General features: G+C 61.6%; 50 protein-coding genes and 1 pseudogene (1 of these 51 cut by a window edge). 27 read left to right on the top strand and 24 right to left on the bottom strand.

Annotation, left to right across the window (positions count from 1 at the left end):
* From N5C88_RS00255 to N5C88_RS00195, 13 genes are all read right to left on the bottom strand, one after another.
* Positions 1-361: the beginning of an ABC transporter ATP-binding protein gene (locus tag N5C88_RS00255; RefSeq protein ID WP_280014436.1), read on the bottom strand. Its footprint begins 485 nt before the window's first position; 361 of the gene's 846 nt are visible here — the first part of the coding sequence; the start codon lies at positions 359-361; the stop codon falls past the left edge of the window.
* A gap of 1 nt (position 362) precedes the next feature.
* Positions 363-1406, bottom strand: coding sequence for an ABC transporter substrate-binding protein (locus N5C88_RS00250; RefSeq protein WP_118932734.1), 1044 nt, complete (start codon positions 1404-1406; stop codon positions 363-365).
* Positions 1407-1457: 51 nt separating this feature from the next.
* Positions 1458-2363, bottom strand: a complete 906-nt coding sequence (locus N5C88_RS00245) for a TauD/TfdA family dioxygenase (protein WP_059376317.1) — start codon at positions 2361-2363, stop codon at positions 1458-1460.
* 143 nt (positions 2364-2506) lie between these two features.
* Positions 2507-3181, bottom strand: coding sequence for a GntR family transcriptional regulator (locus tag N5C88_RS00240; protein WP_251878382.1), 675 nt, complete (start codon positions 3179-3181; stop codon positions 2507-2509).
* Positions 3182-3264: 83 nt separating this feature from the next.
* On the bottom strand, positions 3265-4221 hold the full coding sequence (locus tag N5C88_RS00235) for a tripartite tricarboxylate transporter substrate binding protein (protein ID WP_280014435.1): 957 nt from the start codon (positions 4219-4221) through the stop codon (positions 3265-3267).
* 45 nt (positions 4222-4266) lie between these two features.
* Complete coding sequence (locus N5C88_RS00230) at positions 4267-5118, bottom strand: fumarylacetoacetate hydrolase family protein (protein WP_280014434.1); 852 nt, start codon at positions 5116-5118, stop codon at positions 4267-4269.
* A gap of 5 nt (positions 5119-5123) precedes the next feature.
* Positions 5124-5519: a Rid family hydrolase gene (locus N5C88_RS00225; RefSeq protein ID WP_251878376.1), complete on the bottom strand. Its 396-nt coding sequence runs from the start codon at positions 5517-5519 to the stop codon at positions 5124-5126.
* 359 nt (positions 5520-5878) lie between these two features.
* The gene (locus N5C88_RS00220; RefSeq protein WP_059376315.1) at positions 5879-7078 is read right to left on the bottom strand and encodes a M20 aminoacylase family protein; all 1200 of its coding nucleotides are present in this window, start codon (positions 7076-7078) and stop codon (positions 5879-5881) included.
* Positions 7079-7106: 28 nt separating this feature from the next.
* Positions 7107-8123 (bottom strand): oligopeptide/dipeptide ABC transporter ATP-binding protein, encoded by a 1017-nt coding sequence (locus N5C88_RS00215; protein WP_280014433.1) that lies wholly within the window; start codon positions 8121-8123, stop codon positions 7107-7109.
* Positions 8120-9121, bottom strand: a complete 1002-nt coding sequence (locus N5C88_RS00210) for an ABC transporter ATP-binding protein (protein WP_280014432.1) — start codon at positions 9119-9121, stop codon at positions 8120-8122. Before N5C88_RS00210 ends, N5C88_RS00215 begins: the two co-directional genes overlap by 4 nt.
* A gap of 11 nt (positions 9122-9132) precedes the next feature.
* Entirely contained in the window at positions 9133-10053 is a 921-nt protein-coding gene (locus tag N5C88_RS00205) for an ABC transporter permease (protein ID WP_059376306.1), read from the bottom strand.
* Positions 10050-11024, bottom strand: coding sequence for an ABC transporter permease (locus N5C88_RS00200; protein ID WP_059376304.1), 975 nt, complete (start codon positions 11022-11024; stop codon positions 10050-10052). Before N5C88_RS00200 ends, N5C88_RS00205 begins: the two co-directional genes overlap by 4 nt.
* Positions 11025-11031: 7 nt before the next feature.
* Positions 11032-12618, bottom strand: a complete 1587-nt coding sequence (locus N5C88_RS00195; RefSeq protein WP_059376302.1) for an ABC transporter substrate-binding protein — start codon at positions 12616-12618, stop codon at positions 11032-11034.
* A 115-nt stretch (positions 12619-12733) separates the two neighbouring features.
* Here N5C88_RS00195 and mnmE point away from each other — a divergent pair, with 115 nt between their 5' ends.
* From mnmE to N5C88_RS00155, 8 genes are all read left to right on the top strand, one after another.
* Entirely contained in the window at positions 12734-14086 is a 1353-nt protein-coding gene (gene mnmE / locus N5C88_RS00190; RefSeq protein ID WP_059376299.1) for a tRNA uridine-5-carboxymethylaminomethyl(34) synthesis GTPase MnmE, read from the top strand.
* 183 nt (positions 14087-14269) lie between these two features.
* Positions 14270-15460 (top strand): integrase arm-type DNA-binding domain-containing protein, encoded by a 1191-nt coding sequence (locus tag N5C88_RS00185; RefSeq protein ID WP_033936968.1) that lies wholly within the window; start codon positions 14270-14272, stop codon positions 15458-15460.
* A 167-nt stretch (positions 15461-15627) separates the two neighbouring features.
* Positions 15628-15945 (top strand): MarR family transcriptional regulator, encoded by a 318-nt coding sequence (locus tag N5C88_RS00180; protein ID WP_025981589.1) that lies wholly within the window; start codon positions 15628-15630, stop codon positions 15943-15945.
* A gap of 128 nt (positions 15946-16073) precedes the next feature.
* A complete protein-coding gene (locus tag N5C88_RS00175) occupies positions 16074-17630 on the top strand; it encodes a type I restriction-modification system subunit M (protein WP_033978286.1) in 1557 nt (518 codons plus the stop codon).
* A complete protein-coding gene (locus tag N5C88_RS00170; protein WP_135804765.1) occupies positions 17627-18955 on the top strand; it encodes a restriction endonuclease subunit S in 1329 nt (442 codons plus the stop codon). The genes N5C88_RS00175 and N5C88_RS00170 overlap by 4 nt, the downstream gene beginning before the upstream one ends.
* A gap of 1 nt (position 18956) precedes the next feature.
* A complete protein-coding gene (locus N5C88_RS00165; RefSeq protein WP_019727090.1) occupies positions 18957-20099 on the top strand; it encodes a hypothetical protein in 1143 nt (380 codons plus the stop codon).
* Positions 20092-23193 carry a type I restriction endonuclease subunit R gene (locus tag N5C88_RS00160; protein ID WP_033936963.1) on the top strand — a complete coding sequence of 1034 codons (3102 nt, stop codon included), beginning with the start codon at positions 20092-20094 and terminating at the stop codon, positions 23191-23193. Before N5C88_RS00165 ends, N5C88_RS00160 begins: the two co-directional genes overlap by 8 nt.
* Positions 23194-23263: 70 nt before the next feature.
* Positions 23264-24307, top strand: coding sequence for a virulence RhuM family protein (locus tag N5C88_RS00155; protein WP_019727088.1), 1044 nt, complete (start codon positions 23264-23266; stop codon positions 24305-24307).
* Between the two features lie 3 nt (positions 24308-24310).
* Here the strand turns inward: N5C88_RS00155 and N5C88_RS00150 are convergent, their stop codons facing one another.
* From N5C88_RS00150 to N5C88_RS00140, 3 genes are all read right to left on the bottom strand, one after another.
* Entirely contained in the window at positions 24311-25174 is an 864-nt protein-coding gene (locus tag N5C88_RS00150) for a phage integrase N-terminal domain-containing protein (protein WP_019727087.1), read from the bottom strand.
* A gap of 582 nt (positions 25175-25756) precedes the next feature.
* Positions 25757-26923: an STY4528 family pathogenicity island replication protein gene (locus N5C88_RS00145; RefSeq protein WP_033936959.1), complete on the bottom strand. Its 1167-nt coding sequence runs from the start codon at positions 26921-26923 to the stop codon at positions 25757-25759.
* 448 nt (positions 26924-27371) lie between these two features.
* A complete protein-coding gene (locus tag N5C88_RS00140; RefSeq protein ID WP_054455821.1) occupies positions 27372-27728 on the bottom strand; it encodes a transcriptional regulator in 357 nt (118 codons plus the stop codon).
* A gap of 42 nt (positions 27729-27770) precedes the next feature.
* Between N5C88_RS00140 and N5C88_RS00135 the strand changes: the two genes are divergently transcribed.
* The gene (locus N5C88_RS00135) at positions 27771-28328 is read left to right on the top strand and encodes a hypothetical protein (RefSeq protein WP_280014431.1); all 558 of its coding nucleotides are present in this window, start codon (positions 27771-27773) and stop codon (positions 28326-28328) included.
* A gap of 25 nt (positions 28329-28353) precedes the next feature.
* Here the strand turns inward: N5C88_RS00135 and N5C88_RS00130 are convergent, their stop codons facing one another.
* On the bottom strand, positions 28354-28692 hold the full coding sequence (locus N5C88_RS00130) for a hypothetical protein (protein WP_124260365.1): 339 nt from the start codon (positions 28690-28692) through the stop codon (positions 28354-28356).
* Between the two features lie 186 nt (positions 28693-28878).
* Between N5C88_RS00130 and N5C88_RS00125 the strand changes: the two genes are divergently transcribed.
* The gene (locus N5C88_RS00125; protein ID WP_118932729.1) at positions 28879-29331 is read left to right on the top strand and encodes a GNAT family N-acetyltransferase; all 453 of its coding nucleotides are present in this window, start codon (positions 28879-28881) and stop codon (positions 29329-29331) included.
* A gap of 57 nt (positions 29332-29388) precedes the next feature.
* Here the strand turns inward: N5C88_RS00125 and N5C88_RS00120 are convergent, their stop codons facing one another.
* The gene (locus tag N5C88_RS00120) at positions 29389-30756 is read right to left on the bottom strand and encodes a ClcB-like voltage-gated chloride channel protein (RefSeq protein ID WP_118932728.1); all 1368 of its coding nucleotides are present in this window, start codon (positions 30754-30756) and stop codon (positions 29389-29391) included.
* A 489-nt stretch (positions 30757-31245) separates the two neighbouring features.
* On the opposite strand from N5C88_RS00120, the gene N5C88_RS00115 reads away from it, so the two are divergent.
* The 5 genes from N5C88_RS00115 (at position 31246) to N5C88_RS00095 (ending at position 36588) form a co-directional block, all read left to right on the top strand.
* Complete coding sequence (locus N5C88_RS00115) at positions 31246-31923, top strand: response regulator (protein WP_013397059.1); 678 nt, start codon at positions 31246-31248, stop codon at positions 31921-31923.
* Between the two features lie 97 nt (positions 31924-32020).
* Complete coding sequence (locus N5C88_RS00110; RefSeq protein WP_251879576.1) at positions 32021-33397, top strand: sensor histidine kinase; 1377 nt, start codon at positions 32021-32023, stop codon at positions 33395-33397.
* Positions 33398-33517: 120 nt separating this feature from the next.
* Complete coding sequence (locus tag N5C88_RS00105) at positions 33518-34516, top strand: tripartite tricarboxylate transporter substrate binding protein (protein ID WP_059376284.1); 999 nt, start codon at positions 33518-33520, stop codon at positions 34514-34516.
* Positions 34517-34627: 111 nt separating this feature from the next.
* Positions 34628-35065, top strand: a complete 438-nt coding sequence (locus N5C88_RS00100; RefSeq protein WP_059376281.1) for a tripartite tricarboxylate transporter TctB family protein — start codon at positions 34628-34630, stop codon at positions 35063-35065.
* Positions 35062-36588, top strand: coding sequence for a tripartite tricarboxylate transporter permease (locus tag N5C88_RS00095; protein WP_059376280.1), 1527 nt, complete (start codon positions 35062-35064; stop codon positions 36586-36588). Before N5C88_RS00100 ends, N5C88_RS00095 begins: the two co-directional genes overlap by 4 nt.
* A 220-nt stretch (positions 36589-36808) precedes the next feature.
* Here the strand turns inward: N5C88_RS00095 and N5C88_RS00090 are convergent, their stop codons facing one another.
* Positions 36809-37975, bottom strand: coding sequence for a pyridoxal phosphate-dependent aminotransferase (locus N5C88_RS00090; RefSeq protein ID WP_280014430.1), 1167 nt, complete (start codon positions 37973-37975; stop codon positions 36809-36811).
* Positions 37976-38051: 76 nt separating this feature from the next.
* Between N5C88_RS00090 and N5C88_RS00085 the strand changes: the two genes are divergently transcribed.
* Positions 38052-39122 (top strand): AbrB family transcriptional regulator, encoded by a 1071-nt coding sequence (locus N5C88_RS00085; RefSeq protein WP_059376274.1) that lies wholly within the window; start codon positions 38052-38054, stop codon positions 39120-39122.
* 232 nt (positions 39123-39354) lie between these two features.
* A complete protein-coding gene (locus N5C88_RS00080) occupies positions 39355-39561 on the top strand; it encodes a cold-shock protein (protein ID WP_006216596.1) in 207 nt (68 codons plus the stop codon).
* 819 nt (positions 39562-40380) lie between these two features.
* Here N5C88_RS00080 and N5C88_RS00075 read toward each other — a convergent pair.
* Positions 40381-40659: a hypothetical protein gene (locus N5C88_RS00075; protein WP_280014428.1), complete on the bottom strand. Its 279-nt coding sequence runs from the start codon at positions 40657-40659 to the stop codon at positions 40381-40383.
* 1426 nt (positions 40660-42085) lie between these two features.
* Here N5C88_RS00075 and mnmG point away from each other — a divergent pair.
* From mnmG to N5C88_RS00045, 6 genes are read left to right on the top strand one after another with little or no spacing between them, the layout of a single operon-like run.
* Positions 42086-44005 (top strand): tRNA uridine-5-carboxymethylaminomethyl(34) synthesis enzyme MnmG, encoded by a 1920-nt coding sequence (gene mnmG / locus N5C88_RS00070; protein ID WP_059376269.1) that lies wholly within the window; start codon positions 42086-42088, stop codon positions 44003-44005.
* Positions 44002-44691 carry a 16S rRNA (guanine(527)-N(7))-methyltransferase RsmG gene (gene rsmG, locus N5C88_RS00065; RefSeq protein ID WP_059376266.1) on the top strand — a complete coding sequence of 230 codons (690 nt, stop codon included), beginning with the start codon at positions 44002-44004 and terminating at the stop codon, positions 44689-44691. Before mnmG ends, rsmG begins: the two co-directional genes overlap by 4 nt.
* Positions 44688-45488 carry an AAA family ATPase gene (locus N5C88_RS00060; RefSeq protein WP_059376264.1) on the top strand — a complete coding sequence of 267 codons (801 nt, stop codon included), beginning with the start codon at positions 44688-44690 and terminating at the stop codon, positions 45486-45488. Before rsmG ends, N5C88_RS00060 begins: the two co-directional genes overlap by 4 nt.
* A gap of 9 nt (positions 45489-45497) precedes the next feature.
* Entirely contained in the window at positions 45498-46322 is an 825-nt protein-coding gene (locus N5C88_RS00055; RefSeq protein WP_280014427.1) for a GNAT family N-acetyltransferase, read from the top strand.
* 43 nt (positions 46323-46365) lie between these two features.
* Positions 46366-47292 carry a ParB/RepB/Spo0J family partition protein gene (locus N5C88_RS00050; RefSeq protein ID WP_059376259.1) on the top strand — a complete coding sequence of 309 codons (927 nt, stop codon included), beginning with the start codon at positions 46366-46368 and terminating at the stop codon, positions 47290-47292.
* Entirely contained in the window at positions 47285-48289 is a 1005-nt protein-coding gene (locus N5C88_RS00045; RefSeq protein ID WP_280014426.1) for an asparaginase, read from the top strand. Before N5C88_RS00050 ends, N5C88_RS00045 begins: the two co-directional genes overlap by 8 nt.
* Here the strand turns inward: N5C88_RS00045 and N5C88_RS00040 are convergent.
* Positions 48243-49175: a LysR substrate-binding domain-containing protein gene (locus N5C88_RS00040; protein ID WP_059376252.1), complete on the bottom strand. Its 933-nt coding sequence runs from the start codon at positions 49173-49175 to the stop codon at positions 48243-48245. The genes N5C88_RS00045 and N5C88_RS00040 overlap by 47 nt on opposite strands.
* A gap of 116 nt (positions 49176-49291) precedes the next feature.
* Between N5C88_RS00040 and N5C88_RS00035 the strand changes: the two genes are divergently transcribed.
* From N5C88_RS00035 to N5C88_RS00020, 4 genes and pseudogenes are all read left to right on the top strand, one after another.
* Positions 49292-49879, top strand: a complete 588-nt coding sequence (locus N5C88_RS00035) for a cysteine dioxygenase family protein (RefSeq protein ID WP_118932720.1) — start codon at positions 49292-49294, stop codon at positions 49877-49879.
* Positions 49880-49881: 2 nt separating this feature from the next.
* Positions 49882-51024, top strand: a pseudogene (gene metC, locus N5C88_RS00030) (cystathionine beta-lyase); the annotation flags it as partial.
* 39 nt (positions 51025-51063) lie between these two features.
* Positions 51064-52662: a rhodanese-like domain-containing protein gene (locus N5C88_RS00025; protein ID WP_280014528.1), complete on the top strand. Its 1599-nt coding sequence runs from the start codon at positions 51064-51066 to the stop codon at positions 52660-52662.
* A gap of 164 nt (positions 52663-52826) precedes the next feature.
* Positions 52827-53828, top strand: coding sequence for a tripartite tricarboxylate transporter substrate binding protein (locus N5C88_RS00020; RefSeq protein WP_118932719.1), 1002 nt, complete (start codon positions 52827-52829; stop codon positions 53826-53828).
* Between the two features lie 20 nt (positions 53829-53848).
* Here the strand turns inward: N5C88_RS00020 and N5C88_RS00015 are convergent, their stop codons facing one another.
* From N5C88_RS00015 to N5C88_RS00005, 3 genes are all read right to left on the bottom strand, one after another.
* Entirely contained in the window at positions 53849-54610 is a 762-nt protein-coding gene (locus N5C88_RS00015; protein ID WP_059376242.1) for a DeoR/GlpR family DNA-binding transcription regulator, read from the bottom strand.
* 17 nt (positions 54611-54627) lie between these two features.
* Positions 54628-56310: an ABC transporter permease subunit gene (locus N5C88_RS00010; protein WP_059376239.1), complete on the bottom strand. Its 1683-nt coding sequence runs from the start codon at positions 56308-56310 to the stop codon at positions 54628-54630.
* 31 nt (positions 56311-56341) lie between these two features.
* Positions 56342-57313: ATP-binding cassette domain-containing protein (locus N5C88_RS00005; RefSeq protein WP_280014425.1), on the bottom strand; the 972-nt coding region annotated here is incomplete at its 5' end.

Here is a 57313-nt window from a genome sequence, read left to right as displayed (position 1 = left end):
GCGAAGCCACCAGCGGAAACGCCACGTTCTGCCGCAGCGTCTTCCATGGCGGCAGCTGGTCGAATTCCTGGAACACCACGATACGGTCAGGCCCGGGGCCGCGTACGGCGTTGCCATCGACCGCGATGCGGCCTTCGGTCGGTTCAATGAAGCCCGCGATCGCCTTGAGCAGCGTGGACTTGCCGCAACCGGACGCGCCCAGCAGGATGAAACGCTCGGCATCGTGCACGTCGAAACTGACCTGATGCGTGGCGCGCACGCGCCGTTCGCGCGTCTTGTATTCGATCGACACCTTATCCACAGCCAGCAAAGGCGTGGTCTTTTCGGCGTTATCCACAGGGGACGCAGCGCTCAAGCCCATTTCAGCTGCCTTGGGCCGTGAGGGGATCGTCAAAGAAGTAGTCGCGCCAGCTGGCCGGCGCATTCTTGATCGCGCCCACCTTGTGCATGAACTCGGCCAGCGCGTAGGTGTTCTGCGGTTCCAGCTTGAACTGCACATCGGGGTTCTTGATCACCTTGATCAGGAAATCGCGATCCAGTTTGGCGCCCGTGACGCGCAGATAGGTATCCGCGGCCTGTTCCGGATTGGCGGCGGCGAACTGCGCCGCTTCCTTCAACGCGGCCTGGAACGCCTTGTAGGTCTTGGGATTTTCCTTGCGGAACTTCTCGGTGGCAAACAGCACCGTGGACGAACTGGGCCCGCCCAGCACGTCATAGGAATTGAGCACGATGCGCGCCTTGGGATTCTCGGCCAGCTCCTGCTCCTGGAACGGCGGGTTGCCGAAATGTCCCGTGATTTCGGTGCCGCCCGCGATGATGGCGGCGGCCGCGTCGGGATGCGGCAGAGCGACCGAAATCTTGTCCAGCTTGTTGAACTGCGCGTCACCCCACAGCTTGGCCGACGCCAGCTGCAGCACGCGCGATTGCACCGACACGCCCACCGCTGGCACCGCGATACGGTCCTTGTCGGTGAAGTCCGCAATCGTCTTCACGTTGGGATTGTTGCTGACCAGGTAATAGGGAAAATTGCCCAGCGAGGCCACGCCCTTCACATTCTGCTTGCCGCGCGTGCGGTCCCAGATCGTCAACAGCGGTCCGACGCCCGCCCCCGCGATATCCACAGCCCCGGACAGCAACGCGTCGTTCACGGCGGCGCCTCCGGACAGCTTGGCCCACTCGACCGAGATATCCACACCGTCGGCCTTGCCGTGCTTCTCGATCAGCTGCTGATCGCGCGCCACGTTCAACAGCAGGTACACGATGCCGTACTGTTCGGCGATGCGGATGCGGCCTTCCGCCATGGCCGGCGTGGGCGAAGCCAGCGCCAGCACGGCAAGTATCAGCGCCAGGCCCGCGCCGGTGGCGGCCTGGACCAAACGATCACGTACAGCGGAGGAAAAACCCATGGCGGACCCTGTGGATAAATGGTTTTGTGCGAAATTTAGGAGAGCAGGACGTCAGAACGGCACGTCGCCTTCGATCGTCGTGCGGTACAGCTTGCGCCGCAGGTGGTCCGGCGTACCGCCGGCCAGATGGATCAACGAGCGGTTGTCCCAGAACACCAGATCGTGCGGCTGCCATTGGTGGCGGTAGATGTGTTCGGGCCGGATGCTGTGGGCAAACAGCTCGTCCAGGATCTGGCGGCTTTCGTCTTCGGGCAGGCCCTCGATGCGGGTGGTGAAGCCTTCGCTGACGAACAGCGCGCGCCGACCCGTCTCCGGATGCGTGCGCACGACCGGATGCACCACTTCCTGCACCTGCGCCACCTGTTGCGCGCTGAGGTTGGGACGCCACGAGCCTTCCTTCTGCAGCTGGCCGTACTTGGCCAGGTAGGAATGCACGGCGCGCTTGCCTTCGATGGCGTCGCGCAACGCGGCAGGCAGGGTGTCGTACGCCACATGCATGTCGGCGAACAGCGTGTCGCCACCTTGCGCGGGCAGCTCCTGCGCGTGCAGCAGCGAACCCAGGCTGGGCAGTTCCTTGTACGAGATATCCGAATGCCAGTATTTGCCGGCATCGCCCAGCCCTATAGGCTTGCCGTCTTCAACGATGTTGGAAACGATGAGGATCTCGGGATGCCCAGGCAGATGGAATTGATGCAGCACGTGGATCATCAGGCGTCCAAAACGGCGGCTGAAATCAACGTGCTGCTGCGGCGTGATGCGCTGATCGCGGAACACCAGCAGGTGATGGTCCAGATGGGCGCGATGCACCTGCGTGAAATCGGCCGGGGTCAGCTCGCGCGACAGGTCGATGCCGATGATTTCGGCGCCGGTCACGGCTGCCAGCGGGCGGATCGAAAAGGCTTGCGCCGCGGGTTCGGCATACGCCTCGGACCGGCGCAGCGCGTTGCTCTGGGACATGGATCGCTCCTTGCGCGAATACCGGCCAGGCCGGCTCAGGAACGATCCATTATGAAAACGCGCAACCCCTACGCAAACGAATTATTCGGCCTTTGTTCAAGCCTGCGCGTCATATGGCGCGCCTTCGCGTTGCGGCTATAAGCTTATTCACGCGAGAGGAACTTGCCGCGCACGGAGCCGATGTGCTGCTCCATCTTGCGCACCGCGGCCTTTTTATCGCCGCGCTCGACCATGTTGTACAGATCTTCCAGTTCGGCCACATTGGGCTTTTCCGCCTTGCCCGCAGGCGGGCGGAACCACAGGCGCATGGAACGGTCCAGCAGGCTGCCGGCGAACTCCGCAAGAATGTCGTTGCGGGCGGCTTCGTACAGCGTCTGGTGGAACCTGCGGTCGATCTCCATGCTGCCCAGGCGGTCCTGGCGTTCATGGCATTCCCAACCCGCCGCTACCAACGCTTGCAGGCGTTCCAGCAGCGCCGGCGTGGCATTGTCCACGGCCAGGCCGGTCAGATGCGGTTCGACCAGCAGGCGCGCGGCGATCAGCTCCAGGAAGCTGTCTATGGTCTCCGCTTTGACCAGGATGCCCTTGCGCGGCAGGATGTCCACCAGCCCCTCGCGGTCCAGCCGGTGTATGGCCAGATGGATGGGGCTACGGCCCAGCGACAGCTGTTCGCTCAGTTGCGCGACGTTGATCTGGTCCCCGGCGCGCAGCTCCTGCGTGAGGATCATGCGCTTGATCGCGATATACGCCTGTTCGCCGAGCGAAGCCGCCGGCGCGGTGTCTTCCTGCAGTCGCTTGGGGGTAGGGGTTTTGGGCATGCGGTGATGGTTGCTGACCACGCGCCGCAACCGGCGCAGACCGCTGCGATTATAGCGACCGGTGCGGGCGGGCCAGTGTTTCCTCAGTCGATGCGCACGTTGCCGTCCTTGATGGCCTGCCCATACTTGGCGGATTCCGCCTTCATGTATGCCGCGAACGCGTCTGGCGTGGAGGTTGCAGCCACCATGCCCTGCTGCGCCAGGATCTGGCGCACGTCCGCATCCTGCAGTGCCTCGGAGTACATCTGGTTCAAGCGCTGCACGCGATCCGCCGGTACGCCTGTACGCGTCAGCAGCCCCATCCAGGTTTGCGATTCGAAGCCCGGCAGACCGGCCTCGGCAAAGGTCGGCACATCAGGCAACGCCGGCGTACGGACGCTGCCCGCCACCGCCAGGGCGCGCAGCTTGCCCGCCTGGACATGCGGCGCAACCACGCCCACATCCCCCAACGTCGCGTCCACTTCGCCGCTCAGCACCGCCATGGTGGCCGGCGCCGCGCCCTTGTACGGCACATGCATCATGCCCAAGCCGGCCTGCTTCTTCAGCATCTCGAAGCCCAGGTGGCCTGATGAGCCATTGCCGAACGAAGAGAAGGTCGCCTTGTCGCCCTGGTCCTTGGCCCAGGCCAGGAACGCCTTGAGATCGCCGGCCGGCACCTTGGGTCCGACCACCAACACATGCGGGTTGGACGCCAACTGCGTGACCGGCTGAAAGTCCTTCACGCTGTCATAGGGCAGTTGGTTCAACAGATAAGGATTGATGACGAAGCTTGCTGCGATCAGCAGGACCGTGTTGCCGTCCGCCGGCTTGCCCAGCAAGGTCTGCGCGCCGATCACGGTACTGCCGCCTGGACGGTTTTCGACGATGATGTTGGCGCCGGTGTTCTTCGCAATGGCCTTGGCCAGCGCCCGCGCCAGCGCGTCGGAGGAACCGCCCGCGGTATACGGCACGATCAGCGTCATGGGCTGCGACGGGAACGTGTCGGCGGCGGCGTTCATGCTGGCCAGCGCCAGCGCGGCGGCCAATACGGTTTTCTTCATGATGTTTACCCCTTGATTTGTCGTCGTTGCCGCACGCCAGGCGGCCTATTCCGCGTGGCGCAGGCCTGCGCGCACAACGTTGCGCAGTGAACCTATCCCGTCCACCCAACACTCCACGACGTCGCCATCGCGCAGGAAAACGGGAGGCTGGCGGGCCGCTCCTATCCCTTCGGGCGTACCGGTCAGGATGACGTCGCCGGGCAGCAAAGTCAGTCCCTGCGATAGTTCCGCAATCACACGGGCCACGCTGAAGATCTGGTTGCGGGTATGGCCTGCCTGCATGCGTGTGCCATTGACCTCGCAGCCCAGGGCGAGATTCTGCGGATCGCCGATTTCGTCCGCTGTCACCAGTACCGGCCCCATCGGGCAGGTCGCGTCTAGGCTCTTGCCCTTGAACCACTGCGCGCCATGCGCGCGCTGCAGATCACGCGCGCTAAGGTCATTAGCCACCGTGTAGCCGAACACGTGGCCCAGGGCATCCTCCTCAGCAATATCGCGTCCTGGTTTGCCGATCACCACGGCCAGCTCGACTTCCCAGTCCAGTTTGGACGTGTAGGCTTCATGCAGCGGGACGCTGTCTTGCGGCCCGACGACGGTGGTGGGCAGCTTGCTGAAGAAAGTGGGGCGTTCGGGCAGCTCGACCTCCTGTCCTTCGCGCTTGCCCTTGCTTTCGTCGTAGTGCTTCAGGTAGTTCCAGCCCACGCAGAACACATTGCGCTGCGGCATGATGGGGGCAAGCAAGCGCACTGAATCCAGCGGCACGGCCGCGCCGCTGGCCTGCGCGACCTGGCTCAACAGCGTCTGCACGTCAGCCACGCCCTGAAAGGGCGTGATGGCCTGGCCGTCCAGCCGGCCCAGAACCGGGCCGGATTCGCTGGCATAGCGAACGATTTTCATGGGTGTCAGTCCGCAAGACGGGCCTGGCCCTGAATTTCCACCAGGATCTCAGGCTTGGCCAGGGCGGATACCTGTACCAGCGCGCAGGCAGGGAAATCGCCGCTGAAGAATTCGCGCCGCGCCTTCCACACCTGCTGATTGTCCGCCATGTTGGTCAGGAAGATCGTCAGCGTGACGATGTCGTCGATCTGGCCGCCCGCGGCTTCCAGGAGATGCTTCATCTTCGCAAAGATGACCTGGGCTTGTTCGTAGGCATTCGCGCCCTGGATGGTGTTGCCGTCGTTGGCACGGGCGGTCAGCCCCGACAGATAGACCGAGTCTTTCACGCGCAGGCAGTTCGACCACAGGCCGGGCTCGGCTTCGGCGACGTGGGGGCTGGTGATGCGGACTTTCTGGACCATGGGATTTCCTGTTCAAAGAGTAGGTTGGAACCGCCAATTAAAATAACAGTGATATTTCACAGTTATATCAATGCTAGGCTGACCCGCCGACGTCAGTCAAGGCCGTGCGGGCCTCGCGGGCATACGCATTTACCCTGGTAACGAACGAATTTCGCCGGCCAATCGCATCGCGACGCCTGTGGATAAGTCTTGGGATAAGCCTGGTGGCAAGCTAGGGAAAAGCGGTGGATTGTCGGGGGATATCCCGGTGGATAGGCGGTGAATAGCAGGTGGACAGCCTGTGTACAACTGGGCCTCGCCACGAAAAAAGGCGCGGGCTGTTAAGAGCCCGCGCCTTTTAAATCAAAGACTTGCGTGGATCAGGACTTCGGCAGAAACGCCTGAACCAGTTTTACCCAATACGTTGCGCCTACCGGCAGCAGGGCGTCGTTGAAGTCGTAATTCGGGTTGTGCAGCTGGCACGGACCCATGCCGTGATAGGTCTCCATGCGGTGGTCGCCATCGCCGTTGCCCAGGAACAGGTAGGTCCCAGGCACTGCCTCCAGGAAGAAGGAAAAGTCCTCCGCCCCCATGAAGGGCGGCATCTCGCGCTGCACGTTTTCAGCGCCGAACGCGTCTTCGGCGACCTGGGCGGCAAAGGCGGTTTCGTTTTCCCAGTTCACCAGAGGGGGATACGCGCGCACGAAATCCAGTTCGCCCGTACCGCCGTAGACCTGCGGCAAGGTTGTCGCGATGCGGCGCATGTCGGCCTCGATCTTGTCCAGGGTCTCCACCGAATACGTGCGCACGGTGCCGCGCAACACGGCTTCACCCGGGATCACGTTGTAGGCGTCGCCCGCATGGATCTGCGTGATCGACAGCACGGCCTGTTCCAGCGGGTTCTTGCTGCGCGAGATCACCGTCTGCAGGGCATGCACCATGTCGGCCGCGACAATGATGGGGTCCACCGATGCATGCGGCTGCGCCGCGTGGCCGCCCACGCCCTTGATGACGATATCCCAGCGGTTGCTGGATGCCATGGTCGGCCCCGCCCGGAAACCGAACTGGTTGACGGGCATGCCAGGCATGTTGTGGATGCCGAACACCGCGTCGCAAGGGAATTTATCGAACAGGCCGTCCTGCATCATGGCGCGCGCGCCAGCGTTGCCGCCTTCCTCGGCCGGTTGGAAGATGAACACCACCGTGCCATCGAAATCGCGATGTGTGGACAAGTATTGCGCCGCCCCCAGCAGCATCGTGGTGTGTCCGTCGTGGCCACAGCCATGCATGCGTCCGCTGATGGTGGACTTGTGCGCAAAGCGATTGTGCTCGGGCATGGGCAGCGCATCCATGTCGGCGCGCAGGCCGATGGTCTTCTTGCCGCTGCCGCCGCGCAAAACACCCACCACGCCGGTTTTCCCCAGCCCCGTGTGGACTTCCAGGCCCCAGCCGCGCAGACGCTCCGCGACCAGCGCGGACGTGCGCGTTTCCTGGAAGGCGAGCTCAGGATGGGCGTGGATATCCCGTCGCAATGCGGTAAGGTCGCCGTGGGCGCGTTCGATTTCGTCTATGGTTTTCATGGCTGTGGATAAGGCGTAAGGGTTGAATTCACATATCGTTCAGATGACAGGCGCTGAACTGGCCCGGGGCAATTTCGCGCAGCAGCGGCCGCTCGGCCTTGCAGCGCGGCATCGCATGCGGGCAACGCGGGTGGAAGGCGCAGCCCGTCGGCGGGTCCAGCGGCGACGGCAGTTCGCCCTTGATGGGCTGGTACGTGCGTCGCCCCGGCTGCAGCGTCGGCAGTTCCTTCAGCAAGGCCTGCGTGTACGGGTGGTTGGCGCGCTGGAAGACCGTGTCGGTAGGCGCCAGCTCCACCACACGGCCCAGGTACATGATGGCCACGCGGTCCGAGATGTGACTGACCACGCTGAGGTTGTGGCTGATGAAAAGATAGGTCAGGTCCAGGTCCGCGCGCAACCGTTCGAACAGATTAAGCACCTGCGCCTGGATCGAAACGTCCAGCGCGGCAACCGCCTCGTCGCAGACGATGACCGAGGGCTTGAGCGCGAGCGCCCGCGCAATACCTACGCGCTGCCTCTGGCCGCCGGAGAATTGATGGGGATAACGCTGTGCAAAAGCCGGATCCAGCCCCACCTGGCGCATCAGACCGGCCACGTACTCGGCCTTGTCGCGCGCGCGAACCAGGCCGTGTGCCACGGGCGCCTCGCCGATGATCTCGCGTACGCGCATGCGCGGGTTCAACGAGGCATACGGGTCCTGGAAGATCATCTGCACGCCCAGCTCATAGGCGCGCCGCTCCGGACCCGCCATGGCCTTCAAGGCGCGGCCCTTGTAGCTGACTTCGCCCGCGGTCGGCGGCAGAATGCCGGACACGATGCGGCCCAGCGTGGATTTTCCACAGCCGGATTCGCCCACGATACCTATCACTTCGCCCGGCCGCACATCCAGGTCCACGCCCGCCACTGCATGCACGACCTGTGTCTTCAAGCCCGCGCCCAGCAGGTTGGCGATACGGCCGGCCAGGTCCACGGGCTGCACGAAGCGCAACTCGACCTCGCGCAACGACAGGATAGGGACGGCGGGATCTCGTTCTGCGGCATTCATTTGGTATCTGGTCCTCCGGCATGCCAGCAACGCACCCATTGCGCCGGGCGCACCTCCACGGGTTGCGGTTCGACCAGACAGGCATCGGTGGCGCGCGGGCAGCGCCCGCGAAACGCACAGCCTTGCGGCAGGTTGAGCAGCGACGGCGTCATGCCGGGAATCGGGACCAGCGGCTTGCCGCGGGATTCGGGCGTGGGAATGGAAGCGATCAGGCCATGCGTATAGGGATGCATGGGATGGCTGATGACGGCCTGCGTGGTACCGGTTTCCACCACTCGTCCCGCGTACATGACCGAAACGCGGTCCGCCAGCCCCGCCACCACCGCCAGGTCGTGCGTGATCCAGATCAGGGCGGTGCCGGTCTCGCGGCACAGCTTCTGCACTTCGAACAGGATCTGGCCTTGTATGGTCACATCCAGCGCCGTGGTGGGCTCGTCGGCGATGATCAGGCGCGGCGAATTCAAAAGCGCAATCGCGATCGCCACGCGCTGCCGCATGCCACCTGACAATTGATGCGGATAGGTGCGCAGACGCTCCTCGGGCGAGGGAATACCCACCATGGCGAGCGTCTGCAGCGCGCGCTGGCGGGCCTGATCGCGCGATACCTTGCTGTGCGCCTGCACCGCCTCGATCATCTGCGTATCGACACGCAGCACCGGGTTCAGGGTCATCATCGGATCCTGGAAGATCATCGCGATCTCCTGGCCCCTGAGCTCGCGCCAGCGCGCAGGCGTCGCGCCGCGCAGGTCCTCGCCGTTGAGCCGCAAGGTGCCGTCGACGATGCGGCCCGGCTCGTCCAGCAAACCCATCAGCGAAAAGCCGGTGATGCTCTTGCCCGATCCCGATTCGCCCACCAGCCCCAGGATCTCGCCTTCGGCGAGCATCAGGTCCACGCCATCTACCGCCTTCACCACGCCATTACGCGTGTAGAAGTGCGTCTTCAGGCCATGCACCTCGAGTATGGGCGTCGCCAGGGACTTTTCCACAGGTGTCTGCATTGCGCCCGCCCTCAATTCGCGTGGCGCGGGTTGAGCACATCGCGCAGATGGTCACCCACCAGATTGATGGCGATGATGGCCAGCGCCAACGCGATGCCGGGGAAGAAGGAGATCCAATACTGACCGGACAGCAGGTACTCGAAACCGTTATAGATCAGCATGCCCAGCGACGGCTCCGTCACCGGCACGCCCACGCCCAGGAACGACAGCGTGGCCTCCAGCGCAATCGCATGCGCCAGGTCGATGGTGGCGATCACGATCAAGGGCGGCATGCAGTTGGGCAGCACGTGGCGAAACAGCACGCGCCCCCAGGACAGCGACATGCAGCGCGCCGCTTCGACGTATTCCTTGCCGCGCTCGACCAGCGCGGCACCGCGAGCGGCGCGCGCGAAATACGCCCACTGCACCACGATCAGCGCGATGATCACCTTATCCACACCCTTGCCCAGAATCGCCAGCAACATCAGCGCAACCAGGATGGCGGGGAACGACAACTGGATATCCACAACCCGCATCAGCAAAGCATCGATGCGGCCGCCGAAATAGGCTGCGATCAGGCCCACCGTAGCGCCGATGCCGAAGGCAGCGAGCACCGACACGCTGGCCACCAGCAGGCTGGTGCGCATGCCATACAGAATGGCCGAGAACAGGTCGCGCGCCAGGCCATCGGTACCCAGCCAATAGCGCATGCTGCCGTCGCCGCTTTCGCTGCCCGGCTTGAGCTTGGAATCCATGATGTCCAGCGTCGCCAGGTCGTAGGGATTCTGCGGCGCGATCCATGGCGCAAGCAGCGCGGCGCCCACGATCAGGACCAGCATGATCAAGCCCAGCGTGGCCAGCTTGCTGGCGAAGAAGTCCGACAGGAAGCGGCGCCACGGTGTTTGCTCCTTGGCCTGAACCGGGGGCGCGGCGGCGGTGGCGGGTGTGTTCATCGGCGGCTATCCAAACGTACGCGGGGGTCCAGCACCGTGTAGATGATGTCCACCACCAGATTCAACATGACCAGGAAGAACACGATCAAGAGCAGATACGCCACCACCACCGGACGGTCCAGGTTGATGATGGAATCGATCAGCAGCTTGCCCATGCCCGGCCACGAAAACACGGTTTCCGTGACGACCGCGAAGGCCATCACCTGGCCGAATTCCAGGCCTGCCACCGTCACCACGGGAATCAGGATGTTCTTGAGCAGATGCACGCCCAGCACGCGCTTTTCGGACAGGCCCTTGGCGCGCGCGAACTTGATGTAATCCATGGGCAGGGCTTCACGCGTGGCGGCGCGCGTCACGCGGATGATCATCGCGCACTTGGCGAAGGCAATCGTGGCCGCGGGCAGCGCCAAACTCAGCCAGCCGTCCAAGGTCAGCACGCTCAACTGCAGCGAGCCAATACTGACGGTCTGGCCGCGTCCGCCCGCCGGCACCCAGCCCAGCATCACCGCGAACACCATGATCAGCATCAGGCCGACCCAGAAGTTGGGCAGCGAGAAACCCAGCACCGAGCCCGTCATGATGGCGCGCGAACCCACGGCCTTGGGCTTGAGCCCCGCCAAGATGCCCAGCGGCACGCCGATCAGCACCGACAGCAGCATGGCCACGCAGGCCAGTTCCACCGTGGCCGGCATGCGCTCGAGGATCAGCCTCATGGCCGGTTCGCCCGTCAGGAAGCTGTTGCCGAAATCGCCGCGCACCGCCTGGCCCATGAAGATCAGGTACTGCCGCCACAGCGGCAGATCCAGGCCCAGCGATGCGCGCACCGCGGCGCGCTGCGCTTCGGTCGCTTCCGGGCTGGCCAGCATCGACACCGGGTCGCCCACCATGTAGATGCCGGCAAAGACCAGCGCCGACATGACCAGCATGACGACGATGGTCTGCAGCAGCCTTCTTACGATCGTTGCAAGCACTAGCGCCTTACTTCTTCAGCGTTGCAAACTGTGCGAGCGTGACTTGGTCTGGGCGGCCTTGATAGCGGATGTCGCTCTTCATTGCCCATACCGACAACTCGAAATGCACAGGGAGCATGGCGTAGTCATCCATGGCGATGTTGCTGGCCTTGGACAAGAGGTCCGCACGCTTGGCATCGTCCATGGTCGACGACGCTTCCTTCACCAGCGCGTCCATCTTTGGATTGGAGTAACGGCTGCGGTTGGTGGTGCCCAGGCCCGCTTCGGGATTGCGCGTCACCAGCAGCGAAGTCAGCGCGTTGGACATTTCACCGCTGGTCACGGACCAGCCCGCCAGATAGGCCGAGAACGCATAGCTGTCGCGGTTCTTGAAGAACACCGGGGGCGCCATCGCATCCACGCTGGTCTTCACGCCGATGCGGGTCCACATCGACGCAATCGCTTGCGCGACCTTCGAATCATTGACGTAGCGGCCCGACGGCGAACCCAGCGTGATGGAGAACCCGTTGGGATAGCCGGCTTCCTTCAGCAAGGCCTTGGCCTTTTCCACGTCGGCCTTGGGGGCCTTGGAATGCTCCTTGCTGGAACCGAACATGGGGTAGGGCAACAGATTGCCCGCGGGCAACGCCACCCCGCCCATCACGCGCTCGACCAGCGCATCGCGGTTGATGGCGAGCGACAACGCTTCGCGCACGCGCTTGTCCTTCATGGGGTTCTTTTCGGTGCCTTGCACGCCTGGCGAGGGCTCGGCGAACTGGTCCAGCGCCACGTAGACGACACGCACCGACGGCGTTTCCTCTACATAGAGTTTCTTGTCGCCCTTGAGCTTGGGCAGGTCGTCGGTCGGGGGATCCTCGATCATGTCGACGTCGCCCGCAAGCAGCGCCGCCACGCGCGCGGCCGCGTTGCTGATGGGACGGTAGACCACGCGGTCCCATTCTGGCTTCTTGCCCCAATAGTTGTCGTTGCGCGCCAGCACGAATTCGGCGCCGCGCTTCCAGGACACGAACTTGTAGGGACCGGTGCCGATCAGGCCGTCGCCGCTATTGAGTTCCGTCGTCGTCTTGCCTTCTGCCGCAGGACCGGACGCCGCCTTCTTTGACATGATGGGCAACTGCGCCAGGTTGACCAGCAGGTTCGGCGCCACGTCCTTGGTGGTGATGCGCACGGTGCTGGCATCGACCGCTTCGGTCTTCTCGACCGAACCCAGATACAGCGTGAACGGGGAAGGGCTGTTGGGCACCTTGGGTACCCGCGCATACGTAAAGACCACATCTTCCGCGGTGAACGGCGTGCCGTCGGAGAACTTCACATTGGGGCGCAGCTTGAAGGTCCACACCTTGCCGTCCACGGTCCAGGACTCGGCCAGCGCGGGCTGCGGCTTGAGCTGCGCGTCGGTGGCAACCAAGGTATCGAATATGGTCTGGGAGATCTGCGTATTGGGCGTGAGCGCGTGATACTGCGGATCCATCGAGGAAGGTTCGGTCTTCAAGGCGATCACCAGATCGCGGGCCATAGCCGAACTGAAGGTGCCGAAGGCCAACATCACCGCGGCTGAGCCGCAGGCCAAGACACGCGAAAACCGAGATGCCATTGTGATCTCCCTGGATTGTTTCGGGTTTTGAACCTCCGGGCCACATTAACCAGCAAACAAGGGACGGCGCAACAGTTATATTCCCTTATTGTTCTCGCCTTGCCTTGCCCGAAATATGTCCGCCTACGCCCCCATCGCCGCCATCGCAACCGCCCCCGGAAGAGGCGGTATCGGCGTCGTCCGCATCTCCGGCACGGACCTGTCCGAACTCGTGCGCCGCCTGTTCCAACGCGAACTCACGCCGCGCCATGCGCACTACCTGCCGTTCAAATCCGGTACGGGCGAATTGCTGGACGAAGGCATCGCCATCTATTTCCGCGCGCCGCATTCCTATACCGGCGAAGACGTGCTGGAACTGCAAGGGCACGGTGGCCCCGCCGTGCTGCGCCGCGTGCTGGAAAGCTGTCTGGCCGCCGGCCGCGACCTCGGCATCCGGCTGGCCGAGCCGGGCGAGTTCACGCGCCGCGCCTTCCTCAACGACCGCATGGACCTGGCTCAGGCCGAAGCCGTAGCCGATTTGATCGAGGCCTCGTCGGTGGCCGCCGCGCGCGGCGCCATGGCGTCGCTGTCGGGCGACTTTTCCGCGCGCGTGAACGACCTGTCGGACCGCATCATCCATTTGCGCATGCTGGTCGAAGCGACGCTGGATTTCCCCGAAGAGGAAATCGACTTCCTCGAAAAGTATCAAGCCCGCCCGACCCTGGAGGCGCTGACCGCGGACCTCGCCAAGCTGATTGCGCAGGCGCGCCAGGGCGTGATTCTGCGCGAAGGCCTGCACGTGGTGCTGGCCGGCCAGCCCAACGTCGGCAAGTCCAGCCTGCTCAATGCGCTGGCCGGCGACGACATCGCCATCGTCACCCCGATCGCAGGCACCACCCGCGACAAGGTGGTGCAGGAAATCCACATCGACGGCGTGCCGCTGCACATCGTCGATACCGCCGGGCTCAGGGAAACCGAGGACACGGTGGAAAGCATAGGCATTGCGCGCACCTGGCAGGAAATCGAGCGTGCCGACGTCATCCTGCATCTGCAGGATGCCACCCAGCCTGGCGACGAGCTGGACGCCCAGATCACGGCGCGCCTGCCGCCGCGCACGCCTGTGCTGAAGGTCTTCAACAAGGTGGATCTGCTAGCCACGCCCTTCGCCGCCGCTCCTCAGGAACTTGGCATCTCGGCCAAGCGCGGCGCGGGCCTCGACGAATTGCGCGCCGAATTGCTGCGCATCGCGGGCTGGAATCCCGGGGGAGAATCTCCGTGGCTCGCGCGCGAACGGCACCTGCACGCCTTGCAAGACGCGGCGGAACACCTGGAGCTTGCCGCTGCGCATGCGGAACAGGACGACCGGGTGCTGGACCTGTTTGCGGAAGAACTGCGGCTGGCGCATGACAGCCTGTCCAGCATCACGGGCAAGTTCACCAGCGACGATCTGCTGGGCGAGATCTTTTCGAGCTTCTGCATCGGGAAGTGATGTGGGGTCCATGGAGGTCCACCGAAGTCTGCTGATGTGCCTGTGAGCCGCATAAATAAAGGGATTTTTGTCTATTGAGTGATTCGGTGATACAGTCAAAGCCATCGCTATTCGGGTCCATATATGGGTCCAAGCTCACCGAATAGCCTGACTATTGACTTTCATGGACCCAAAGGAGGGTCCATGTCTCTCACAGACACCGCACTCAAGGCGCTCAAGCCGAAGGATGCCTCGTACATCGTCAGTGACGATCGCGGGCTGTACGTAGAAGTGCTGCCGAGTGGCAGCATCGTCTGGCGTTACCGCTATCGGCTGGATGGCAAACGGGAAAAGCTCACACTCGGCAAGTACCCCGCCCTTACCCTGAAGAACGCCCGCCTGAAGCGGGATGAGGCGGCACATCTGGTGGCGCTGGGCCAGTCTCCAGCACAGAAAAAGCAACAGGAGAAAGTGGCCGGCGCAGAAGATGCCACCGTGGCCGACTTCGCCGAACGCTTCTTCAAGGACATCCAGTCGCGCGACCGCAAGGATGTGACCATGCCTCGCCGCTACCTGGAGAAGGACATCCTGCCGCACATCGGCAGCAAGCCGGTCCGGGACATTACCGCCGAGGATGTGCGCAGCGCCATCTGGCGCAAGAAGGAACAAGGCTTCGATGCCGCCGCCGGCCAGGTGCGCGGCCTGCTCAAGCGCATGTTCGATTACGCGCTGACCTGCGGCCTGATCCAGGCCAACCCGGTCATGGCCCTGCCGATGCGGCACGTCTACCGCGCCGCCGCCCGCGAACGGGCGCTGACGCCGGACGAAATCCGGCAGTTCCTGCGCGCCATGCAGGCTTCCAACATCCGTCGCCAGTTCAAGATCGCCTTCCAGTTGATCCTGATGACCCTGGTGCGCAAGTCCGAACTGATGCTGGCGCAGTGGAAGGACGTGCATCTGGACGAAGGCGAATGGCACATTCCGGTTGAGAACTCCAAGACCGGCAAGCCGCACATCGTCTACCTGTCCACCCAGGCGCAGACACTGTTCAAGGAACTCAAGCCGCTGGCCAGCAGTAGTGACTGGGTATTGCCGGGACGTGGCACCCTGGCCAAGCCCTTCGCCAACAATGCGCTGAACCAGGCGCTGAAGGTGTCATTGCAGGGGCAGGAGATCCCCGCCTTCACGATCCATGACCTGCGACGTACCGCATCGACGCTGCTGCACGAACAGGGCTGGGTTTCGGATGTGGTGGAAAAAGCGCTGAACCACACCATCGGCGGCGTGCGTGGCGTCTACAACCGGGCGGAGTATGCCGAGCAGCGGCGGGAGATGTTGCAGGCATGGGCGGACTATATCGACGGGCTGGCACCGTCGGCCAATTTGGTGGTGTGAGTCCGGCCGAGGCGTTGGTGGCCTTTTCCCTTTTTTGGGTAGGGCCGTTACCCCTTGGTTGCCATTCCCTTGCCTCTGCCTTTTCCTTTTTGGCAAGCATTTGTGATCGACGATGATTATCAGATACTGATACAATTTTGAATCAACGTGTCATTGGATTCGCGATCATGAAGCGCTGCATTGTGGGTATCCGACAGCCAGAAGGTCCGCCACCGAAGGGAAGCGAAACGCCCAGTATTTGGTTTCCGTCTCTGGCATCACTGGCCGCAGTGCTGTCGGACGACAACCGCCGCCTGCTGCGCCTGATCCATGACCAACAACCCAAGTCTCTGACTGAGCTGGCCGAGCTCAGCGGCCGCAAGGTACCGAACCTGTCACGCACTCTGAGAATGATGGCCGATTACGGCCTGGTATCGCTGCAGCGCAATGTTCGGGATGTTCAGCCGACCGCACTGGCGACTGAGTTCCTGGTGGTGCTGGATTAATGGGAGCGGACATGAGGATAGCTTGCTGATAAACCAGGCAGAACAACTGCTCGACAAGAAACTGCCCCATTTTCGGCACACGCTTCGTGCTTGCGCCAAACCAGATAAATTGAAACAGGAACAACCCTATGACCAGCACCCAACAACGCGCCGCCTTGCAACGACAGATTTGGCAGATAGCCAATGACGTACGCGGCGCGGTCGACGGCTGGGATTTCAAGCAATACGTGCTCGGCACCTTGTTCTACCGCTTCATTAGCGAGAACTTCGCCAGCTACATTGAGGGCGGTGATGACAGCATTGACTATGCCCGACTGCCTGACGGCGTCATCACTGCGGACATCAAAGATGATGCCATCAAGACCAAAGGCTACTTCATCTATCCCAGCCAGCTGTTCGCCAACGTAGCCGCCGGTGCCAACGCCAACGAAACTCTGAATACCGATCTAGCTCGCATCTTCGCCGCCATCGAAAGCTCGGCCAGCGGCTACCCGTCCGAGCTCGACATCAAGGGTCTGTTCGCTGATTTCGACACCACCAGCAACCGCCTCGGCAACACCGTCAAGGAAAAGAACGCCCGTCTTGCCGCCGTGCTCAGGCGTGTGGCCGAACTCGACTTCGGCGGCTTCGACGCCAGCCACATAGACCTGTTCGGCGACGCCTACGAGTTCCTTATCTCCAACTATGCGGCCAACGCCGGCAAGTCCGGCGGCGAGTTCTTCACCCCTCAGAACGTCTCCAAGCTGATTGCGCAGCTGGCCATGCACAAGCAGGCCAGCGTCAACAAGATCTACGACCCTGCCTGCGGTTCCGGCTCACTGCTGCTGCAGGCCAAAAAGCACTTCGATGCCCATATCATCGAAGACGGGTTCTACGGCCAGGAACTCAACCACACCACGTACAACCTGGCGCGGATGAACATGTTCCTGCACAACATCAACTACGACAAATTCAACATCCAGTTGGGCGACACGCTGCGGAACCCGCATTTCGGCGACGAGAAACCCTTTGATGCCATCGTATCCAACCCGCCGTACTCGGTGAAGTGGATCGGCGGCGACGACCCAACCCTCATCAACGACGATCGCTTTGCCCCAGCCGGCGTGCTGGCACCCAAGTCCAAAGCCGACTTCGCCTTCGTGCTGCACGCGCTGCACTACCTTTCGGCCAAAGGTCGCGCCGCCATCGTCTGCTTCCCCGGTATCTTCTACCGTGGCGGAGCGGAGCAAAAAATCCGCCAATACCTGGTGGACAACAACTATGTGGAAACGGTGATTTCGCTTGCGCCCAACCTGTTCTTCGGCACCACTATTGCGGTAAACATCCTAGTGCTGTCGAAACACAAGACCGACACCAAAATCCAGTTCATCAATGCCAGTGGCCTGTTCGACAAGAAAACCAACAACAACGAACTGTCCGATAAACACATCGAACAGATCATGCAGGTATTCGACAGCAAGGCCGACATTGAGCACTTTGCCAAAGCGGTGGATTACGACGCGATCGCTGCCAACGACTACAACCTGTCGGTGAGCAGCTATGTTGAAGCCAAGGACAACCGCGAGGTGGTGGACATTGCTCAGGTCAATGCCGCTCTGAAAACCACTGTAGCCCGGATCGACAAGCTGCGGGCGGAGATTGATGCGATCGTGGCCGAGATTGAAGATGGGGAAGTTAAAGCATGAGTCGAATTGCACAATTAATTTCGGAACTCTGCCCAGATGGGGTGGAGTTCAAAGCACTTGGGGATATCTCCGAACTCGTGCGAGGCAATGGCCTGCCCAAATCCGTATTTGCGGAATCTGGTATTGGCTGCATCCACTACGGTCAAATTTACACGTACTACGGAATTTGGGCGACAAAAACCATTTCCTTCGTCGCTCCGGAAACAGCCATGCCGCTCGCCAAGGTTGACACTGGCGACATAATAATAACCAACACGAGCGAAAATATTGAGGACGTGTGCAAAGCGGTCGCATGGCTTGGTGATTCGCAAATCGTGACGGGTGGTCACGCGACTGTTATCAAACATCAACAAGACCCAAAGTACCTGTCATATTACTTCTGCACCCCGGAGTTTTTCGATCAGAAGAGAAAGTACGCGACTGGAACGAAGGTTATTGATGTATCAGCGAAGAGCCTTGCGAAGATTCGCATTCCTGTTCCACCGCTCGAAGTACAGTACGAAATCGTGAAAATTCTTGACACTTTCACGGAGCTGGAAGCGGAGCTGGAAGCGGAGCTGGAAGCGCGTCGGCGGCAATATAAGTATTACCGCGACGCGCTTCTCGCGTTCAATGAACGCACAGATAGCGCAAGCAAGCAAGCAAGCAAGCAAGCAAGCAAGCAAGCAAGCAAGCAAGCAAGCAAGCAAGCAAGCAAGCAAGCAAGCAAGCAAGCAATTATAAGGTGGATGATGCTGAATGAAATAGGAAAATTCATCCGCGGCCGTCGATTTACCAAAGCTGACTATGTGGAAAATGGCATCAATGTCATCCACTACGGCGAAATCTATACGCAGTACGGTGTATGGACGGACAAGGCTATTTCGCAGGTCAGGTCGGACATGGCAAGCACCCTGCGCTATGCCCAACCTGGCGATGTCGTCATTACCGGTATCGGAGAAACCGTCGACGATGTCGGAAAGGCGACGGCATGGATTGGCGATAAAGAAGTAGCCATCCACGACGACTGTTATGCCTTTCGCCATGATATGAATCCGAAGTTCGTTTCCTACTGCATGCAGACAACTTCCTTCATTTCGGAAAAAGCGAAGTATGTGGCACGCACCAAGGTCAAAAGACTGTTGCTTGATGGTTTCTCAAAAATCCGTATTCCAGTGCCGCCACGGGAAGAGCAGGACCGCATCGTCGCCATCCTCGATAAATTCAATACCTTGACGAACTCCATCAGCGAAGGCTTGCCGCATGAAATCGAACTGCGACGCAAGCAGTACACGCATTACCGCGACAAGCTATTGAATTTCGTGGAGTTGGAGGAAGCCGCATAACATGGGCAAGACGCTCGGGGAAGTCGCCAAACAACTCGGAGAGACCGAAAAAAAGGTGCTGCTGATCTACGCCTTCAACGGTTCGGGCAAGACGCGTCTTTCCCGTGAGTTCAAGCAGCTAGTCGCCCCTAAGAATGGAGACACTGAAGGATTGGCTGCTGATCAATCCGAGTCGCCGCGCAATAAAATCCTGTATTACAGCGCCTTCACCGAGGACCTGTTTTATTGGGATAACGATCTGACTCAAGATGTTGAGTACAAGTTGCGAATTCAACCTAATTCATTCACGGACTGGTTGCTCACGCTGCTCAGGGATCTGGGGCAGGATGGAAATATCGTCAGATACTTCCAGCACTATGCCAACGACAAATTGACCCCCCATTTCAGCGAAGACTTCTCCGAAGTCACCTTCTCGCTGGAGCGTGGCGACGATGAAAGCTCCGGCAGCCTCAAAATCTCGAAAGGCGAAGAGAGCAACTTCATTTGGAGTGTTTTCTACACACTGCTGGACCAAGCCATCAGCACGCTCAATGTCGCCGAACCGGAAAATCGCGAAACCCGGCAATTCGACCAACTAGAATATGTATTCATCGACGACCCGGTGAGCTCACTGGATGAAAACCACCTGATCGAGTTGGCCGTCAATCTGGCGGGGTTGATCAAGACCAGTCCGCCCGGCCTGAAATTCGTCATCACCACCCACAGCCCGTTGTTCTACAACGTGCTCTACAACGAACTCAACGCCAAGACCTGCTATTTACTGGAGCGGCTCGAGGATGGCACCTTCGCCCTCTTGGAAAAGAAGGGAGATTCCAACAAGAGTTTTTCCTATCACCTGCATCTAAGAAAAACCCTTGAGCAAGCGATTGCCGCCAATCAGGTCGAGCGTTATCACTTCACACTGCTGCGCAACCTCTACGAGAAAACCGCCAGCTTTCTGGGCTACCCGCAATGGTCGGAACTCCTGCCCGACGACAAGCAGGCCTATTTGAATCGCATCATCCAATTCACCAGCCATAGCACCCTGTCCAATGAAGCGGTAGCCGAGCCAACGCCGCAAGAAAAGCAAACGGTCAAATTCCTGCTGGACAATCTGATCAACAACTATGGCTATTGGCAGCAACAGGAAATGCAGAATGGTTGAGTACATCAAGCCCATCGCCGAGTCGAACAACTTCATCGTGCTCGACAGGTACGTCAAGGATTGGAAGGTTGCCGAAAGCTACCAAAGCGAAGGCGACCTGGAACGCGAGTTCATCCAAGATCTGGTAAATCAGGGTTATGAATATCTGCCCGACCTGAAAACACAGCAAGGCTTGCTGGCCAACGTCCGTGAACAATTGCAAACCCTGAACGGCGTCCGATTCTCGGACGGTGAATGGGCGCGCTTCGTGGAAACCTGGCTGGACAAGCTAAGCGATGGCATCGTCGAAAGAACCCGCAAGATTCATGACGATTACATCCATGACTTCGTGTTCGACGATGGCCGTATCCAGAACATCTACCTGCTCGACAAGAAGAACATTGCCCGCAACAAGGTGCAGGTGATCAAGCAGTTCGAGCAAACCGGCAGCCATGCCAACCGCTATGACGTGACCTTGCTGGTCAACGGCCTGCCGCTGGTGCAGGTAGAGCTGAAAAAGCGCGGTGTGGCTATCCGTGAAGCCTTCAACCAGGTGCATCGCTACAGCAAGGAGAGCTTCAACAGCGAGCATTCCCTGTTCAGGTATTTGCAGCTGTTCGTCATCTCCAACGGCACCGACACGCGCTACTTCGCCAACACCACGCAGCGCAACAAGAACAGCTTCGACTTCACCATGAATTGGGCGCAGGCCGACAACAGCCCGATCAAGGACTTGAAGGACTTCACCGCGACCTTCTTTCAGAGGCATACCTTGCTCAATGTGCTGCTGACCTATTCGGTGTTCGACGTCGGCAATACTCTGTTGGTGATGCGGCCCTACCAGATTGCTGCGACCGAGCGCATCTTGTGGAAGATCAAGAGCGCCTATCAGGCCAAGCACTGGAACAGCACCGAAGGCGGCGGCTATGTCTGGCACACGACGGGTTCGGGCAAGACCCTGACCAGCTTCAAGGCTGCGCGCCTAGCGACGGAACTGGAGTTCATAGACAAAGTATTCTTCGTGGTAGACCGCAAGGATCTGGACTACCAGACCATGAAGGAATATCAGCGCTTTTCGCCAGACAGCGTGAACGGCTCGGACAGCACTGCGGGCTTAAAGCGTAATCTGGACAAAGACGACAACAAGATCATTGTCACCACTATCCAGAAGCTCAATAACCTGATGAAGAGCGAAAACGACTTGCCGATCTACGGTAAGCAGGTGGTCTTCATCTTCGACGAGTGCCACCGCAGCCAATTTGGAGAGGCACAGAAGAACCTGAAGAAGAAGTTCAAGAGGTTCTACCAGTTCGGTTTTACCGGTACGCCGATCTTCCCGCAAAACGCGCTGGGCGCGGACACCACCGCCAGCGTGTTCGGCCGGGAACTGCACTCCTACGTCATCACCGATGCCATCCGCGACGAAAAGGTGCTCAAGTTCAAAGTGGACTACAACGACGTTCGCCCGCAGTTCAAGGCCATCGAAAGCGAGCAGGACGAGAAGAAGCTCAGCGCGGCGGAAAACCGGCAGGCCTTGCTGCACCCGGATCGCATCCGCGAAATCACCCAGTACATCCTGAACAACTTCCGGCAGAAGACCCACCGCCTGCAAGCGGGTGCCAAGGGCTTCAATGCCATGTTTGCCGTGAGCAGCGTGGATGCGGCCAAGCTCTACTACCAAGCCTTCAAGACCCTGCAGAAGGACAGCGACAAGCCTTTGAGGGTCGCCACCATTTTCTCCTACGCCGCCAACGAGGAACAGGACGCAGTAGGCGACATCGCGGACGAAGGCTTTGAAGTTTCGGCCATGGACAGCAGTGCCAAGGAGTTCCTGGAAGCGGCCGTTGCCGATTACAACGCACTGTTCAAGACCAGCTTCAGCGTGGACAGCAAGGGCTTCCAGAATTACTACCGCGACTTGGCCAAGAGAGTCAAAGAGCAGGATGTCGATTTGCTGATCGTGGTCGGGATGTTTCTGACCGGCTTCGATGCGCCCACGCTGAACACCTTGTTCGTGGACAAGAACCTGCGCTACCACGGCCTGATCCAGGCCTATTCGCGCACCAACCGTATTTTTGACGCCACCAAGACCTTCGGTAACGTCGTCACCTTCCGCGATCTGGAACAGGCGACCGTTGCTGCCATCACCTTGTTTGGTGACAAGAACACCCGGAACGTGGTGCTGGAGAAAAGCTACGCCGAGTACATGGAGGGCTTCACCGATGTCGTCACGGGCGAGGCGCGACGTGGCTTCAAGGATGTGGTGGGTGAGTTGGAGCAGCGCTTTCCCGACCCCACCAACATCGTCAAGGAATCCGACAAGAAAGCCTTTGCCAAACTGTTCGGCGAATACCTGCGCGTGGAAAACGTGCTGCAGAACTACGATGAATTCGCCAGCCTGAAAGCCTTGCAGGACATTGACACGAGCGACCCGCAGGCGGTGGAGGACTTCAAGACGAAACACTACCTAAGCGACGAAGATTTGGCCGTATTGCAGGCGATACACATGCCCGCCGATCGGAAAATCCAGGATTACCGCTCCACCTACAACGACATCCGCGACTGGCTGCGCCGGGAGAAAGCCTCGGCGGAAAAAGAAAAATCCAGCATCGACTGGGATGATGTGGTGTTCGAGGTAGATCTGCTCAAGTCGCAGGAAATCAACCTGGACTACATCCTGGAATTGATCTTCGAGAAGAACAAGAAGACCAAGGACAAGGTGGCTCTGATCGAGGACGTGCGTCGGGTGATCCGCGCCAGCCTGGGTAATCGCGCCAAGGAAAGCCTGGTGGTGGACTTCATCAACCAGACCGACCTGGATGGGCTGGGCGACAAGGCCAGCGTGATCGAGGCATTCTTTAGCTTTGCCCAGGCCGAGCAGCAGCGCGAGGCTCAGGAGTTGATCAACGACGAGACGCTGAATGCAGAGGCGGCCAGACGGTACATCAGCACCTCACTGAGACGCGAGTTCGCCAGCGAGAACGGCACCGAACTCAATGCCCTGCTGCCCAAGATGAGCCCGCTCAATCCGGAGTACCTGACAAAAAAGCAAAGCGTCTTCCAGAAGATCGCCGCGTTCGTCGAAAAATTCAAAGGGGTAGGTGGGCAGGTGTAACCGGCCAGAGTTATCGCACTGGCGTTAAAGCGTGCCTGGTCGACGTACAGACCACGTTGAGATACTTGGTATGAATGGCAAAAAATTGATCCGCAACAGCACAGCCGAGTTTCTGATCTTCACTGGCCAGGCCGGCGAACAGAGCATCGAGGCCCGCTACGAGGACGAAACCCTGTGGCTGTCGCAGAAGCTGATGGCCGAGTTGTTCGGGGTGGACGTGCGCACCGTCAGCGAGCACCTGAAGAACATCTTTGCCAGTCATGAGCTCGCGCCTGAGGCAACTATCCGGAAATTCCGGATAGTTCAGCAGGAGGGCCAGCGGGAGGTGTCCCGCGCGGTGGACTTCTACAACCTCGATGCCATCATTTCCGTCGGCTATCGGGTCAACTCCCTACGCGCAACGCAGTTCCGCCAGTGGGCGACCGGCGTCCTGCGTGAGTTCGCCATCAAGGGGTATGTGCTGGATCGTCAGCGCATGGAAAACGGCAGCTTCCTGGGCGAGGACTACTTCGAGCGGCTGCTGGCGGAAATCCGCGAGATCCGCCTCAGCGAGCGACGCTTCTACCAGAAGATCACCGACATCTACGCCACCAGCGTGGATTACAACAAGGACGCACCAACTACCAAGGCATTCTTCGCCAAAGTACAGAACAAATTGCATTACGCCATCCACGGCCATACCGCGGCAGAGTTGATCCGCAAACGGGCCGATAGCAGCAAGCCACATATGGGGCTGACTTCCTGGGCGAGCGCGCCCGAAGGCAAGATCCTGAAAACCGACGTAGCCGTGGCCAAGAACTACTTGACCAAGGACGAGTTGGATTCATTGGGTCGTATCGTCAACGCCTATCTGGAGTTGGCCGAGGATCGTGCTCGCCGCAAGATTCCCATGAGTATGGAAGACTGGTCCAAGCGGCTGGACGCCTTCCTAGAATTTGATGAACGGGAAGTGCTACAGAGCAGCGGCAAGATTTCTGCGAAACTTGCCCAGACACATGCGGAAAGCGAATTTGAGAAGTACAGAATTGTGCAGGATCGCCTGTTTGAAAGCGATTTCGACAAAGCAGTGAAAAAACTGACGGCCGGTGAGTCAAACACCAGAGATGGCGGATAAGCCTCAGGTTCCCAGATAGATAGACGTCACTTTCAGCCTTTCATGCCCGAGTTCATGGCTGATCTGCTGTCGGGCGTGTTGGTCACTCATTCTCTGACTGCTACTGAGCTGAGCTTTATCAGGGCCACCCGCCGCCGGCGCCTTCCATCCCGTCAGCACCTCATACCGCATCTGCGCATACCGATGCCGCAGCCCGTGCATGTTGCTCAGCCCTGCTGCCTTGCACTGACCGTCGTAGGCATGGCGCTGTTGGATGTAGGTCTTGTGTGATGGAATCAATGATCCCAGGCCTGCCAAGCGATGGGCCTCATCCAGCACGGCACGCTGCTCCGGTGTCGTGATCGGCACCGTCCGGTCGCGTCCACCCTTGGCCCATGACCCCTTGATGGCGATGTGGTCGCTACGGTCGGCATAGCGGGGTTGGAACTTGATGGACTCTTCGCGGCGCAGGCCGAAGGCCGCTTGCAGGCGCAGGCTCATGCGGACGTGCGGATCGGTGATCCGGTCCAGCCTGTCATCGAGTTCCTTGGCCTTGCTTTCGCCGGTCACATAGCGTCGTTCAGGGATACCCAGCTTGGTGTTGTCCGCTGGCAGGATGCCTGCCTTGCCGACCTTTTCGGCCCACCAGCGCAGGTGCGCCATACGATTCTTCAGCGTGCCGGCCGACAGACCTTCGGCTTGCCAGCGCTGCAACAAGGCTTCGACATGCTTGCCCTTGAGCGAGGTGGCTTGCATCTGGCGGAAGCCTGCTTCGCGCAGTTGACGGGCGGCCAGGGTCAGCGACCGTTGCCGATCCGCCTGGGTGGCGTGGCTGCCGTCGCGGTTGCGTAGGCAGAGCTGGCGCAGGGTATAGGTCAGGTCGTCCATTGGTGTGGACCTCCATCGGCTTTGGGGCTGAGATACAAGGGTCAGTGTTTTTGCCAACTCGCCAAGGCGAGATCCCCGAAGGGCAAGGGCCAGGTGCTCAGTTCACCTGTGGCCTCGAATGAGACGTCCGCCTTGCTTCCTGTGGGAAGGCCGAGCGGAGGAATTGCGAGAGACGACAACACGATGTGCTGGGATGGGTACCTCCTGTGGTGCAGTGTGGAAAAGGTGCCGGCTGGCTGCGCAAGGTCGGGCGACCAGCGATGAGCGCCTAGAACGGGGATGTGTGTTGCGACGATGGCGGGACGAACCACGCCGAGAATGAGAAAAGCTCTGCCCATGGGTAGGGCGGCACACAGAGCGAGCCTGGGTGTGCCTGGTTGGTTCCGTCCGGCGAACCGGGTCGGCGCTTGCAGGAACCTGCGCCAGGGTTCCGGTGTTCATACCCACCGGCAGGTCGTTGCTGGGCCAGTGTGTCGGGGCATCGTCATGTGCGCAGCCATCAATGCGATGCTGCGCCAACCCGCATTGCTGCTGCAGTTTGCCGGGCCGTCACTGCGGCGTGCAGTGACGGCCCTATCGGCCTTACGTCGCACCCAGCGGATCGAGCCTTGCAGCAGCATGCGTGTTCCCTGGGCCTGTTGGCAGCGTTCCGCTGTCAGCCATGCATCCGATGATCTGCCCGATGGGCAGCGATGGCGTCTTCAGCATGCGCCGGATCTGCTCCAGATGCCGTTGCGCCACTTCGCGCGACGCAGGTTTTGCGGCTTGGTTGCTGGACGCTGGAGAAGGGGCCGGCGGCGAGCCATGCTGGCTGTTGCTGATGGCCTGCATGGGTGTCTGCTGTGGAGTGGATTTGCGCGCCGCCCAGAGCTTGAACACGCCTTCCACGGCCTTCTTGATCAACCCGTAGAGGTAGGCGATGGCGTTGTGCACGCTACCTGATTCGCAGCGCACGTTCCACTCGGCCAGCACTGCCAGGCGTTGCTCCGGAGGCAAGCCCCTGAGACGCGCGGTGAGAACCCGTTGCTGATCCTGCGGCAGTTGCCGGAAGCGGGCTGGCACATCTGACCTGGATACCTGCTCTTCGGTTGGTGAGCGGTACGTACGTACTTCTTTTAATACTTCTTTTACAGTACGTACTGCTGTCGCAGACGCCGGTACGGGTTTCGGAATGTCGCTGCTGGCTTCGGGCACGCGAGCATCAGGCGAAGTAGGACCACCAGGACTGCCCGGATCATGGTCATCGCCCCGGTGTTGCAAGCGCCTGATCCGCTCTTGCATTGTTGCGGGCAGCTTTCCCAACCTGTCTGGATGGCGCATGGCCTCGTCGAGAATGGACTGTGCCAGTTGGCGAATCGTCGCACTGGCATGGCCGAGCGCCCGTTCCAGCAGGGGCAGGTAGTCCTCGTCCTCCATGCAGGCGTCGTCGAACGCGAGGGGCTGATTGCGCACTGCGTAGCGGCTGGCCATCGAAAAGCCAGTCATGGGATTGCGGCGGTACTCGACCAGCGCAATCCACGTGGACAGTCGCAGGCACAGCACGGCCCTGGACACGGTTTCAAGGGCCGCCCGCTTGCTGCCCGGTGCACTGGGCAGGTACCCGCGCAACGCGTCATAGCTGAGAACCACGGTGCCGTCGCTGCTGGCCAGCGCGCGGAAAGTCAGCCAAGCGTTGCGCTCCAGAGGCGTCAGCCGCTCATCGAGCAACAGGGCTTTCGGGGTGATGATGTCTGAAGCTTGGTGTGACATGGTGAGGCTCCTATCGGTATCGGCCAACTGGCCAAAGGAGCTGTCATCTCACCCCGGCATCATCGCTGTCGCAGCCATCAATCCGAACTGCGTTCTTCCCGATTTTTCGGGCTGAAGCAGGGCGCAACATCCTTGGTGTTCCGAGTCAGGAGGTGGGAAAATGAGCCTTCGCTACGGTCATTGGACGTTGCTGAACGCCGATGGCCATGTTCGCCGTCCTTGATCAGACCGCTTACTGGCGCGCTGCACCGGCGACGAGAGCGAGGGGAGCGTCCAGGGAGGGCCATCCGCCGCCACCAAGGGACACGCTTGGTATTTGGGTCCAAGAATAGGTCCAAGCGCGTTTCGTAACCGCCATGACTACCTTTAAAATCAACGACATGTGGGATAAATGCCGCTTCTGTATCGGAAAATAAGCCTGAGCGGCGGCGTTTTGCAGCGCTGCAGCTCAGGGCTTGCGCGCCGCTTCCACCAGGCATTCCGACAAGCGGTCGAAATGCGACAACGCCGCCTGGCTGAGTTCGACCTGCTTGCGGCGCGCGTCCTCGGTATCGACGAGCAGTACCCAGCCTTTCTCGCGCATCGATTTCAAGCGTGCGTGCAAGGTCGCGGGCGACCCTATGCTGTCCACCGCCATCACATCGCGCACAGACAAGCGGCGTTGTTCCTGCGACGCGCGCGCGATCAGTGTGAGTATGCGTTCTTCCAGGGGATCGAGCGATGGCAGCGCGGGCAGGCCGCGCAGCGCATCGGTCAGGCGCAGAAAGCGCATGTAGATGTCGGCGGGTCTCTTTTTTTCTTTCATGGATAATGGACGCAGCGACTGACAAGCGGCGGAATTCCAAATATGGAGAACATTCTAGATCAGGGTAAGTGGGCTCTGGTGACGATGGCGCTGTTCCTGGGCAGTCTGGTAGTCAATGAATGGGTGTTCACCAACCTTGAGTTTGTGCGGGGCGTCAATTGGATCTATCTGCCGGCGGGCGTGCGCCTGATATGCACCTTGCTGTTTGGCCTGCCCGCGGCGCTCGGACTGTTGGCTGGATCGTGGATCGCCTGCTTCTGCTACTACTTTCCGGACGACATGCTCCGCTCTGTCGCGGGGGGCATCATGGCCGCTGCCGCTCCCTACCTGGCGTGCCGCTGGGCCCGTTCGGCACTGCGATTGCAGCCCGACCTGGGCAACCTTACCGCCTGGCGCCTACTGATCTGCGCAGTGGTCTATGCGGTAATGAATACGACCATTCACCATCTCTGGTTCTTTCTCCAGGGAGAGAGAGCCGTGCTCGCCGACGGCTTCATCGCGATGCTGACCGGAGACATTGCGGGATCCTTGATCGTGTTGTACACGCTCAAGGTAGTCAGTGCCTTGGGACGCTCGTTGTTGCGCCGACGCGCGGCCTGACTGCCCTAAGGGACCAGCCTCAGGTTTAGCCCGCCACCGCGGCCGGGTTGCCTTCGGATTCGCTGTCTTCCTGTACCGGCGCAGGCGGCGAGGCCGCTTCGGCATTGCCCAAGGCCCGCTGGGCGCGCTCGGCCAGCAGGCGCATTTCCCGCGCTCTTTTGCCATGCAGCACCCGGCCGAATGTGTTGAGGTTGAGCGCCATGGTTCTCAGCTCCGACAACTCACTATCCGACAAGGCGATGCCGCTATCCCTGTGTTGCTCGACCCGGTCCAGCACGCCTGAACAAGCCTCGTGGAACGTTGCATACTCGTTCCACAGATTGTCGGACGCGCTGTTCCCCGGGAAAGACGTACTAGGTGCCATTGACACTCCTTTGCGGGATCACTGAGCCAATTTCTTCGGTGATCGCACATCATCTTCGGGGTATACACGCGAACTATTAGTTATAAATTCTATAACCAATTGGAAAAACAATCTTGCGACCTTGCCGCACGTCCTATATTTCTGGAAAATCCGCCCACACCGGGCGGCGCTCTATCCGGAACTCGCATGCACCCCGACATACGCCTCGCCAGCCTTGACGACCTGCCCGACATCGAGCGGATCGTCGCGCAAGCCTACGGCCACTATGTTGCGCGCATCGGCGCAACACCTGGACCGATGCTCGACGATTACGCCATCCGCGTCGCACAAGGCGTGGTCCATGTGCTGCGGGTGCACGGTACCGTGCAAGCTGTGCTGGTCCTGATTCCGGAACCCGACTGCCTGCTGCTGGACAACATCGCGGTGGATCCGCAAGCGCAGGGCAAAGGCTATGGCCGCGACCTGATGCAATTCGCAGAAAATGCAGCGCGCCAGGCCGGGTATACCTGCATCCGGTTGTACACGCAGGAGAAGATGACCGAGAACATCGCGATCTACACGCGGTACGGATACATGGAAACCCATCGCGCGGAAGAAATCGGGCTGAAGCGCGTTTTCATGAAAAAAGCCCTTATATAAGGGCTATTCTTACTTTTTTATTAACACGAGCATTTGCTCATATTAATAAAAATCCATTCACTCATCGCGGTCCTGGGCAACGACGCGCTGCGCGCGCCGATTGCTGGCCAACGATTTCGCATATACCGAATCCGGCCGTATGCGATGCGCAATCACGTAACCCGTGATGCAGGCCAGCATGAGCGGCAGCATGACTTCATAGCTGAGCGTCATCTCGAAAATCATCAGAATGGACATCAATGGCGCATAGGTGGTGGCAGCCAGCAACGCCCCCATGCCCACCACCGCATAGCTCGATACCGCCGACAGATCCCCCGCGGGAAACAAAGCCTGCAGGCCGGTCCCATACAAGGCGCCCAGCGCCGCCCCCACGAACAACGTCGGCGTGAACACGCCGCCTACCGCGCCCGATCCCACGCTGGCCGCGGTGGCCAGCGTCTTCAAAAGCAGGATGGCGGCCACCGCCTGCCAGGCCCACTGCGTATGCAACATGCTGTTGACCACGCTGTAGCCATTGCCCCAGACCTCGGGATTCACCACCGACAAAGCGCCGACGATCAGTCCGCCCAATGCCATGCGCGCCCACAGCGGCGCGGGCACGCGGCCGAACGCGGCGCGCGCCGTGTCCAGGAAACGCAGGAATTGCGGCGCTGCGAGGCCGGCGATCACCCCCAATCCCAGATAGTTGATGACCTCCCAGCCAGACACGAAAGTGAAGGGCGGCATATGGAAAACCGCGTCGTAATGCAGGATCTGGCGCGTCACGATGTTCGCCACGACCGACGATACGACCAGCGGCACCAAGGTGGCCGAAGCGATCGCGCCGTAAACAATCTCGGATATGAACAAGGCGCCGGCGATGGGCGCGTTGTAGGCGGAAGTAATCCCCGCCGTGGCGCCGCAGGCGACCAGAAGGCGCAGATGCCTGGGCGGAAGCACCAGATAGCGGCCGGTCAGGGATGACAACATCGCCGCCAGCTGCACCATGGGACCTTCGCGGCCGATGGAGGCGCCGGAACCGATGGAAAAAATCGACGACAGGCTGCGCGCGACCGTCTGGCGAAAGCCGATGACCCCGCGGCCGATGGAAATCGCCTCCATATAGTCCGCCGCGCCGCGCCTGGGCAGCCATCTGGCCGCCATTTGCAGTATGGCGCCCGCGATGGCGCCACCTATGGCCGGCATCAGGAAGCGTTGCCAGGAACTCAGCCCGCGCGCCAGGGACACCATGCCATGAGGAGTGTCCTCCCCACCCAGCAACATTTGCGTCCAGGCCAGCATTTCCCGGAAGACCACGGTGGCCAGCGCCCCCAATAGGCCCATCAACGCCGCCGCGCAGAGCGTGGCCGGCAAGTTGTCCGCCAACAAACGGCTACGCAGCCAGATTGCCCAGCCCGCTTTCTTGATTCTGATTTCTGTCGCCATGGCGGAATTCTACGGCGGAACCTGCTCACTTTTTGTTCAGTTCCCAGTCAAGAAGAGCTGCACGTCTCCCCTCGAATGCCTCTTTCCGCGAACGCCTTGGAGAGCCTCTAAACGCCGCCAGAAGGCCGAAAAAGCAGGGTGGCAACCCGACGTTTTTCGGGGTAAAAGTGCCGTTTTTGGAACCCGTCCGGCAGAAACGCCCTGTGGATAACTCCTAAGTAGCCGCCTTGTGCACATTTTGTGGAGGCAAGTTGAACAAGCGGGGGTTTCGGACAGGGTCCAAAATCTTGTCCAACTTCAGCTTTTTTCCCACACAGAGTTCTTGCACAGCCAAAAACGGCTGCAAGCTGATGAAAAAAAAGAGGTTTTCAAGGTTAAGGTAGTTATCCACAGGCCTTATTAATCATTAGTCTTTATATAAAGAGAAATAAAGGAAAAGCCAAACATGCTCTCCCATTCCGCCCAGCCATCCCCCCCCGGACTCCGTCCATGCGCATCCTTCTGATAGAAGACGAAGCCGAACTTGCACGCTGGCTTTCAAGAAGCCTGGCCAGGCACGCTGGTTTCGTCGTTGAGTGGGCTGATGACGGGCTGGTCGCCGAAAGAAGGCTGGCGATGGAAGAATTCGACGCGGTCATCCTCGATCTGGGACTACCGGGTATGGATGGCCATGCTTTGCTCGCGAAGATTCGCGCGCGGGACGACCGTACGCCGGTCCTGGTCTTGACCGCGCGCGATTCGTTGGCCGAAAAAATCGGGACGCTCCACCAGGGAGCAGACGATTTCCTGCCAAAACCGTTTGTTGTGGAAGAGTTGGAAGCGCGGTTGATCGCACTCATCCGACGCAGCCGTGGGAGAGAACACCCGCGCCTTACACTGGGAAACCTGGTTTTCGAGACTTCCGCTCAAAAATTCACGGTCAACGGACAGCCCTTGCAGTTATCCCCACGTGAACACTCGGTTCTGCGGGTACTGATCCAAAAAAGCGGCGAACCCATCAACAAGCAGCAGATCCTGGACCGCATCCTGACCGACGATGCGGACATCAACCTGGAAGCCATCGAGGTGGTGGTGCACCGTTTGCGCAAAAAATTGGCCGACACCGGCGTGCAGATCGTGACCATGCGAGGCATGGGCTACTGCCTGGAGAACCTTGTTGACAACTAGAAGTGCGCAAAAAAAAGGGTTTTTCAGTGCAAAAAAGCGCAACCGCACACTGAAGACCCAGCTCCTCTGGTGGCTGATCCCGACCCTGGTCTTCGTGATGATGGGTGCCCTGTGGCTGTCGAACCACCAGCTGCGCAACCAGGTCGACATTGCCTATGACCGTTCGCTTTCTGGCGCGCTCCGCGCGATCGACCACAACATATCCACAGCCAGCGGTGGATTAGCCATGGAGCAGCCATACCTGATGCTGGAATTTTTCGAGCTGACGGCCAATGGCAGCGTGTTCTACCGGGTCGCCACCGAGGACGGGCTGGCCGAAATCGGCAGTCCGGGACTGCCCATGCCTGCCGAACCGCTGATTTCGGGCGAACCGCGCTTTTTCTACGCCGATTACCAGGGCACGCCAGTGCGGGTTGCGGCGCTGGCACGGCCCATGGATCCACCTCTGTACGCAAATAAAGGGGGACGGGTTATCGTGCAGGTAGCCGAAGGCCTGGATACCCGCCAGGCCTTCCTGCACCAGGTGCTGGTACGCTCGGTGGAGCGGGACCTGGCCGTGATCCTGATCAGCGTTCTGGTGATCATCCTGGGGGTTTTCATGGCCCTGCGCCCCCTGGTCAGGCTGCGTCAGGAGGTGGAAGGGCGTTCCGCGGACGATTTAAGCCCCGTGAGCGCGTCGGACATGCCAGGTGAGGTCCTACCCCTAGTCGCGGCCGTAAACCTCCACATGGCCCGTTTTGCGGCCCAGGCGAGGGTCCAGAGCCAGTTCCTGGACGACGCCTCGCACCAGTTGCGCACTCCGTTGTCGGTTTTGCGGACCCAGACCGCCTACGCCCTGCGCGAAACAGACCCCCAGGAGGTCCGTACAGCCCTTCTGGCGATGCAGGAGGGCCTGGACAGGGCCGTACGCACCACCAACCAAATGCTCGCCCTGGCGCGCGCTAAAGACGCCTCCCTGGCCGAAGGCGGTTTCAGCCCCGAACCGGTGGATGTGGTGGAGCTGGCTGACGGGGTCATCCGCAGCCTGCTTCCGACCGCCCGAGCCCGCCAGCTCGACATCGGCCTGGAGGCCGAGATCCGCCCGGTGGCGGTCCAGGGGGCGGACTGGCTGCTGAGGGAAGCGGTCAGCAACCTGGTGGACAACGCCATCCGTTACACCTCGCCCGCAGGGGAGGTCACGGTAAGGGTGCAGATCGACGCCGGGCAGGCCCGGCTGGTGGTCGAGGACAGCGGCCCGGGCATGTCGGCGGAGGACATCGCCCGCGCCTGCATCCGCTTTCGCCGGGGAGCTGCTGGCAAGAACAAGCCCGGAGCCGGCTTGGGGCTGGCCATCGTCGGGACGATTGCCGAGATCCTGGGGGCGCGGCTGGTCCTGGAGAACCGGGTGCCCTTGCCAGGCCTGAGGGCGGCATTGGTGTTTACCCTGGAAAAACAGGAAGATGCTGCGGCGCACCAGGAAAATGCCGGAATTTGAAAGCTTTTGGAAAGCTTCGTTTTTGTACGGTTGCGTCCACTGGGGCCGTTATCACGGAAAGAACCGTCTGAGCAGAGCTTCCAGCCATACCTAGACCTATAAATCTCGGAGACGCAAAAAATGCAGACTAGTCTGAAACTGCGCCTGGCCGCCGTCGCGGCGCTGGGCACGATTACCTTGTCCCTGGGCGCCGCTCACGCGGCCGACGAGCCGCGCCGCCCGGAATGCATCGCGCCCGCCCAGCCTGGCGGCGGTTTCGACCTGACCTGCCGCCTGGCCACCGAAGGCTTGAAGCAAAGCGGCGCGCTCAAGAGCACCATGCGCATCGTCTACATGCCTGGCGGTATCGGCGCCGTGGCCTACAATAACATCGTGGCCCAGCACCCGAACGAACCGGGCACCATCGTGGCCTTTTCCGGCGGTTCGCTCCTGAACCTGGCCCAGGGCAAGTTCGGCAAGTACAACGTCGACGACGTGCGCTGGCTGGCCGCCATCGGCACCGACTATGGCGTGGCTGTCGTCCGCAACGATTCTCCATACACCGACCTGAAGAGCCTGATGGACGCCTTCAAGCAGGATCCGACCAAGATCGTGCTGGGCGCCGGCGGCACCGTGGGCAGCCAGGACTGGATGAAGGCCGCGCTGACCGCCAAGGCGGCGGGCGTGGATTTCAAGAAGATGCGCTTCGTGGCGTTTGAAGGCGGCGGCGAAGCCGTGACGGCCTTGCGCGGCGGCCATATCCAGGCCTACATGGGCGATGCGGCGGAAGCCTTCACCATGTTGGAAGGCGGTGCTCCCATCCGCGTACTGGCGGTGTTCAACGACCAGCGCCTGCCGGGCAAGCTGGGCACCGTGCCCACTGCCAAGGAGCAAGGCTACGACATCGTCTGGCCGATCATCCGCGGCTTCTACGTCGGCCCGAAGGTATCGGACAGCGACTACCAATTCTGGGTCAACGCCTTCAACAAGGCCACGGCCTCGCCCGAGTTCGACAAGCTGCGCCAGCAGCAGGGCCTGTTCCCCTTCAACAAGACGGGTCCCGAGCTGGACGCCTACGTGAAGAACCAGGTCAAGGTCTACGGCGAACTGGCCGACTCGTTCGGCCTGGTCAAGAAGTAAGCCGCAAGGCTCTCCTCCCTATCGCGTTGTTCTAGCTTCCCCGCCGCCGGCATAGCCGCGGCGGCAGGGGAGCGCTGCGCCGCGCGATGCGACTACAACGGAAAAGTGATCATGAACGATCGAATACTGGGTGTGGCGGCGCTGGCGCTGGCCGCCTTCATGACCGCGGCGGGTTGGGGAATCGAAGCCCCCTTCGCCTATGAACCGGTGGGCCCGCGCGCCTTTCCCTTGCTGCTGGCGCTGATCATCGGCGTGTGCGGCCTGTGGCTGGTCTACAAGGGCGGTCATCAGGTCGAGGCCAATCCGCCCGGCGCCAATGCCCGCATCGCGCTGATGATGGCATTCGCGGTGGCGTATGCCTTCCTGTTCCAGTGGCTGGGTTTCGTGATCGCGACCACTTTGATGACGATATTCGTCGGCCGCCTGTTCGGAGGCGGCTGGATCAAGTGCGCCATCGGCGGCGCCGTCATGAGCGTGCTGTTTTTCTTGCTGTTCGACAAGGTGCTGGACGTGGTCCTGCCTACCGGTTTGCTGGAGACCCTGATATGAGCGGCATTCTTGATCACTTGGCGATAGGCTTCGGCGTCGCCTTTTCGCTGACCAACGTGCTGGTGGCCATGATCGGTTCGTTCATCGGGACCATGGTGGGCGTATTGCCCGGCCTGGGACCGGTCAACGGCGTGGCGATGCTGATCCCGATCGCGTTTGCCATGAACTTGCCGCCCGAGACCGCGCTGATTCTGTTGGCTGCCGTCTATGTGGGCGCCGAGTACGGTGGCCGCATCACCGCCATCCTGTTGAACGTGCCGGGCGAGGCCAGCGCCATCATGACGACGCTGGATGGCTATCCGCTGGCGCGGCAGGGCATGGCCAGCGTTGCGCTGTCGCTCTCCGCCTGGTCTGCGTTCTTCGGCGCCATCGTGTCGGTCGTGGGCATCATCCTGCTCGCGCCGTTGCTGGCCAAGTGGGCGTTGGCCTTTGGTCCTGCCGAGTACTTCGTGTTGATGATTTTCGCGTTCTGCTGCCTGACCAGCCTGCTGGGCAAACAGCCCGTCAAGGGCGTGCTGGCGGCGATGATAGGCCTGTCGATTTCGGTGGTCGGCGTGGACGCGAACTCCGGCGTCTATCGCTACACCTTTGAATCGGTGCATCTGGCCGACGGCATCGAGTTCGTGGTGGTGGTGATTGCGCTGTTCGCGGTCAGCGAGATGCTGGAAATGCTGGAAAAGGTCATGTCCGGCCATAGCGTCGAGGTCAAGCCCAGCGGCCGCAAGCTCTTCAACCTGAAGGAAATGGCGCTCACCTGGTGGAGCGTGGTGCGCAGCTCGCTGGTAGGCTTTGGCGTGGGCGTGTTGCCCGGCGCCGGCGCCAGCGTGGCCGCGGCCGTGGCGTACTCGCAGGAAAAGCGCATCATCGAAGCCAAGGATCCGGACGCAAAGTTCGGCAAGGGCGACATGCGCGGCCTGGTCGCGCCGGAAGCCGCCGCCACGGCATCGGCCATCGGCTCGTTCGTGCCGATGCTGACGCTGGGCGTGCCCGGTTCGGGTACCACTGCCGTGATGATGGGTGCGCTGACGCTCTACAACATCACCCCGGGTCCGGTGCTGTTCGACACCAAGCCCGAGCTGGTGTGGGGCTTGATCGCGTCGCTGTTCGTGGCCAACGTGCTGCTGTTCGTCATGAACGTGCCGCTGGTGCGCTTCTTCGCCAAGGTGCTGTCGGTGCCGGGATGGCTGATGGTGCCTGGCATCTTGTGCATCAGCTACATCGGCGTCTACGCCATCAACGCGGGCACCTTCGATTTGCTGCTGGTGGCGGGCATAGGCGCGCTGGGCTACTTCTTGCGCAAGTTCGGTGTGCCGATGGCCCCGCTGGTACTGGGCGTGGTCTTGGGCAACATGATGGAGCAGAACCTGCGCCGCGCCCTGTCGATGACCGATGGTGATGTCGGCGTGCTGTTCGCCAGCCCGGTGTCGATTGCGATGTGGGTGGGGGCGGCCGCTGTCGTGGTCGTGCCGCAAATCATGCGCCGCATGCGCAAAGCGAAAGAGCTTGCCGCTGGTCCGGCCTGATTCCATGGCGGCGCGGCTGTTGTAAAGGGCAACAGCCGCGCTGCGGGATCTGGTTCGGGAATTGCATAGGGCGCCTTATGGGCGCCCTTTTTTTTCGTGAATCCGCTTTGAATCGGCTCTATCTTTAATGCGAGCTTTTATTCATGTTTTTCAACTGGAACGCTTGTATATAGAGCCAGCGAGAAAATTCAATCCACCATGGAGTATTGAGTAGAGGGCGTCAAACCTGCGCCAGACGCTCCAGGGCCGAATCGAGCGTCGCGTCTTTTTTTGCGAAGCAGAAACGCACGATGCGGTGGTTCGATTCGGCGGCATCGGGCTGGCGATAGAACGCCGATACCGGTATCACCGTGACGCCATGGTTCACCGTCAGATCGCGCGCGAAGTCGGCCTCGTTCTGTTTGGAAATCTGGCTGTAGTCCGCCAGCAGGAAAAATGTGCCCGGGCTGGGCAGGGGGCGGAATCGGGTCTTGGCCAGCCCTTGAGCGAGGCGGTCGCGCTTGGCCTGATAGAAGGCGGGCAGGTCGAGGTAAGGCTTGGGATCGCGCATGAACTCGGCCAGCGCGAACTGCATGGGCGAGGGTACGGTGAACACCATGAATTGATGCACCTTGCGCAATTCGGCGCTGAGCTGACGCGGCGCGCAGCAATAGCCGATCTTCCAGCCGGTGGTGTGATAGGTTTTGCCGAAGGACGAGATCACGAAGGCATGCTCGGCCAGCAAAGGGCGGCGCGCCACGCTGGCATGCGGCTTGCCATCGAACACAATGTGCTCGTAGACCTCGTCGGACACCAGCAGCACGCCCGTGTCGCGCACGATGGCTTCCAGCGCGTCCAGGTCGCTGTCATCCAACACCGCGCCGGTCGGGTTGTGCGGAAAGTTCAGCATCAAGAGGCGGGTCTTGGACGTGATGGCATCGCGCACACGCTGCCAATCGATGCGGTAGTAGGGATCAGCCTCGGTGGGCGCGCGCAGCGGCACCGGCACGGCAGTGCCGCCTGCCAGCCGGATCGCCGGCAGATAGGAATCGTAGCAAGGTTCGATGACGACGACTTCGTCGCCGCTACCTACGGCGGCCAGCACGGTTGCCATCAACGCTTCGGTCGCGCCGCTGGTGACGGTGATCTCGGTTTCCGGATCGTAGGCATGGCCATAGAGTTCGCGCGTCTTGGCAGCGATGGCTTCGCGCAAGGGCGCCACGCCTGGCATGTAGGGATACTGGTTGTGGCCGTCGGCCATGGCCTTGGACACTAGGGCGCACAAGGCGGGATCGGGGTCGAAGTCGGGAAAGCCCTGGCCCAGGTTGATGGCTTTGTGGTCGATGGCCAGGCGGCTCATCACGGTGAAGATGGTGGTGCCAACGTCGGGAAGTTTGGATCGGATCATGGTGGACGCGAGAGTGAACGTTGCTAGCAGAGAGAGTTTTCGTAAGTATCCCACTAACTCATAATTCGGTTTTCACATGAGCTTAAGGTGCGGCGGTATCGTGGGTCAGAACATGTTGTGGAGGGTGTTGGGCGGTTTGGCGCTGGCATTGGCTGGCGCATTATTGGCGTTATGGGCGCACATCCCGCTGCCGTGGATGCTGGGCGCGTTGCTGGTGACCGCAGCTACGCGCATTGCGGGTTTGGGCACCGCGTGTCCGAGGCCGGCGCGCAATGCGGGCCAGTGGGTCATCGGTACTTCCTTGGGCCTTTACTTCACGCCGCAGGTGATTGGCCACATAGGCAGCAACGCCGGACCTATCATCGTCGGGATGTTGTTCGCGTTGGGCCTGGCCTTCATGGGCACGGCGATCCTGCGCCGCTACACCGATGTAGATTTCAAGACGGCCTGGTTTTCGTCCGCCATCGGCGGAGCGAGCGAAATGGCGAACCTGGCCGAGCGCCACGGAGCGCGCATAGATCGGGTGGCGACGGCGCATAGCGTGCGCGTGCTGATGGTGGTGGTCGCCGTGCCCTTCATCTTCCAGTGGTGGGGCGTGGCAGGGCTGGATCCCACGATTCCTGGACCCAAAGTGGTCCATGCTTGGGGGCTGGCGGCACTGGTTACGCTGACCTGCGTCGGCGGCGCTGCCTTCATGAAGCTGCGGCTGCCGAATCCCTGGGTGCTGGGCCCGATGTCGGTCGCAATGATCCTGACGGCCAATGGCATCGAGCTGTCGGCCTTGCCAGACTACGTGCCGAAGATTGGCCAGTTGCTGATAGGCTGGTCGCTGGGCGATCGCTATCGGCCGGATTTCTTTCGGGCCGCGCCGCGTTTCATCGGGGCTGTGGCCGGCTTTACGGTGGCTGCGCTGGCGCTTGCGTTTGGTCTGGGTGCCTTGCTGTCGCTATGGTCCGCCGCTCCCATTCCCACGTTGATTCTCGGTACTACGCCGGGTGGCATTGCCGAGATGGCGATCACGGCCAAAGTGCTGCAGCTAGGGGTTCCTGTGGTCACCGCCTTCCACGTTACGCGCATGGTTTTTGTGGTGATTGTGACTGGTCCGATCTACGCATTCATGGCGCGCCGGCAGAGTCGTAAACCCTAGCGGAACGAGACCCAGTATTAAAAATACGACATTGGGGTAAACAACTATATGAGTCTGTAATGCGTGCTGAGTATGCTGATTACGCAGTTGATTCAAGCAGCGCGCGGACTCGTTCTGCAGCTAGGCGGCAAGCGGGAACGCAGCAGCAACGCAGGTACTACTACCGGTCGTTCAGTTCTCACGGCGTCCTTGATTCATTGCATTTCGAGTTAATTACAGGACGCTAGAAAAAATGGCTCAGAAGGGCAAAGTTAAGTGGTTCAACGCTGACAAGGGTTACGGTTTCATCACGCCGGACGTTGGTGGTACCGATGTTTTCGCACACTTTTCCGCCATCCAGGGCCGCGGCTATCGCAGCCTGAACGAAGGCCAGGAAGTCGAATTCGAAGTCAAGGATGGTCCGAAAGGACCTCAAGCGGCCGAAATTCGCCCGCTCTAAATCGGGAAATCCCAATTTCCCGTCCGCCAGGCTCGGCCTGGCTACAACGCCCCAAGACCGGAAGGTCTGGGGCGTTGTTTCATTTGGGGCCTGCGCCTGCTCTGCTTGCTCCACTCGGGTAGTTAGTATTCACTAACATATTCTCTGCCCGTGGATAAGTTTGTGGATAATTATTTTCGGGTATGAGTATTTTCTTGCTCAGCAATGAAGCAATTGCATCTCGGTAGCCGGGTTTTGCACAGTTATCCCGTCTTTCTTGGAACGCTGTCGCGGAGTGGCTGCGCTGCTTTGGTTTAGTTGGCTTAGCCGTGATAGCTACGCTTCAACATGGCCTTTCCCTAGGAAATACAGGCATTTAAGGCGATATTGAAGTGAATCTCAGGCGGCATCGGGGCGGCGGCGCCATATTGTTCTGAGGCCGCTCTGGCCCGTTTTTGCTCGGATGGTGGGCGGTTGTTCACAAAGATATCCCCATCCCGGTTATGCACAGAATTACACCCTTTGGTGCCCTGAGGCGGCTTAAGTGCCTGTGGATAGAAATGGGGATAGGGTCCGAAAGATAGGGCGGGGTGAAGATATCCAGAGCTCTGTGCGCGACTTGGGACTGCGTGGGCGGAACCGGATCGAGAGCACTGCGGTTAATACATGGGTGCGTCTGAATTCCCGCTCGGCGAGTTTTCCACAGGGTTTCACATGAAAGGCCGGGTCTCACCCATAAGGATGATGGCGCGGGTTACCGCGGACGGGCAAGATGGTTGTCCGGTCAATGAATCCGTGCGGCGTGGTCAACGGTGTACGCGTAGTGGGAGGCCGCAGGGTTCAAATCTGTGGATAGCTTTGTGAATAATCTGCTTCTACCATTTTGTGCGGTATTTGGACCTGAGTACGGCTGTAGAGTTCCTGGACACATTCAAGGGCGAATGTCGTCATGGTGGGTTTTCGAAAATTCGTTGTGGCAGTGACGACGATCTTATCCACATAGTTTTCCACGGTTTTTTGCACCACTATTGCATTGGTTTGATCGTCACTTTTCCCAAGCTTGGCAAGCATCCAAAATAGAAATAATCGATTGCTGCCATAGAGAAGACAGTTGGGCATTTGTGCTTTTTCATACTTCTTGGCACTTTGCCGAGCTCGTCAGCCACAGCCGTTTTGCGGCCCGCGACGCACTGGCCTGCAATGACTTATCCCCAGAGTTGTTCCACGTGAAACCGCGAATGTCGGTAGCTATCGGATCTGCTAGCTGTTGATAACACTGTGCAGTATCCGAGGGTCTCTGCCGCGATTTTTTTCTCCCCCCGACTCGTGGCTTCCGAGTTATCCCGAGTTGTCGACTTGAGCGAAGGATATCGCCTCAGGCCGAGATAGGACGTGTACAACCCGCGCTTTGCCAATAGGCGGAGCCGGGCATTTCAGGTACTAGCCAGTTTTGATGCTGGGATGGATAAGCGCAAATCCGACAGGACGATTTCTTATCTAGGGACTGACGTCGTAGTAGAAGTCGTCCGCATGGATTCCACTACCTATAAGTGGCGCGCTTTCGATACCTGTCAGCGCTTTAGTTTCACGTGAAACGCGAAAAAGTCTCTTTGATTTGGGTAAGGGGTAGGGTAGGGGTTGAAAAATAGCTTTCTTTTGAATGAACCTTTGGAAGATTGAAATTAGAGGATTTCGTGCGTCAAATGATTGGGTAGAAAGTTGGGGTAGGTTCGTATGACGAGGTTCGAACGTCTGCCTGTATTTCTATCCACGCGGGTCCTGCCCTTGTGTTTCACGTGGAACATTCTCGAGTGTGGAACAGACCTCTTGCCGCTATTCGCCCACTTAACGATGAACGTTTCACGTGAAACGTTGATCGCCAGCGGTGCAGAGAAGCAATGTTTCACGTGAAACATCGGGAGGTGTAGGGAATAGGAATGTGCGTGTGAGATGCTCAAAAAGCAGGCACGACTCATACAACCGATGAGCTGTACGATGCTCGGCCGTCGCTGTCCTGTGATGCGAAAGCATGAACTCTTTGTTTGAAGGAGGGGCGACTGCGGTACCTGGCGCGGCACCGCGCAAAGGGTATCTGTTTCACGTGGAACATTCGCCGGTCCAGCACTTTGATAAGAAATGACCAAGTACTCGAGGCAGTGGGCAGGGTGCATTCATACAGGAACCATGCTGGGAGTTCTGACATGTTTCACGTGGAACATGTCCGCTCATCCTCTACCCCCTTATGGCGAATTTCATCCAATACAGCGGTACATGGATGGGAGAGATTCTGATGCCGACGATTTGGTGGCACGCCCGGGTAGGAGGTAATCAGCTCCGAAAAGTACGACGTTTCACGTGAAACACAATGGGCAAAGCAGTGGCAAATGCCGACATATTCACCCCTCACGGGCTTCTGAAGTTGCCTTTTGCCGACGGCGTCTCGGCCCTAACCAGGTTCAAGCTGCGCCGAAGCATGTTTCACGTGAAACATGCAATCCCTGCCTCTATAATGAGCACCGAACGCTCTCTTACCTTCCCCCCCATCATGGACTATCCCCGCGAATTCGATGTCATCGTCGTCGGTGGCGGCCACGCCGGCACCGAAGCTGCGCTGGCTGCCGCCCGTGCCGGCGCCCAGACGCTGCTGCTGACGCACAACATCGAAACCCTAGGCCAAATGTCTTGCAATCCCTCCATTGGCGGGATCGGCAAGGGCCACCTTGTCAAAGAAGTCGACGCCCTGGGTGGCGCGATGGCCTTGGCGACGGATGAATCGGGGATTCAATTCCGCATCCTCAATGGATCGAAGGGGCCAGCAGTCCGCGCTACGCGCGCTCAGGCCGATCGGGTGCTGTACCGCAAGGCTATCCGTGGCCGCCTGGAAAACCAGCCAAACCTCTGGTTGTTCCAACAGGCGGTCGAAGACCTGATGGTGGAGGGCGATCGCGTGGTCGGTGCCGTTACCCAGATCGGTCTGAAGTTCCGCGCCAAGTCCGTGGTGCTGACTGCGGGTACGTTCCTGAATGGCCTGATTCACGTGGGTCTGCAGAACTATTCGGGCGGCCGTGCCGGCGATCCTCCCGCTATCTCCCTGGGGCAGCGCCTGAAGGAACTGGCCTTGCCGCAAGGGCGCTTGAAGACCGGCACGCCGCCGCGCATCGATGGCCGCTCGATCAACTACAGCATCCTGGAAGAGCAGCCTGGCGATCTGAATCCGATTCCCGTGTTTTCCTACATGGGCAGCGTGGCCATGCACCCGCGCCAGCTGCCTTGCTGGATCACGCATACCAACGCCCGTACCCATGACATCATCCGCGGCGGCCTGGACCGCTCGCCGATGTACAGCGGAGTGATCGAGGGGGTGGGGCCGCGTTACTGCCCGTCCATCGAAGACAAGATCCATCGCTTTGCCGACAAGGAGTCGCACCAGGTCTTTCTGGAGCCCGAAGGGTTGGATACGCACGAGGTCTATCCGAACGGCGTGTCGACCAGCCTGCCGTTCGACGTGCAGTTGGCCCTGATCCATTCTTTGCCTGGCCTGGAAAATGCGCACATCCTGCGCCCCGGCTACGCCATCGAGTACGACTACTTCGATCCACGTGGATTGAAGAGCACCCTGGAAACCAAGGCGATCACGGGCCTGTACTTCGCAGGACAGATCAACGGCACGACCGGCTACGAAGAAGCGGCCGCCCAAGGGCTGCTCGCTGGCGTCAACGCCGCGCTGTACGCGCTGGAGCGGGAGCAATGGACTCCGCGCCGCGATGAGGCTTATCTGGGCGTGTTGGTCGACGACCTGGTCACGCGCGGCGTGACTGAGCCGTACCGCATGTTTACGTCCCGGGCCGAATACCGGTTGAGCCTGCGCGAAGACAACGCCGATCTGCGTCTGACCGAAATCGGCCGTCGCCTCGGGATTGTGGATGACGCGCGCTGGGATGCCTTCAATCGCAAGCGCGACGCCGTGTCCGCGGAAGTCGAACGTTTGAAATCCTCTTGGGTGAATCCGCGTATACTTCCCGCCGAAGTTGCGGAACCTCTGCTGGGCAAGGCAATTGAACGTGAGTACTCACTTTCAGACCTGCTGAAACGGCCCAATGTTTCCTATGAAGCGTTGATGGCTGCCCGCAATACCGACGGCTCGCTCCTGGCCGGCCCCGGGGTGGTGGAAGACGAAGTGCTGGCCGAGCAAGTCGAGATCCAGGTCAAGTACGCCGGCTACATCGATCGCCAGCAGGTCGAAGTCCAGAAACAGATCGCGCATGAACAACAGGCCATCCCCGTTGATGTCGACTACGATGCCGTGACCAGCCTGTCGTTCGAAGTGCGCCAGAAGCTCAAGTCGCATCGCCCGGAAACCATCGGCCAGGCCGCGCGTATCTCCGGCGTCACTCCCGCTGCAATTTCATTGCTGCTGATCCATCTGAAGCGCCTGCATTACGGCTCGCGCAAGCAAGCGGCATGAGCGCGTACGCCGATACGGCCGGCGCGGACATGGCCGGCCGCCTGTCTCGCGCATGCGAGCAACTGGGGCTGGACGCCGACGCCGCCACGATGGCCAAGCTGCTGAACTATCTGTCGCAGATGCAGCGCTGGAACCGGACCTATAACCTCACCGCCATCCGCGATCCGCAGCAGATGCTGATCCAGCACCTGTTCGACAGCCTGGCCGCCGTGGGACCGTTCAGCGAGGCGCTGGGCGCTTCGGACACGCCGGCCAAGGTCTACGACGTCGGATCGGGCGGCGGCTTGCCAGGCGTCGTTCTGGCGATCATGCGGCCCCATTGGTCTGTGACCTGCGTGGACGCAGTCGAAAAGAAGACGGCATTCGTGCGCCAGATGAGCGGCGTGCTGGCCTTGCCCAATCTGCAGGCCAGCCACGCGCGTATCGAAACCTTGCCGCCCGCCGAGTGCAATGTGGTGACGTCACGCGCCTTTGCTTCCTTGGACGATTTTGCGCAACTCGCAGGTCGCCATGTACGCAACGATGGTACCCTCGTCGCCATGAAGGGCAAGGTCCCCGAGGACGAAATACAGGCGCTGCATGCGCGCGGAGAATGGCAAGTCGACCACATCCAGCCGTTGCGCGTGCCTGAGTTGCAGGCCGAACGCTGCCTGATCTGGATGCGCCGTAGTCAAGGAACCCTATGAAGAACATACCCCCCAGCACCTCCGCCCGCATTTTCTGCATTGCCAACCAGAAGGGCGGTGTGGGCAAGACGACGACCGCCATCAATCTGGCGGCGGGCCTTGCCACGCACAACCAACGTGTGCTGCTGGTGGACCTGGACCCGCAAGGCAATGCCACGATGGGCAGCGGCATCGACAAGAACTCGCTCGAGTCGAACCTGTACCAGGTGCTCATCGGCGAATCCAACATCGAGCAGGCCCGCGTGAAGTCCGAGTCGGGCGGCTACGACGTGTTGCCCGCCAACCGCGAACTATCTGGCGCCGAGATCGACCTGGTGCAGATGGAACAACGCGAGCGCCAGTTGAAGGCCGCGATCGACACGGTCGCCACGCAGTACGACTTCGTGCTGATCGATTGCCCGCCCACGCTGTCGCTGTTGACCTTGAACGGCCTGGCCGCCGCCCATGGCGTCATCATTCCGATGCAGTGCGAGTACTTCGCGCTGGAAGGCCTGTCCGACCTGGTCAACACGATCAAGCGCGTGCACCGGAATATCAACGACGACCTGCGCGTCATCGGATTGCTGCGCGTCATGTTCGATCCGCGCATGACCCTGCAACAGCAGGTCTCCGCGCAGCTCGAGGCGCATTTCGGCGACAAGGTTTTCAAGACTGTGGTGCCGCGCAACGTGCGCCTGGCCGAAGCCCCCAGCTACGGCATGCCCGGCGTGGTGTACGACCGCGGCTCGCGTGGTGCGCAAGCCTATATCTCGTTTGGCGCTGAAATGATCGAGCGCGTGAAGAAGGATCTGAAGTAGACCGCAACCATGTCCGCCGTTCCGCTCTTTTCCCAGACCGAAATGCCAGTCTCCAGTACGCCGCGCATCGACGCGCGCGACAGCCTGCGCACGCGTCTGGAAGAGGCCGCGCTGAACGCGACGGCGGTCGGTGCGCAGGTGCTTTTCGATGGCTGGCTGGTGCGGTTCGCGCCTTCGTCGGCCAAGCGCGCACGCAGTATCAATGTGCTGGGGTTATCCACACGTCCGTTGGACGAGCGGCTGGCGTATTGTTCATCGTTGTATGCGCGGCATGGCTTGCCCATGGTGCTGCGCATTACCTCCATCGGTCCCGATTTTTCCCTCGACGCCGAACTGGAGTCCCGCGGTTATACCTTTACCGACGAGACCCGAGTCATGTGCATGCCGCTCGCTCCCAGGCCCAGCGTCCGGGGCGATCTGCTTTTCAATATTGTCGATACCGGACGCTTCGCGGCGGCGGTTGGGGCAATGCGCAACTCGGAATCCGCGCACATCGCCGAACATCGGACGCGCTTGCAAGGACTGGCTGTGGATATCTCGCCGGTGCTGGCAACCGACGCGGCGGGGCAGTGCGTTGCCGCGGGCCTGGCCGTCCGCGACGGCGACTTGCTGGGCCTGTTCGATATCGTCACCGACCCGGGGCAGCGGCGCAAAGGCTACGCCGCAGCCCTGATTGAACACTTGTTGGCAACAGGCGCCGCCGGCGGCGCCACGACAGCCTATTTGCAGGTTGAGCCGGAGAATACAGCCGCGCGCGCCTTGTATGGCCGCTACGGTTTCAAAGACTGTTACGCGTATTGGTACCGCCTGCCCGCCGAGCAGACGGACGCCTGAGCCAGGCTCGGGATACAAAAACAGAAGGAAAGAGGATTTAATTATGGCCACCAAGAAACCCAAGGGATTGGGCCGCGGACTGGACGCCTTGCTCGGCGCCGACGCGCCTGCCATCGAGAACATCGGCAAGGCTGCTGCCGCCGCCAAGCCCGAGGGTCCGCCGTCCACCTTGCCCGTCTCGAAGATGCGCGCCGGCAAGTATCAGCCGCGCACGCGCATGGACGAGGGCGCGTTGGGCGAACTGGCCGAATCGATCCGCACACAAGGCATCATGCAACCCATTCTTGTGCGCGCACTGGGCGAAGCTGCGCCCGGCCACTATGAAATCATTGCCGGCGAACGGCGCTTCCGCGCTGCGCAGATTGCCGGCCTGAAGGAAGTGCCGGTGCTGGTGCGTGAAGTGGCCGACGAGAACGCGGCCGTCATGGCGCTGATCGAAAACATCCAGCGCGAAGACCTGAATCCGCTGGAAGAAGCGCAGGGCGTGCGCCGGCTGCTCGACGAATTCGGCCTGACGCATGAACAGGCCGCGCAAGCGATCGGCCGTTCGCGTTCGGCCACCAGCAACCTGCTGCGCCTCCTGAACCTGGCGGCGGCCGTGCAGACCATGCTGCTGGCGGGCGACGTGGACATGGGCCATGCGCGCGCGCTGCTCGCCGTGGACGCGGCTACGCAGATCCAGCTGGCCAACCAGATCATCGCGCGCCGCCTGTCGGTGCGTGAAGCCGAAAAGCTGGTCGCCAAGACCGCCAAGGAAGCGGAGTCGTCGGCTGCGCCCAAGAAGAAGGCCAACGGCGCATCGCGCGACCTGACCCGCCTGGAAGAGGCGCTATCCGACCATCTGGGTACGCGCGTCGCGCTGAAAGTGGGCGCCAAGGAAAAGGGCCAGATCGTCATCGACTTCCATGGCTGGGAACACCTGAATTCCCTGCTTGAGCGCCAAGGCCTGTCCGGAGTGGTGGATGCCTGAGCGCGCGCTGCCTGTCATCGCAGTACTGGCGACGGGCGGCACGATCGCTGGCGCCCAGGCTGACGCGACCGCCGCCGGCTACAAGGCCGGCTCGTTCTCCGTCAACGATCTGTTGGCTGCCGTGCCGCAACTGGCGGGCATCGCCGAGATCCGTGCCGAGCAGGTTGCCAACGTCGGCAGCCAGAACATGACGCACGCCGTCTGGCGCGCGCTGGCCGAACGCGTGGATGCGCTGAGCCGCGATGCCTCGGTGGCGGGCATCGTCATCACGCACGGTACCGACACGCTGGAAGAAACGGCGTACTTCCTGAGCCTGGTGATACGCCACGACAAGCCCGTGGTGCTGGTGGGCGCCATGCGTCCGGCCACCGCCCTGGGCGCCGAAGGCCCGGCCAATCTGTACAACGCGGTGGCGCTGGCGCGCCATCCCGAGGCGCGCGCCCGCGGGCCGCTCGTCGTCATGAACGAAGACGTGCACTACGCCCGCGAGATCCAGAAGATCGCCAGCGCCGGCCTCTGCGCGTTCGCTTCGCCTAATCGCGGCCGCGCCGGCGTCATGCACGGCGGGGTTCCATTCTTCTATTCGCGCAACACCACGACGCACACCGTAGAAAGCGAGTTTTCACTCGCATTGCTGGAAAAGGCCGGTTGGCCCCGCGTGGATGTTGTCTATGCCCATGCCGACCTGCAGGGCGATCTGATCGATTTCCTGGCCGATGCCGCCGACGGCATCGTGCTGGCCGGCGTTGGCGATGGTAACGCCACCGATATGGCCATTGAAGGCCTGAGCCGCGCCGCGGCCAACGGCGTGGCGGTCGTGCGCTCCAGCCGCACGGGCAGCGGCTTCGTGGCGCGCGACGTCGAACTCGATGACGCGCGCCTGGGGTTTGTTGCCGCGCGCGACCTGAATCCACAGAAAGCCCGCATCCTGCTGATGCTGGGTCTTTCCGTCACGCGCGATCCGGCAGCCCTGCAGGATCTGTTCGACCGCTATTGAGGCGCGGCGGCTGGGCCGCCGCATCGTCCTGCTGCGCCAGCCGCAGGCTGGTCTTGAGCATCTCGTAGACCTGCCGCGTCAGCGGATTGATCAGGTCAGGCCTTATCCACAGGAAGTACGTCACGTCGGGCAAGGGCGGCAATCCTTCCTTTTCGCCCAATACGCGCATTTCGGGCCCCAGCAGTTCCACGCTGCGCGCGGTGACGCCTAAACCGGCGCGCAGCGCCGCCTTGATCCCCACCAGCGTCGGCGCCACGTAGTTGGTGTGCCAGCGCACGCGCGCCTGTTCCAGAGCCGTGAGCGCCAGCCGGCGGAAGATGCTGGGTTCATCGGCCAGTACCAGCGGCACCGGCGCATGCATGTCATGCACGTAGTCGGCCGAGGCCAGCCACACCGTGGGCGAAGTGCGCAGCGCCACGCCCTCGAAGTCCTGGTCGAAGCGCGTGGATATCGTCAGGTCGAGTTCGCCCGCGCGCAGGGCATCCATCAGGAAGGGGCTGCGGTCCGTGCGGATTTCCAGTTTCACGCGCGGCGCCGAACGCGCGATGTGCGTCAACAGCGTGGGCAGGATCGAATCCGCCACGTCCAGCGGCGCGCCCAGCTTCAGGTCGCCTTCCAGCGGTCCGTCTTGCAGGGCGCGCAGCGCCTCATCGTTGATGGCCAGCATATGGCGGGCGTATTCCACCAGGCGGCGTCCATGCGAAGAGAGCACCTTGTTGCGGCCTTGTTTCTCGAACAAGGGCTGGCCGATGAGAGATTCCAGCCGCTGCATCTGCTGCGTCACGGCAGACTGCGTCTTGTGCAGCCGGTTGGCGGCTTCCGAGAAAGTGTCGTGCCGGGCGATGGCGGTCAGCGTGCGGAGCAGGTCCAGATCCAGATTGCGCATGGTGCTCTACGAAGTATTAGAGATGCTAATGGAATCTTAAGGCAATTTAAATTGTTCCGCGTGAGGAGGGGGGATACATTCAATGCCATAACTCATGAAAATAGGGAAAACACAAAGTGAGCAACGCACACCCTCATCAGGTCGGCATCACCAGTGCCATCGAAAATATTAAAAAAACTGTAGGAAATAAGGGGCTGAACCGCGACAGCCTGCAAACCGTGCTGGATGAATTGATCGGCCTGGCCGGCCACTCCGACTGGTGGGCCGCCGATCGCTATCCCGCTCCGGAAGACGGCGAACGCCAGGCCCGCTACCTGATCGCCGAAGACGCCGACAAGAGCTACGCGCTTTATCTGAACGTCATGCGTCCCGGCAAGCAGATCGTTCCGCACAACCACACGACCTGGGCCTGTATCGCGGCCGTGGAAGGCGTGGAATACAACTACGTCTACGATCGCAGCGACGACGGCTCCGTGCCCGGCGTGGGCCGGCTAGAAAAGACCGGCACCGTGGTGGTCGGTCCCGGCACGGGCATTGCGCTGATGCCGGACGATATCCACGCCGTGGAAATCCAGGGCGACAGCGTCATCCGCCATCTGCACATGTATGGCCGCGCACTGGAAACGCTGACCGAGCGCCTGGCGTTCGATCTGGCTGCCGGTACCTGCAAAGTCATGCCGATCGGCGTGCAGACGCGCCGCTGATCATGGACAAGCCCTATCGGTCCGCCACGCGCCTGTTGCGCGCCGGCCGCCCTCATCGCGGCTGGGTCAATACGCCCGTCACGCGCGCCAGCACTTACGTCTTCGACAGCGTGCAGGCCTGGCGCGACACGCGCAGCCGCCGCGACCAGGAGCGCCTGCCGTCCTACGGCGCGCGCGGCACCGATAGCACGCATGCGCTTGAAGACGCGTTGGTGGAGCTGGAAGAGGGCTATCGCGCCAAGCTATATCCCACCGGACAGGCCGCCATCGCCACCGTGCTGCTGGCCTACCTGCGCGCCGGGGACCACGTGCTGATCACGGATGCGGTGTACGAGCCCGTGCGCCGCTTCTGCGCGGAACATCTGGCGCGGCTGGGCATCGCGTACACGTACTACCGGCCTGACGGCGCTGGCATCGAAGCGCTCATCCGTCCTGAAACCCGCATGATCTATGCGGAATCGCCGGGCTCGTTGACTTATGAGATGCCGGATCTGCCGGCGCTGGCCGCGTTGGCTCGTGCCCATGATTGCTGGCTGGCTGTGGATAACACCTGGGCCTCCGGATTGCTGCACAAACCCCTTACGCTGGGCGCCGACATCTCTATCCTGGCGGCCACCAAGTATCTGGGCGGGCACGCCGACGTGATGATGGGCGCTGCGATCACCAACGCGCGCGCCTGGAATGCGCTGGAGCGCGCCACCGTGGACCTGGGGCAGACCGTTGGTGCCGATGACGCGTATCTGGTGCTGCGCGGCATGCGCACGCTGCCCTTGCGCATGGCGCAGCACGCCCGCAGCGCCATGCGCGTGGCGGACTTCCTGTTGGGCCGCCCCGAGGTGGCGCGCGTTCTATGTCCGGCCCTGCCCGGCGATCCTTCCCATGCGTTGTGGCTGCGCGATTGCAGCGGCGCGAATGGCCTTTTGACGGTGGAGTTCGCCGCCGCGGCCGGCATCGACGCTGTCGAGCGACTTATCAACAGCCTGCGGCTGTTCGGCATCGGCGCATCGTGGGGCGGCTTCGAAAGCCTGGTGATACCCGTCAATCTGGGCGCGGCGCGGTCCCTGCCGGATCCCGAGCCGCGCGGCGCCATGCTGCGCCTGCATGTGGGCCTGGAGGATCCCGACGACCTCATCGCCGACCTCGATCAAGCGCTATCCCAACTTTCTCCGTCTTCCCTGAATACCATGATGCACCCCACCCAAGACCAGCCCGTCATCGACATTGATCCGCACATGCTCAAGCAATGGCTCCATGATGACGCGGAAATCGCGCTGCTGGACGTGCGTGAGCACGGCCAATATGGCGAGGGACATCTGTTCTACGCCGCGCCCGTGCCCTACAGCCGGCTGGAAGCCGATATCGTGCGCCTGGCGCCGCGGCGCGATGTGCGCATCGCGCTCTACGACGACGGCGGCGCTGATGACACGGCGACGCGTGCCGCACAGGCCCTGGCCGCGCTCGGATACCGCAACGTGCATCGTCTGAGCGGTGGCATTGCGCAATGGCAGCGCGACGGCTATGCCATCTTCGCAGGCGTGAACGTGCCCAGCAAAACCTTCGGTGAACTGGCCGAAGAAGTTTTTCACACCCCCCGCATCGGCGCGCGCGACCTGGCCGAACGCCAGCGCCGCGGCGACGACCTGATCGTGCTGGACGGCAGGCCTTACGCGGAATACCAGAAGATGAGCATCCCGGGCGGCATCTGCTGCCCCAATGGCGAACTGGCGCTGCGCGCCCATACGCTGGCGAGCAATCCGCAGACCACCATTGTGGTGAACTGCGCCGGCCGCACGCGCAGCATCATCGGGGCGCAGACGCTGATCAATCTGGGCGTGCCCAACCCTGTCTACGCGTTGGAGAACGGCACGCAAGGCTGGTACCTCGAGGATCTGCAGCTCGAACACGGCGCACGGCGCCGCTACGACGATGGCGTTGCACCGCAGGACCTGCCCGCGCTGGCACAGCGTTCCTTGCGATTGGCAGAAAGTCATGGCGTGCCGGTGGTCGGAGCGGAAGAGGTGCAAGCCTGGTTGCGCGACCAGACCCGCAGCACCTTCCTGTGCGATGTGCGCAGCGCCGAAGAGTACGCGCAAGGCTCGCTGCCCGGTGCGCAGCACACGCCGGGCGGCCAGTTGATCCAGGCCACCGACCAGTACCTGGCCGTGCGCGGCGCGCGTATCGTCGTGTTCGACGCCGAAGGCGTGCGCGCGCCAGTGGTCGCCAGCTGGCTGCGGCAGATGGGCTGGGACGCCAGCGTGTTGCGCGAAGGCTTGCAGGCGCAGTTGGAGAACCCTGTGGAAAAGGCGCTGGCGCCGCAATTGCCCCTGCTGGGCGATGCGCAACTTGCAGCCGCGCTTGCGCAGGGCGCGCAGCTGGTCGATCTTCGTCCCAGCATGCGCTATCGCGCCGGCCATATCGCAGGCGCACGCTGGTCCATCCGCCCGCGCCTGGCCAGTCTGCACCTGGATGCCGCGCGTCCCGTGGTGTTGCTGGCCGAGGACGCGGCCCTGGCCGCCTGGGCAGCACAGGACTTGCGGGCGCTGGGCGTGCAAGACATCCAGGGCAACACCGGCGACCCCTCTGGCTGGGCCGCGCAGGGCATCGCATTGGCGGCCACGCCGGCCGAGCCTGCGAACGCCGACTGCATCGACTATCTGTTTTTCGTGCATGACCGCCACGACGGCAACAAGGCCGCCGCGCGCCAGTACCTGGCCTGGGAGACCAATCTGGTCAAGCAGATCGACGAACGTGAATTGGCGGGCTACCGCTTTCCGGCCCGCTGATCCCGGACCCGCCGCGCCCGCCCGACCCGGCGCCCGCGGCACAGCAGACGCCTCAATCCGAAAAGTACGCCCCGGCCCTTGCGGCCGGGGTGCGGACGGTTCATGCCGAACCGGAATGCAAAGGACGGCCGAGTATGCGGCCGCCAATCACAAGGGGAACTCAGATGAAGCATCATGCATCGCACGTACGCAAGGCCGCAGCCGCGGCGCTGGCCGGTCTGCTGTGGGGGACCGTTGCCCACGCCGAGGCGCCCGCGCCGTTACCCGACTATCCCAAGCAGGCCATCACGGTCGTGTCGCCGTTTCCTCCGGGAGGCGGCAACGATGGTGTCGCGCGCCTGATCGCGCAGGAACTGGGCGCCATCACGGGCCAGAGCGTGGTGGTGGAAAACCGTTCGGGCGCGGGCGGCAATGTCGGCACGGCGCAGGTGGCGCGCGCCAAGCCCGATGGCTACACCCTGGTGATGTCGCAGACCAGCGTCATGGCCGTCAATCCGCGCCTGTACAAGAACGTGGGCTTTGATCCGGTCAAGGACTTCACGCCCATCTCGCAGATCACTTCGGCGCCGCTGGTGCTGGTGGCGCGCAGCGAGAGCCCGTACCGCACGCTGAACGATTATCTGGAAGCCGCGCGCAAGCAGCCCGGCGCGATAACCTACGCGACGCCCGGCAATGGCACCATGAGCCATCTGATGGGGGCGCTGCTATCGCAGAAGGCCGACGTGAAGCTGGTGCACGTGCCTTATCGCGGCGCCGCGCCCGCCATCACCGACCTCATGGGCGGCACCGTGGACATGTTGATAACTTCACCGGCGTCGGCCGAACCCATGGTCGCCGCCGGCAAGCTGCGCATCCTGGCGCTCAGCCACGAGAACAGCATCGGCATCTTCAAGGGGGCGCCCACGCTCAAGCAGGCGGGCATGGAAGGCATTACCGCCGATGATTGGTATGGACTGTTCGCGCCCGCCGGCACGCCGCCCGAGCGCATTGCCTACCTGGCGCAAGCGGTGGGGCAGGCGATGAAATCGCCTGCCGTGATCGCCAAGATCAACAGCGGCGGCAGCTGGGCGGTGGGCAGCCAGCCCGCCGCGTTCAAGACGCGATTGCAGGAAGACACCGTGTATTGGGCCGACATGGTGAAGACTGCGGGCGTGTCGCTGGACTGATGCGCAAGTCGATGATTGCGCTACACCGCCACGATCTTGCCGACCGCGGATTTCAGGGCGGCGTAGGCGGGTGACTTCTGCGCGCTGGTGTTGGTGACCAGATGGTCGATGCGGTCCGCGCTGCAGTACGACACGCGGCTGCACAGGCCGATCTTGCTGAAGTCGGCCAGCAGTACCAGCTGCTTGGCGCTGGCCGCCATCGCGCGCGCCACTTCGGCCTCGCGCAGGTCATAGTTGGTGGCGCCGAATTCGGCGTCCACGCCGACCGGCGACAGCAGCGCCAGATCCGCGCGATAGCGGTGGATCTCGGCGATCGTGATGTCGCCGGCCGTGGCGCACACCGGGCCGCCCACGGAGCCGCCCAGCATGATCAGCTGGTTTGCGCCGTTGCCGGCCGCGCCCACCTTCAAGGCGACGTCAAACGAGTTGGTGATGACGGTCAGGCCCGACAGCTTGGCCAGTTCATCGGCCAGCACGCTGGTGGTGCTGCCAGCGTCCAGGAACAGGGTCTGTCCGCTGGATACCAGCCCCGCGGCCGCGCGCGCGATGGCGCGCTTGTACTTGACGCGGGTATGCACGCGTTCCGCGATGGGCGGTTCGCTGTGCACCGGCACGGCGCCGCCGTGCACACGGCGCAATTCGCCCATGGCCTCCAGTTCCAGCAGGTCACGCCTGACTGTCTCCCTTGAAACCCCTAGTTCGCCGACGATACGGTCGGTCGATACCTGCTGCAATGAAGACAGCAGGGCGCGGATTCTCTGATACCGCTCTTCTTGCCACATGTCCGATGTTTCCTAATCTATGTCCGGCGCCGCGCGGCTGCGGCGATCAGCGCGCGCAATGCCAGCAGGGAGCCTCCCACGACCAGCATGATAAGGGTTGAATAGGCGGCAGCCTGCGAGACGAACCCCGCTTCGTCCAGGCGCAGGACGGAAACGGGCGCCACGCTCACGGATGGCGTGACCAGGAAGATCACCGCCGACAGCGTCACCATGGACCGCATGAACAGGAAGAAGAACACGCCCAGCACGGTCGGGCCGATCAGCGGCAGCACGGCGTCGCGCAGCACCCGCAGCGTGCCGCCGCCCAGGCAGCTGACAGCCTCCTCCAGCGCTTGCGGCACGGCGCGCATGCCGGTCATCATCGTCAGGAAACCCTGCGTGTGGTAGTGGTAGAAGTTGCACAAGGCAATCAGCGCGGCGCTGCCGTACAGCGCATACAGCGGCGTGCCGGGGGCGTTGAAGGCGAAGATGTACGACAAGCCCAGCACCAGGCCGGGAACGCCCACCGGCAGCACCGAGACCAGGTACACTAGCTTGGCCCACGCGCGAGGAATGCGGCACACCCCGAAGCTCAGGAAGAACAGCAGCAGCACGCCGCCGCCTGCCGCCGCCAGCGAGAGGTACAGCGACGTCCAGAGTGGTGTGTAGCCGCCGCTGACTGTGATGTCGTAATGCTTCAGCGTCCATTCCATGCGATAGGGCCACAGCCGCATGAAGCTGGCGAAGATCACCGTGGCCACGGTCAGGATGATGGTGCCGCTGGCCAGCAACACGCCGGCGGTGAACGCCGCATCGCGCCCGCGAGCCGGTTGCGGCGTGACCCGCAATCCGCTGGGCGAGGCCGAGCCGAACTGGCGCTGCGAGGCGACGCGTTCGATCTGCACCGAAATCAGCGATGGCAGCAGCAGCAGGATGCCGACCACCGAGCCCATGCCGAAGTTCATCTGCCCGGATACCTGGCTGTAGATCTCGGTGGCCAGCACCCGGTAGTTGCCGCCGATCACGGCGGCGTTGCCGAAGTCGGTAATGGTGATGACGAACACTACGAAGGCCGCGCTCAGCAAGCCGAACTTGCAGTTGGGCAGGGTGATGTCGAGAAACTGGCGCGAGCCGGACGCGCCCATCACTTCGGCCGCGTCGTAGTAGCGCGCATCCATGTTGCGCAAGGCCGCCTGCAGGATCAGCACGGCCTGGGGCAGGGCGTAGAACACGTTGGAGATCAACAGGCCCCAGAAGCCGTAGATATCTATTTCCCAGCCTGTCCAGCGGTGTACCAGCCCGTTTCGGCCCAGCAGGAAGATGAGCCCCAGGCCCTGCACCAGCGAAGGCGCCAGCAGCGGCAGCACCAGCGCCAGCCGCACGGCGGCCTTGCCGCGCATGCAGCTGCGATCCAGGCCGTAGGCGATGGCAAAGCCCAGTGCGACGCTGACCACCGTGGTGGCGGTGCTCATGACCAGGCTGTTGAGCGTGGCGGTGAGCACGCCGCGCGTGGCGAAGACCTCGGCATAGTTGCCCAGGCCGACCGAGCCGTCCTTCTCGACCAGGCTGCGCCACGCTACAGTCGCCAGCGGATAGAGGAAGAACAGCGCCAGGCCCGCCAGAGGGATGCCGACGCAACTCCATAGCAGCACACGGTCGGCGGACCAGGGGGCGCGGCCGGTTGGCGCCGCGATGGCCGGGCTGGCGTGGGCGGCGCTCAAGCGGCGGCCCCGGCTTGCGTGGTGCGATCCGTCATACGCTGACCCAGGCGCACTGGCCCGGCTCCATGTCCAGCCGCACGGGGGCGCCGCGCGACAGGCCCGCGGCGCCATGTTGTTCCACCAGCAGTTCGCGTCCCTGCCAGGCGATGCGCAGGCGGGTGAGGTTGCCCATGAACGTCATGTCCTGCACGCGGCCCGGGCCGTGTTCGTCCGCCGCGATGCGCAGGTTCTCGGGCCGCAGGCAGGCCTCGTAGCGCTCGCTGGCGCCCTCGGGCCGCGTCGCCAGCAGTTGGGGCATGGCCTCGCGCACCCAGTCGGTGGGCAGCAGATTGCTCAGGCCCACGAAGTTCGCCACAAAGCGGGTGCGCGGGCGCAGGTACAGATCGGAAGGCGAGCCCACCTGCTCGATGCGGCCGTCGTTCATGCACACGATCTTGTCGGCCAGCGTCAGCGCTTCCTCCTGATCGTGCGTGACCATGACCGTGGGAATTTTCAGGCGCCGCTGCACGTCGTGGATCTCGGCGCGCATGTCGGTGCGTACGCGCGCGTCCAGCGCGGACAGCGGTTCGTCCAGCAGGATCAGCGCCGGATCCACCGCCAGCGCGCGCGCCAGCGCCACGCGCTGCTGCTGGCCGCCGGACAACTGGTGCGGATAGCGCTCCGCATGTTCGGGCAGTTTGATCAGCGTCAGCAGTTCCTTTACGCGCGCGCCGATGCGTTCGCGCGATTCGCCGCGGATGCGCAGGCCGTAACCCACGTTTTGCGCCACGGTCATGTTGGGGAACAGGGAATACGACTGGAACACGATGCCGAAGCCGCGCTTGCGCGCCGGCAGCGCGCTCAAGTCGCGCCCGCCCAGCGTGATGGTGCCGCGGTCAAAGGGCAGCAAGCCCGCCACGATGCGCAGCAGGGTGGTCTTGCCGCAGCCGCTGGGGCCCAGCAGGCAGACGAATTCATGTTCGCCCACGGACAGGTCGATGTCTTGCAGCGCTACCGACGCATC

The organism is Achromobacter sp. GD03932 (assembly GCF_029839485.1).
GTDB classification, from domain to species: domain Bacteria; phylum Pseudomonadota; class Gammaproteobacteria; order Burkholderiales; family Burkholderiaceae_B; genus Achromobacter; species Achromobacter bronchisepticus_A.
This window is presented reverse-complemented; position numbering and strand designations above follow the sequence as displayed.

Bases quoted from the DNA above. Each gene is read 5' to 3' on its own strand.
- N5C88_RS00250 (WP_118932734.1), bottom strand. From the start codon at position 1,406: ATGGGTTTTTCCTCCGCTGTACGTGATCGTTTGGTCCAGGCCGCCACC.
- N5C88_RS00245 (WP_059376317.1), bottom strand. From the start codon at position 2,363: ATGTCCCAGAGCAACGCGCTGCGCCGGTCCGAGGCGTATGCCGAACCC.
- N5C88_RS00240 (WP_251878382.1), bottom strand. From the start codon at position 3,181: ATGCCCAAAACCCCTACCCCCAAGCGACTGCAGGAAGACACCGCGCCG.
- N5C88_RS00235 (WP_280014435.1), bottom strand. From the start codon at position 4,221: ATGAAGAAAACCGTATTGGCCGCCGCGCTGGCGCTGGCCAGCATGAAC.
- N5C88_RS00230 (WP_280014434.1), bottom strand. From the start codon at position 5,118: ATGAAAATCGTTCGCTATGCCAGCGAATCCGGCCCGGTTCTGGGCCGG.
- N5C88_RS00225 (WP_251878376.1), bottom strand. From the start codon at position 5,519: ATGGTCCAGAAAGTCCGCATCACCAGCCCCCACGTCGCCGAAGCCGAG.
- N5C88_RS00220 (WP_059376315.1), bottom strand. From the start codon at position 7,078: ATGAAAACCATAGACGAAATCGAACGCGCCCACGGCGACCTTACCGCA.
- N5C88_RS00215 (WP_280014433.1), bottom strand. From the start codon at position 8,123: ATGAATGCCGCAGAACGAGATCCCGCCGTCCCTATCCTGTCGTTGCGC.
- N5C88_RS00210 (WP_280014432.1), bottom strand. From the start codon at position 9,121: ATGCAGACACCTGTGGAAAAGTCCCTGGCGACGCCCATACTCGAGGTG.
- N5C88_RS00205 (WP_059376306.1), bottom strand. From the start codon at position 10,053: ATGAACACACCCGCCACCGCCGCCGCGCCCCCGGTTCAGGCCAAGGAG.
- N5C88_RS00195 (WP_059376302.1), bottom strand. From the start codon at position 12,618: ATGGCATCTCGGTTTTCGCGTGTCTTGGCCTGCGGCTCAGCCGCGGTG.
- mnmE (WP_059376299.1), top strand. From the start codon at position 12,734: ATGTCCGCCTACGCCCCCATCGCCGCCATCGCAACCGCCCCCGGAAGA.
- N5C88_RS00185 (WP_033936968.1), top strand. From the start codon at position 14,270: ATGTCTCTCACAGACACCGCACTCAAGGCGCTCAAGCCGAAGGATGCC.
- N5C88_RS00180 (WP_025981589.1), top strand. From the start codon at position 15,628: ATGAAGCGCTGCATTGTGGGTATCCGACAGCCAGAAGGTCCGCCACCG.
- N5C88_RS00175 (WP_033978286.1), top strand. From the start codon at position 16,074: ATGACCAGCACCCAACAACGCGCCGCCTTGCAACGACAGATTTGGCAG.
- N5C88_RS00170 (WP_135804765.1), top strand. From the start codon at position 17,627: ATGAGTCGAATTGCACAATTAATTTCGGAACTCTGCCCAGATGGGGTG.
- N5C88_RS00165 (WP_019727090.1), top strand. From the start codon at position 18,957: ATGGGCAAGACGCTCGGGGAAGTCGCCAAACAACTCGGAGAGACCGAA.
- N5C88_RS00160 (WP_033936963.1), top strand. From the start codon at position 20,092: ATGGTTGAGTACATCAAGCCCATCGCCGAGTCGAACAACTTCATCGTG.
- N5C88_RS00155 (WP_019727088.1), top strand. From the start codon at position 23,264: ATGAATGGCAAAAAATTGATCCGCAACAGCACAGCCGAGTTTCTGATC.
- N5C88_RS00150 (WP_019727087.1), bottom strand. From the start codon at position 25,174: ATGGACGACCTGACCTATACCCTGCGCCAGCTCTGCCTACGCAACCGC.
- N5C88_RS00145 (WP_033936959.1), bottom strand. From the start codon at position 26,923: ATGTCACACCAAGCTTCAGACATCATCACCCCGAAAGCCCTGTTGCTC.
- N5C88_RS00140 (WP_054455821.1), bottom strand. From the start codon at position 27,728: ATGAAAGAAAAAAAGAGACCCGCCGACATCTACATGCGCTTTCTGCGC.
- N5C88_RS00135 (WP_280014431.1), top strand. From the start codon at position 27,771: ATGGAGAACATTCTAGATCAGGGTAAGTGGGCTCTGGTGACGATGGCG.
- N5C88_RS00130 (WP_124260365.1), bottom strand. From the start codon at position 28,692: ATGGCACCTAGTACGTCTTTCCCGGGGAACAGCGCGTCCGACAATCTG.
- N5C88_RS00125 (WP_118932729.1), top strand. From the start codon at position 28,879: ATGCACCCCGACATACGCCTCGCCAGCCTTGACGACCTGCCCGACATC.
- N5C88_RS00120 (WP_118932728.1), bottom strand. From the start codon at position 30,756: ATGGCGACAGAAATCAGAATCAAGAAAGCGGGCTGGGCAATCTGGCTG.
- N5C88_RS00115 (WP_013397059.1), top strand. From the start codon at position 31,246: ATGCGCATCCTTCTGATAGAAGACGAAGCCGAACTTGCACGCTGGCTT.
- N5C88_RS00110 (WP_251879576.1), top strand. From the start codon at position 32,021: ATGATGGGTGCCCTGTGGCTGTCGAACCACCAGCTGCGCAACCAGGTC.
- N5C88_RS00105 (WP_059376284.1), top strand. From the start codon at position 33,518: ATGCAGACTAGTCTGAAACTGCGCCTGGCCGCCGTCGCGGCGCTGGGC.
- N5C88_RS00100 (WP_059376281.1), top strand. From the start codon at position 34,628: ATGAACGATCGAATACTGGGTGTGGCGGCGCTGGCGCTGGCCGCCTTC.
- N5C88_RS00095 (WP_059376280.1), top strand. From the start codon at position 35,062: ATGAGCGGCATTCTTGATCACTTGGCGATAGGCTTCGGCGTCGCCTTT.
- N5C88_RS00090 (WP_280014430.1), bottom strand. From the start codon at position 37,975: ATGATCCGATCCAAACTTCCCGACGTTGGCACCACCATCTTCACCGTG.
- N5C88_RS00085 (WP_059376274.1), top strand. From the start codon at position 38,052: ATGAGCTTAAGGTGCGGCGGTATCGTGGGTCAGAACATGTTGTGGAGG.
- N5C88_RS00080 (WP_006216596.1), top strand. From the start codon at position 39,355: ATGGCTCAGAAGGGCAAAGTTAAGTGGTTCAACGCTGACAAGGGTTAC.
- N5C88_RS00075 (WP_280014428.1), bottom strand. From the start codon at position 40,659: ATGCCCAACTGTCTTCTCTATGGCAGCAATCGATTATTTCTATTTTGG.
- mnmG (WP_059376269.1), top strand. From the start codon at position 42,086: ATGGACTATCCCCGCGAATTCGATGTCATCGTCGTCGGTGGCGGCCAC.
- rsmG (WP_059376266.1), top strand. From the start codon at position 44,002: ATGAGCGCGTACGCCGATACGGCCGGCGCGGACATGGCCGGCCGCCTG.
- N5C88_RS00060 (WP_059376264.1), top strand. From the start codon at position 44,688: ATGAAGAACATACCCCCCAGCACCTCCGCCCGCATTTTCTGCATTGCC.
- N5C88_RS00055 (WP_280014427.1), top strand. From the start codon at position 45,498: ATGTCCGCCGTTCCGCTCTTTTCCCAGACCGAAATGCCAGTCTCCAGT.
- N5C88_RS00050 (WP_059376259.1), top strand. From the start codon at position 46,366: ATGGCCACCAAGAAACCCAAGGGATTGGGCCGCGGACTGGACGCCTTG.
- N5C88_RS00045 (WP_280014426.1), top strand. From the start codon at position 47,285: ATGCCTGAGCGCGCGCTGCCTGTCATCGCAGTACTGGCGACGGGCGGC.
- N5C88_RS00040 (WP_059376252.1), bottom strand. From the start codon at position 49,175: ATGCGCAATCTGGATCTGGACCTGCTCCGCACGCTGACCGCCATCGCC.
- N5C88_RS00025 (WP_280014528.1), top strand. From the start codon at position 51,064: ATGATGCACCCCACCCAAGACCAGCCCGTCATCGACATTGATCCGCAC.
- N5C88_RS00020 (WP_118932719.1), top strand. From the start codon at position 52,827: ATGAAGCATCATGCATCGCACGTACGCAAGGCCGCAGCCGCGGCGCTG.
- N5C88_RS00015 (WP_059376242.1), bottom strand. From the start codon at position 54,610: ATGTGGCAAGAAGAGCGGTATCAGAGAATCCGCGCCCTGCTGTCTTCA.